The organism is Paracoccus sp. S4493 (genome assembly GCF_000967735.1).
Taxonomy (GTDB): domain Bacteria; phylum Pseudomonadota; class Alphaproteobacteria; order Rhodobacterales; family Rhodobacteraceae; genus Paracoccus; species Paracoccus marcusii.
Map to the genome: position 1 here is coordinate 1 of NZ_JXYF01000132.1, position 43,422 is coordinate 43,422.

General features: G+C 59.0%; 48 protein-coding genes and 3 pseudogenes. 34 read left to right on the top strand and 17 right to left on the bottom strand.

Annotation, left to right across the window (positions count from 1 at the left end):
- A pseudogene (locus tag TW83_RS14635) lies at nt 1-778 on the bottom strand (Y-family DNA polymerase); the annotation flags it as partial.
- A gap of 222 nt (nt 779-1,000) precedes the next feature.
- On the opposite strand from TW83_RS14635, the gene argC reads away from it, so the two are divergent.
- The 3 genes from argC to TW83_RS19925 are packed head-to-tail and all read left to right on the top strand — an operon-like array spanning nt 1,001 to nt 3,100.
- Entirely contained in the window at nt 1,001-1,978 is a 978-nt protein-coding gene (argC, locus tag TW83_RS14640) for an N-acetyl-gamma-glutamyl-phosphate reductase (RefSeq protein ID WP_045983514.1), read from the top strand.
- A 12-nt stretch (nt 1,979-1,990) separates the two neighbouring features.
- On the top strand, nt 1,991-2,638 hold the full coding sequence (locus TW83_RS14645; RefSeq protein WP_045983515.1) for an HD domain-containing protein: 648 nt from the start codon (nt 1,991-1,993) through the stop codon (nt 2,636-2,638).
- Nucleotides 2,639-2,683: 45 nt separating this feature from the next.
- On the top strand, nt 2,684-3,100 hold the full coding sequence (locus tag TW83_RS19925) for a VOC family protein (protein ID WP_084693922.1): 417 nt from the start codon (nt 2,684-2,686) through the stop codon (nt 3,098-3,100).
- Nucleotides 3,101-3,283: 183 nt separating this feature from the next.
- On the opposite strand, the pseudogene TW83_RS19930 reads toward TW83_RS19925, so the two are convergent.
- From TW83_RS19930 to TW83_RS20695, 7 genes and pseudogenes are all read right to left on the bottom strand, one after another.
- A pseudogene (locus TW83_RS19930) lies at nt 3,284-3,469 on the bottom strand (transposase); the annotation flags it as partial.
- A gap of 252 nt (nt 3,470-3,721) precedes the next feature.
- Nucleotides 3,722-4,642: a YfdX family protein gene (locus TW83_RS14650; protein ID WP_052714917.1), complete on the bottom strand. Its 921-nt coding sequence runs from the start codon at nt 4,640-4,642 to the stop codon at nt 3,722-3,724.
- 77 nt (nt 4,643-4,719) lie between these two features.
- Complete coding sequence (locus TW83_RS14655; RefSeq protein ID WP_045983516.1) at nt 4,720-5,670, bottom strand: YfdX family protein; 951 nt, start codon at nt 5,668-5,670, stop codon at nt 4,720-4,722.
- A 72-nt stretch (nt 5,671-5,742) separates the two neighbouring features.
- Nucleotides 5,743-6,234, bottom strand: a complete 492-nt coding sequence (locus TW83_RS14660) for an Hsp20/alpha crystallin family protein (RefSeq protein ID WP_045983517.1) — start codon at nt 6,232-6,234, stop codon at nt 5,743-5,745.
- Between the two features lie 20 nt (nt 6,235-6,254).
- Nucleotides 6,255-6,653, bottom strand: a complete 399-nt coding sequence (locus tag TW83_RS14665; protein WP_045983518.1) for an Hsp20/alpha crystallin family protein — start codon at nt 6,651-6,653, stop codon at nt 6,255-6,257.
- A gap of 14 nt (nt 6,654-6,667) precedes the next feature.
- Nucleotides 6,668-7,096 (bottom strand): Hsp20/alpha crystallin family protein, encoded by a 429-nt coding sequence (locus TW83_RS14670; protein WP_045983519.1) that lies wholly within the window; start codon nt 7,094-7,096, stop codon nt 6,668-6,670.
- Between the two features lie 133 nt (nt 7,097-7,229).
- A complete protein-coding gene (locus TW83_RS20695) occupies nt 7,230-7,433 on the bottom strand; it encodes a hypothetical protein (protein ID WP_035747601.1) in 204 nt (67 codons plus the stop codon).
- A 483-nt stretch (nt 7,434-7,916) separates the two neighbouring features.
- Here TW83_RS20695 and TW83_RS14680 point away from each other — a divergent pair, with 483 nt between their 5' ends.
- From TW83_RS14680 to TW83_RS14720, 9 genes and pseudogenes are all read left to right on the top strand, one after another.
- Complete coding sequence (locus TW83_RS14680) at nt 7,917-10,811, top strand: AAA family ATPase (protein WP_045983520.1); 2,895 nt, start codon at nt 7,917-7,919, stop codon at nt 10,809-10,811.
- Nucleotides 10,812-10,888: 77 nt separating this feature from the next.
- Nucleotides 10,889-12,031 (top strand): sigma-70 family RNA polymerase sigma factor, encoded by a 1,143-nt coding sequence (locus tag TW83_RS14685; RefSeq protein WP_045983521.1) that lies wholly within the window; start codon nt 10,889-10,891, stop codon nt 12,029-12,031.
- A 26-nt stretch (nt 12,032-12,057) separates the two neighbouring features.
- Nucleotides 12,058-12,705, top strand: coding sequence for an HdeD family acid-resistance protein (locus TW83_RS14690; RefSeq protein WP_045983522.1), 648 nt, complete (start codon nt 12,058-12,060; stop codon nt 12,703-12,705).
- A gap of 211 nt (nt 12,706-12,916) precedes the next feature.
- Nucleotides 12,917-13,537 carry a hypothetical protein gene (locus TW83_RS14700; protein WP_045983523.1) on the top strand — a complete coding sequence of 207 codons (621 nt, stop codon included), beginning with the start codon at nt 12,917-12,919 and terminating at the stop codon, nt 13,535-13,537.
- Nucleotide 13,538: 1 nt separating this feature from the next.
- Entirely contained in the window at nt 13,539-14,099 is a 561-nt protein-coding gene (locus tag TW83_RS14705) for an NADH dehydrogenase ubiquinone Fe-S protein 4 (protein ID WP_045983524.1), read from the top strand.
- Nucleotides 14,100-14,132: 33 nt separating this feature from the next.
- Nucleotides 14,133-14,435 (top strand): annotated as a pseudogene (locus TW83_RS19935) (rhomboid family intramembrane serine protease); the annotation flags it as partial.
- On the top strand, nt 14,356-14,691 hold the full coding sequence (locus TW83_RS22295; RefSeq protein WP_045983525.1) for a thioredoxin domain-containing protein: 336 nt from the start codon (nt 14,356-14,358) through the stop codon (nt 14,689-14,691). The pseudogene TW83_RS19935 and the gene TW83_RS22295, both read left to right, overlap by 80 nt.
- A gap of 57 nt (nt 14,692-14,748) precedes the next feature.
- Entirely contained in the window at nt 14,749-15,918 is a 1,170-nt protein-coding gene (locus TW83_RS14715; RefSeq protein WP_045983526.1) for a cation:proton antiporter, read from the top strand.
- A gap of 114 nt (nt 15,919-16,032) precedes the next feature.
- A complete protein-coding gene (locus TW83_RS14720; RefSeq protein ID WP_045983527.1) occupies nt 16,033-17,034 on the top strand; it encodes an IS481 family transposase in 1,002 nt (333 codons plus the stop codon).
- Nucleotides 17,035-17,036: 2 nt separating this feature from the next.
- Here TW83_RS14720 and TW83_RS19940 read toward each other — a convergent pair whose 3' ends face one another.
- Together TW83_RS19940 and TW83_RS14730 are read right to left on the bottom strand one after the other, a co-directional pair.
- The gene (locus tag TW83_RS19940) at nt 17,037-17,420 is read right to left on the bottom strand and encodes a type II toxin-antitoxin system VapC family toxin (protein WP_204245771.1); all 384 of its coding nucleotides are present in this window, start codon (nt 17,418-17,420) and stop codon (nt 17,037-17,039) included.
- A 10-nt stretch (nt 17,421-17,430) separates the two neighbouring features.
- Nucleotides 17,431-17,679, bottom strand: coding sequence for an AbrB/MazE/SpoVT family DNA-binding domain-containing protein (locus TW83_RS14730; RefSeq protein ID WP_045983529.1), 249 nt, complete (start codon nt 17,677-17,679; stop codon nt 17,431-17,433).
- A 253-nt stretch (nt 17,680-17,932) separates the two neighbouring features.
- Between TW83_RS14730 and TW83_RS14735 the strand changes: the two genes are divergently transcribed.
- On the top strand, nt 17,933-18,505 hold the full coding sequence (locus tag TW83_RS14735) for a recombinase family protein (RefSeq protein ID WP_045983530.1): 573 nt from the start codon (nt 17,933-17,935) through the stop codon (nt 18,503-18,505).
- A 92-nt stretch (nt 18,506-18,597) separates the two neighbouring features.
- Here the strand turns inward: TW83_RS14735 and TW83_RS19945 are convergent, their stop codons facing one another.
- The 3 genes from TW83_RS19945 to TW83_RS14750 form a co-directional block, all read right to left on the bottom strand.
- Nucleotides 18,598-19,092, bottom strand: coding sequence for a DUF1643 domain-containing protein (locus TW83_RS19945; RefSeq protein WP_045983531.1), 495 nt, complete (start codon nt 19,090-19,092; stop codon nt 18,598-18,600).
- A 133-nt stretch (nt 19,093-19,225) separates the two neighbouring features.
- Nucleotides 19,226-19,534: a hypothetical protein gene (locus TW83_RS14745; protein ID WP_204245772.1), complete on the bottom strand. Its 309-nt coding sequence runs from the start codon at nt 19,532-19,534 to the stop codon at nt 19,226-19,228.
- The gene (locus tag TW83_RS14750) at nt 19,531-20,109 is read right to left on the bottom strand and encodes a recombinase family protein (RefSeq protein ID WP_045983532.1); all 579 of its coding nucleotides are present in this window, start codon (nt 20,107-20,109) and stop codon (nt 19,531-19,533) included. Before TW83_RS14750 ends, TW83_RS14745 begins: the two co-directional genes overlap by 4 nt.
- Before the next feature lie 185 nt (nt 20,110-20,294).
- On the opposite strand from TW83_RS14750, the gene TW83_RS21860 reads away from it, so the two are divergent.
- From TW83_RS21860 to TW83_RS22340, 6 genes are all read left to right on the top strand, one after another.
- Nucleotides 20,295-20,486, top strand: coding sequence for a leucine zipper domain-containing protein (locus TW83_RS21860; RefSeq protein ID WP_204245773.1), 192 nt, complete (start codon nt 20,295-20,297; stop codon nt 20,484-20,486).
- A gap of 15 nt (nt 20,487-20,501) precedes the next feature.
- The gene (locus TW83_RS14755) at nt 20,502-21,773 is read left to right on the top strand and encodes a Mu transposase C-terminal domain-containing protein (RefSeq protein WP_204245774.1); all 1,272 of its coding nucleotides are present in this window, start codon (nt 20,502-20,504) and stop codon (nt 21,771-21,773) included.
- Complete coding sequence (locus TW83_RS14760) at nt 21,773-22,603, top strand: AAA family ATPase (RefSeq protein ID WP_045983533.1); 831 nt, start codon at nt 21,773-21,775, stop codon at nt 22,601-22,603. Before TW83_RS14755 ends, TW83_RS14760 begins: the two co-directional genes overlap by 1 nt.
- 362 nt (nt 22,604-22,965) lie before the next feature.
- The gene (locus TW83_RS14765) at nt 22,966-23,388 is read left to right on the top strand and encodes a type II toxin-antitoxin system VapC family toxin (RefSeq protein WP_045983534.1); all 423 of its coding nucleotides are present in this window, start codon (nt 22,966-22,968) and stop codon (nt 23,386-23,388) included.
- Complete coding sequence (locus tag TW83_RS21865) at nt 23,385-23,573, top strand: type IIL restriction-modification enzyme MmeI (protein WP_045983535.1); 189 nt, start codon at nt 23,385-23,387, stop codon at nt 23,571-23,573. Before TW83_RS14765 ends, TW83_RS21865 begins: the two co-directional genes overlap by 4 nt.
- 7 nt (nt 23,574-23,580) lie before the next feature.
- Entirely contained in the window at nt 23,581-23,847 is a 267-nt protein-coding gene (locus TW83_RS22340; RefSeq protein ID WP_343251969.1) for a type IIL restriction-modification enzyme MmeI, read from the top strand.
- A gap of 666 nt (nt 23,848-24,513) precedes the next feature.
- On the opposite strand, the gene TW83_RS19965 is transcribed toward TW83_RS22340, so the two are convergent.
- Nucleotides 24,514-25,278, bottom strand: a complete 765-nt coding sequence (locus tag TW83_RS19965; RefSeq protein WP_162198060.1) for an SDR family oxidoreductase — start codon at nt 25,276-25,278, stop codon at nt 24,514-24,516.
- A gap of 259 nt (nt 25,279-25,537) precedes the next feature.
- Here TW83_RS19965 and TW83_RS20705 point away from each other — a divergent pair, with 259 nt between their 5' ends.
- The 5 genes from TW83_RS20705 (at nt 25,538) to TW83_RS19970 (ending at nt 28,794) form a co-directional block, all read left to right on the top strand.
- Entirely contained in the window at nt 25,538-25,792 is a 255-nt protein-coding gene (locus tag TW83_RS20705) for a hypothetical protein (protein WP_157001632.1), read from the top strand.
- 156 nt (nt 25,793-25,948) lie between these two features.
- Nucleotides 25,949-26,770: a GAF domain-containing protein gene (locus TW83_RS21185; RefSeq protein WP_162198061.1), complete on the top strand. Its 822-nt coding sequence runs from the start codon at nt 25,949-25,951 to the stop codon at nt 26,768-26,770.
- Nucleotides 26,771-26,845: 75 nt separating this feature from the next.
- Nucleotides 26,846-27,979 carry an HWE histidine kinase domain-containing protein gene (locus tag TW83_RS14780; protein ID WP_052714919.1) on the top strand — a complete coding sequence of 378 codons (1,134 nt, stop codon included), beginning with the start codon at nt 26,846-26,848 and terminating at the stop codon, nt 27,977-27,979.
- Nucleotides 27,980-27,993: 14 nt separating this feature from the next.
- Complete coding sequence (locus tag TW83_RS14785) at nt 27,994-28,377, top strand: response regulator (RefSeq protein WP_045983551.1); 384 nt, start codon at nt 27,994-27,996, stop codon at nt 28,375-28,377.
- Between the two features lie 195 nt (nt 28,378-28,572).
- Nucleotides 28,573-28,794: a cold-shock protein gene (locus tag TW83_RS19970; protein WP_084697545.1), complete on the top strand. Its 222-nt coding sequence runs from the start codon at nt 28,573-28,575 to the stop codon at nt 28,792-28,794.
- A 139-nt stretch (nt 28,795-28,933) separates the two neighbouring features.
- Here the strand turns inward: TW83_RS19970 and TW83_RS14790 are convergent, their stop codons facing one another.
- From TW83_RS14790 to TW83_RS14800, 3 genes are all read right to left on the bottom strand, one after another.
- Complete coding sequence (locus tag TW83_RS14790) at nt 28,934-29,635, bottom strand: phosphatase PAP2 family protein (protein ID WP_045983536.1); 702 nt, start codon at nt 29,633-29,635, stop codon at nt 28,934-28,936.
- A 110-nt stretch (nt 29,636-29,745) separates the two neighbouring features.
- Nucleotides 29,746-30,612 carry a YsnF/AvaK domain-containing protein gene (locus TW83_RS14795; RefSeq protein WP_045983537.1) on the bottom strand — a complete coding sequence of 289 codons (867 nt, stop codon included), beginning with the start codon at nt 30,610-30,612 and terminating at the stop codon, nt 29,746-29,748.
- Nucleotides 30,602-31,069: a DUF2382 domain-containing protein gene (locus TW83_RS14800; RefSeq protein ID WP_045983538.1), complete on the bottom strand. Its 468-nt coding sequence runs from the start codon at nt 31,067-31,069 to the stop codon at nt 30,602-30,604. Before TW83_RS14800 ends, TW83_RS14795 begins: the two co-directional genes overlap by 11 nt.
- 638 nt (nt 31,070-31,707) lie before the next feature.
- Here TW83_RS14800 and TW83_RS14805 point away from each other — a divergent pair.
- The 10 genes from TW83_RS14805 to TW83_RS14850 form a co-directional block, all read left to right on the top strand.
- Nucleotides 31,708-32,871 (top strand): IS5 family transposase, encoded by a 1,164-nt coding sequence (locus TW83_RS14805; RefSeq protein WP_045983539.1) that lies wholly within the window; start codon nt 31,708-31,710, stop codon nt 32,869-32,871.
- Between the two features lie 207 nt (nt 32,872-33,078).
- Nucleotides 33,079-33,324 (top strand): type II toxin-antitoxin system VapB family antitoxin, encoded by a 246-nt coding sequence (locus TW83_RS14810; protein WP_045983540.1) that lies wholly within the window; start codon nt 33,079-33,081, stop codon nt 33,322-33,324.
- On the top strand, nt 33,324-33,749 hold the full coding sequence (locus TW83_RS14815) for a type II toxin-antitoxin system VapC family toxin (protein WP_045983541.1): 426 nt from the start codon (nt 33,324-33,326) through the stop codon (nt 33,747-33,749). The genes TW83_RS14810 and TW83_RS14815 overlap by 1 nt, the downstream gene beginning before the upstream one ends.
- 342 nt (nt 33,750-34,091) lie before the next feature.
- Entirely contained in the window at nt 34,092-35,024 is a 933-nt protein-coding gene (locus tag TW83_RS14820) for an IS5 family transposase (protein ID WP_045983542.1), read from the top strand.
- A gap of 88 nt (nt 35,025-35,112) precedes the next feature.
- Nucleotides 35,113-36,966, top strand: coding sequence for a PQQ-dependent methanol/ethanol family dehydrogenase (locus TW83_RS14825; protein WP_045983552.1), 1,854 nt, complete (start codon nt 35,113-35,115; stop codon nt 36,964-36,966).
- A 73-nt stretch (nt 36,967-37,039) separates the two neighbouring features.
- Complete coding sequence (locus TW83_RS14830; RefSeq protein WP_239441385.1) at nt 37,040-37,687, top strand: pentapeptide repeat-containing protein; 648 nt, start codon at nt 37,040-37,042, stop codon at nt 37,685-37,687.
- 595 nt (nt 37,688-38,282) lie between these two features.
- Entirely contained in the window at nt 38,283-39,008 is a 726-nt protein-coding gene (locus tag TW83_RS19980; protein ID WP_084697551.1) for a response regulator transcription factor, read from the top strand.
- Nucleotides 38,980-40,146 carry an FIST N-terminal domain-containing protein gene (locus tag TW83_RS14840; RefSeq protein WP_052714920.1) on the top strand — a complete coding sequence of 389 codons (1,167 nt, stop codon included), beginning with the start codon at nt 38,980-38,982 and terminating at the stop codon, nt 40,144-40,146. The genes TW83_RS19980 and TW83_RS14840 overlap by 29 nt, the downstream gene beginning before the upstream one ends.
- Nucleotides 40,143-42,392: a PAS-domain containing protein gene (locus TW83_RS14845; RefSeq protein WP_045983544.1), complete on the top strand. Its 2,250-nt coding sequence runs from the start codon at nt 40,143-40,145 to the stop codon at nt 42,390-42,392. Before TW83_RS14840 ends, TW83_RS14845 begins: the two co-directional genes overlap by 4 nt.
- Nucleotides 42,393-43,238: 846 nt before the next feature.
- A partial coding sequence (locus tag TW83_RS14850; protein ID WP_045983545.1) for a recombinase family protein occupies nt 43,239-43,422 on the top strand: 184 nt, incomplete at its 3' end.

Sequence of the window (43,422 nt, forward strand, 5' to 3'; positions counted from 1 at the left end):
TCCCGGCCTTGGTGTAGCCATAGCCGTTTCCTGAAGGATCGCCCTTCCAGCCCCCCCGCGCAGCTGAGACAGCGGCATCTACCAGGTCGAACGTATGGTTTGACATGGGCCGCAACCGCACGCTGCGGGACGCAGAGTGTTGTGGGCGGTCCGACTTGTGCGGGTTCGTGTGAAAAAAAACGGTCAGCGCACCTGCAACCAGCTCGTGCTGGCGCAGCTTCTCGGCCGCCCTTGTGGCATGCGCGGTGATGGCCTGGGCCAGCGTGTCGAAACTGGTCATGGGCGTGCCCGCAGAGCGGGTGACGGCCATACCCTTGCGCTGTGGGGGCACGTCCTCAAAATCAATGCACGACAGCCCGCGCAGCTCGGCCACCAGGCGTTCAAGGACAACCGTGCCGATCTTGCGGCCAAGGGGCAGAGGCAGATCCCGCAAGTCGGCGGCAGACTTGATCCCCTGAGCCTTCAGCTTGGCCTCGGTCGCGGACCCGACGCCCCAGATTTCTCCGACAGGAATGCGACGCATTACATAGTCCCGCACGTCCTCGTTCATGAGATTGCAGACCCCGGAAAATATCGGGTTCTTCTTGGCGGCGTAATTCGCCAGCTTGGCAAGCGTCTTGGTGGGCGCGATGCCGACACATGTCGGGATGCCTGTTTCGGTTTTGACTGCATCCCGCATTTGGGCCGCATGGGTTTCCATGCGATCTTTGAACCCGCTCAATTGGACGAACGATTCATCAATTGAATAATTCTCAATGCGCGGGGAATAGTTTTGCAAGACTGCTGAGACGCGTCTCGAAAAATCTCCATTTATGTGGAATAGAAGTCAATCCCCGCCAGTCTGTTGCGGCAGTACGCTGAACCTTTTATTTTGCCGCTTCCATGGTCCGGGGATCAGCAGCGGATTTGTGTGGGAAGCGTGGACAATGGGGCGTAAATCATCGAAGTTTCCAGTGAACTTGCTGATTATGTTTACCGCTTTTGTAAGTAGGACATCACCATGAGCATTCGCGTCGGCATTGTCGGCATCAGCGGTTTTGGCGGCGGTGAAGCGCTGCGCCTGATCGCCAGCCACCCGTCGTTCGAACTGGTGTACGCCGCAGGCGAGGGTAGCGCCGGCAGTCGATTGATTGACCGCTTCCCCGGCGTGCCGGACAAGCTGGCCGACCTGGTGATCGAGAAATGGGACCCTGCTGCGCTGCCGAAGCTAGACGTGCTCTTCGCCTCGTTGCCTACGGGCACATCGGCCGAAGCGCTGGCGCGCGTTCCGGACGGAGTGAAGATCGTCGATATTGGGGGCGACCACCGCTACGTCGAGGGATGGGCATACGGCTTGGCTGACGTCTGGCCTGCACAACTCGAAGGTCAGAGCCGCGTCGCCAACCCCGGCTGTTTTCCTGCAGCTACGCTGAATGCTCTGGCTCCACTGCTGGTGAACAAGCTGATCGCGCCCAGCAACATCATCATCGACGCCAAGACCGGCATTTCCGGCGCAGGTCGGGGCGGCGGTGACAGCAAGTTCGGATACGCAGAGAGCAACGAGAACTTGCAGCCCTATGGTCTGCTCAAGCATGTCCACATGCCTGAGATAGCCAAGACCATCGAACATCTCAGCGGTGGCGACGCCTTCGGTCTGGTTTTCACGCCGCATCTGGTGCCGATGACCCGTGGTGTGCTGGTCACCATCTACTGTCGCGGAACCGCGACTACCGATCAGTGCCTAGACGCGGCAAGGCGCTACTATGCCGACCGTGCCTTTGTGCGGGTGACCGATAAGCCGCCGCAAACAAAATGGGCTACCGGCTCGAACCTTTCATTCGTCAGCTATGCAGCTGATCCAGAGCGAAACCTGGTGATCGCGATGGGTGTGGTGGATAATCTTGGCAAGGGTGCAGCCGGCCATGCGGTGCAAAACGCAAACCTGATCTGCGGCCTGCCAGAAACCACCGGTCTGGAAGGCGCATCTGTTTGGCCGTGACAGGAGGGCCCCATGACAGAAAACAACTGCGATAGCGCGACACTTCCCAGTGCCGATGCTGAGGGCATTGTGGACGTGTTGGGCTTGGCCGAAAACTTGAAGACCGAGATGCGCCATAGCTGGCTATCGAATGGCCGGCAGGAAAGTGTCGCGGAACATACGTGGATGATGTCAGTGGCGGCCGTCCTGATGGCTCCACACCTTCAGCATCCTGTCGACCTGGGACAGACCCTGAAGCTGATCGCACTCCATGACATAGCGGAGGCCATCACCGGGGATATTCCATATTTTGAAGAAAGCACCCGTAAGAACACCAAGCTTGCTTATGAAGCGGAAGCCATGGAAGCCATGCGCGGGATGCTACCAGCGGCGTCGGGAAGATTGCTCTTTGAGCTATGGCGTGAATACGAAGACTGCGAGACCGCAGAGGCGAAGTTTGCACGTGCGCTCGACAAGCTTGAGGTGCAGCACCAACACAATCTTGCGGATTTACAGACCTGGACCGAGCAAGAGTTAGATCTCGTCTACACAAAGATGGACCGCGAATGCGCCCATGACACGGCATTGATAACCTTGCTTGCTGTCATCAGATCCAGGGCAGAAAAGAAGATGCGGCATCATGGAATTGACCCAATCGAAATCAAAGCGCGCGCGCTCTGACCGGCGGCTCAGTCTCCTATCATCCTCTGACAATGGACCTGTTGTATGATCAGCTATATCACCGTCGGTGCCGATGACATCCCGCGCGCAAAGCGATTTTACTCTGCGTTCCTGCCTGCCCTCGGCTACGAACTGGTAGAAGGCCCGGAAGGTCTCAGCTACGAGCTCCCCGAGCTTCCTGACGAGCCTGCCGTCTTGCCCGCATTTTACGTCAAACCCCCATTTGACGGACGTCCGGCATCGGTTGGCAATGGCGCGATGGTGGCATTCCAGACACGAAGCCAGCAAGAAGTCCGTGAACTTCATTCGGCAGCGCTCGCTGCCAACGGTAGGGACGAGGGCCAACCTGGCTTCCGCGATGCGTATGGCCCTCATTTCTACGTGGGCTATCTCCGGGACCCTCAGGGAAACAAAATTGCGCTTTATTCCAACAATCCAGACGAGCCTGGACGAGACGGTTAGACCGCCATTTGCCCAAGTCCGATGAAAGCCCGGTTTGTCCATGGCCCGCAAAGCGGCAAGCGACGCTGCGCAGGGTTATCGACGCAAGGAGCCCATCTGAAGGAGCCCATCTGAAGCCGCGCGGGGTGCCGCGGGTAGATGACCGGCGGGTTCTGAACGGCATCTACTGGCGGCTGAGGACCGGCTCTGCGCGATGCCCTCTTTGCGGCACAACTCGGCGATACTGTCGTCACCGCGAAGACCTTCAAGCACGATGCGGATCTTGTCTTCGGCCGAGAAGTGGCGGCGGGTCTGACGCCGGATGTCCTTGACCACGCGCTCTGCAGGGGGCTTGGTCGGCGATTTTGAATTGGAGGATTTGGGCTTCATCTTCGTTCCTTCGTCACTACGACGAAGCCCAAATCCTCCTTAAATCACAACCTTAAATCTGTGCCATAGGCGCTGACGGGGGAAAGGGATAAGTCCGTCCGGGGAAAGGGGAACCTCGGCTATCACCCGATTTGCGCAACAGAGCCGGTGAGATCCGAACCACTACAGATCATTCATCAAAAAAGGCCAGAACGTGTCATGCAGCGTTCTGGCCTATCCATTTGAAACGCACTGATCCGCGTGGTGGGAAGTCTATCGCGACGCGTCGAACAATCGGGCTTTCAAGTCTTCGAAGTGATCAGCTATCTTTGAGAAGATCCCGGCCGCTTTCTTGCGGTCCTTTAGCGATTTCTTCAAATCCGCTATCGCATTATGTAGGTCTTTAAAGTCTTTTTTACGCCCGTAGCCCAGTGCTTCTGCGATCTCCAATTCAACCCTGGCTCCTTCGATATAGTCATCCAGAGACGGTTTTCCGTCAGCATCGGAAGCCTCACCTGCCTGTAGCGCCTTGGCCTTGGATATCATCGCTTTGGCCCGCACGGTTGGAAGAGGGACGACGGTTTCAACAACTGCGACTGTCGACAGGGCTGTGTTGAGGATCGTGGTTGCCGCCTCTGTCTTGCCTTCATCAATCAGACGCGTGGCTTCGAGGATCGCGTCAGGGTAGGTCTTCAACGGCAATGCCCTGAGCTCGATCACGATCTCACTGGCAAAATCACGCATCAGCGATCGCGCGATCTGAAAGTCTCCGCGGCGAACATGGTGCTCGATCAAGATGCCGATATCTCGTACCGTTTCCGGCGTAGCAATCAAGTCGACGATGCGATAGTCAGCGGCGACAGGGGCCATTGCGAGGTCCGGCTCTCGCGCGACAACCGTCTCAAGCTTTCCAGTCACCCGGGCCAACGCGTCGATGGCGTCCTGTTTATTCCCTTCATGCAAGGCCTCGATCGCTACCTTTGTTTCTGCCAGAGCATCGACCGCTTCCTTGATCAATTGATCCCTGCGATCGGAGAGCTCAGCGGAGACATGTTCCGAAACACTGCCGTCGACGTGTTCGCGCGGTGCATCGTTGCCGCTGGTCGCCCCAGCCTTCTCTGCCAATTCCGTGGAAGACTTCGTGGCATCACCGGCCGTTTCGGTCTCTTGAATAGTTTCTTGTTCAGAGGTCATGATCGGTATCCTTCGCTGTTTTGATGTGCGGAGGGCCACAAGAGCCCTCCGCGTTCAAACCTGAGACATGAGCAAAGTCAGATGTCACTGTTTCGATTGAACAGCCGCTCTTTCAGGCGTCCAAACCCATCGTCGATACGGTCAAAGATCCCTCCGGTATCCTCCTGCGCCTCAATCTGACGGTCCAACTCATCCAGCGCCTCATGCAGATCCTCGAAATCGCTTTCGCGGCCGTAGCCGAGCGCTTCGGCGATTTCGAGTTCCTGGCGTGCCGCCTCAACATAGTCGGCGGCCGTCAGATCGGCATCTTCAGTAGCGGCTTTGTCGTTCGCCGCCTCACCGTCGTCATTGAGCAGAGCTTTGGCCTTCTCGATCATCGCTACGGCTCTGAGCGGAGGCAGGGCGATCACTATGTCGGTCACCACCTGGGTGCTCAGTGCGGCGTTGAGTACCGTCATCGCTTCGTCGGTCTTTCCGTCATCAAGCAGTGCCGTCGCTGCAAGGATCGCGTCGGGATAGGTCGCAAGCGGAAGGCTGGTTGTCCGGATGACAACCTCGGACGCGAACCCGCTCAGCAGCGGTCTCGCTTCCTGGAACTTCCCATCGTCGACCAAGTCCGCGATCTGTTTGCCGAGTCCTCGGACGGCTTCGACGCTGCCCAGAACGTCATAGGTGACATGATCGATCCGTACGGGCGCCAAAGCGAGATCCGGTTCACGCGCGACGACGGTCTCGAGCTTCCCCGTGGCCAACGCGAGCGCAGCAATCGCCGCATCTATATCGCCCTTCTCGATCGCGGCGATCGCAGCGTTCGTTTCATCGAGCGCGTCGACCGCCTCCTGGATCACGGCGGTGCGTTTATCGGCGAGCTGTGAATCGGTTTCGGCGGTCACGCTCTCTTCGACCTGCTCCCGGTTGACCGCCTGCGCTTCAGCTTCCGCCTGAGCCGTATCCTGAGACCAGGAAGGGCCGGCGCTGACAATCAGCAGGGCCAAAGCTGTTCCCGCGTAAAGATTCCTGAGTTTCATCAGTCTGTTCCTTTCGGCTGTGATTGGTTCTACGGCGGTTTCGCCGCAGAGTTGGCACGATCAATGCCCGGATCAGGCCTCCTTGACCGCGATTTTCCTGACCTTGGCCTGCGCCTCGGGAGTCTGGGGCAGCTTGATCGTCAGAACCCCGTTCTTGAAGGAGGCTTGCGCCTTTTCGCCATCCACACCGGGGGGGAGCGGAATTGTCCGGTAGATCGCGCCGTAGCTGCGCTCGGAGAGGTAGTATCCCTTCTTCTCCTCCTGGCGCTCGATCTTCTTCTCCCCCTTCACAGTCAACATGTCATCGTTGACCGTCACCTCGATGTCCTTCATCTCCATGCCCGGCAGTTCGATCGACACTTCGATCGCCTTGTCGGTCTCGACCACGTCGGATTTCGCCTCGCCGCTACCAAAGGGCCATTCGAAATGACCGACCCTGTTCCAGAAGTTCTCGAACACATGGTTCATTTCGCGCTGGAGCGTCGCGATCGGGTTGTCTTCGCTGCTCTTGGCGTCTGGCGCGCCGTCCTTGCGCGCCCAGGGGATCAGGTCCTTGATCTGCATGATGGTGTCTCCTTCGATTTTCAGGCGCCCTTGACGGCGATCCTTTTCGGCTGCGCCTCAGGGGCTCGGGGGAGCGTCAAAGTGAGGACGCCTCCACGCATCTCGGCTTCGGTCCTGTCGGGGTCGAAGTTCTCGGAAAGCGTGAAGTCACGCTCAAAATCGCCCTCGGCACGTCCAGCATAGGCAAGTTCCAGGTTTTCTGGCCGCATCGGCTCAACCTTGCCGCGGATCGTCAGCCCGCGGTTTTCGAGTGTGATTTTGACCGCACCGGCGGCGACCCCAGGCATTTCGACCATCATGGAGACACACTGATCGGTCTCGACGATATCGGTCAGCGGGTGGTAGATGCGGCCGCCGCCGGCGGTTTCAGGCGCGTCAGTCGGCGTCTTTTCGGTGGCTTGCGTGATGTCGGTGCTCATCGTTCCAGCCCTTCTCAGGCTGCCCTGATCTCAACTCTCTTCGGCTTCTCCTCCTCAGGCCGGGAGATGACGACCCGCAGTACGCCGTTCGCCATCTTCGCCTCGACCTTGTCATCCGAGGCCGCGAAGGGCAGACGGATCGCGCGAGAAAACTTGCCATACCCGCGCTCTCTGCGGTGCCAGCGCGCGCCCTCGGACACCTCGGACGCCGTTCGTTCGCCCGAAATCGTCAGGACGTTGTCCTTGACCGCGATCTCGATATCGCCCGGCTCGATGGCAGGAAGTTCGGTAGTAATGGCGACGGCTTCCGCATCCTGCCAGACATTCACTGTCGGGAATGCCGCACGAGACGGCGACGGCCAGAAACCGCGGTCGAGATCGCGCATCATGGAGCGCATCAGCGCAAAGGGGTCGCTGCGGCGTAGATATGTTGGATAGAGCATTGCTGGTCTCCTGTGGCTCAACGACGTCGTGCAGGAAAACACTGCTTTCGCGGTTCCATCGCCACCGCAAGAGATATCGATCCCGAAACCTTTTCAATTCTACGCTCACAAGGATATACAACGCAAACATAATTTATGCTAGCATTTCAATCTCCAGCGGCGTCTGATGGAGCTTCGCGACGACCAACAGACCCTTGGAGGTCAAATGATGATTGCATCCGGCGATGCGTTGATCGGCACGACGATCCATCGGGTCGCCCAGCACATCCAGCAGCGGATCGACGATGAAAGCCGTGAGCCCGGTCAGACGCGACTGTCGTGGATGGCAGCCGCCCATGTGGACGATTCCCCGGCCTCGTGATCAGCGACCTCACGGCGCGGCTGGAGGGCAACTCGTGGACCGCATGGCGCGGGGGCTGGGTTGAGCGGTCGCCGTCATAAAATGAGCGGCGGTCGCAGACCGTTGTGCCGACGAGAAAGACGCAGAAAAGCTTGCGACAACTAGACCCCTGACGAGCGGCGTTGAAGGAAGACATCTTACCGGACCTATCAGTCGACGAGAGGCGTGTTCTTCTCGCACTTCTCGAACGCATACGTGCGCAGCACTCACGCTAGAGGGAGCAAATCGGTATGGAAAGAAAGACTGGATCTTCTCGAGCAATCGGCGCAGGGTCTCCTGCAACGAGAGACCGTGGACGAGCCCGATCTTGTGGCAATTGGGTCCAAGGTGAAAAGAACGGAAGCGGTCGCTGCGTGACACTGTCACTGGCGCAGATGATCGGCGACCAACCCTGACTGGATAATGAAACGGAGAAGACGAATGGCAAACGGAGCTTGCGATATTTGCGGTCGCCCGGCGACGGCGCGCGTGCGCGCCTCGGTGAACGGCAGGGTTCAGAACATGGAGCTTTGCAACCAGCATTACAGCGAAATGGCGCGCCGGTCGGGGCGCAGCGCCTCGCCGCTGGAGTCCCTGTTCGGACGGCGTTCCCTTCTTGACGAATTCTTCGGCGAGAGCGGTTTCGGCAGCCTCTTTGGTGACAGTCCGCTGCAAGGCGGCACGCTCGGCTCTATGGGTGATGGCGATGACGCTGTCGTCGACGCCACTGTCGGCGAGGGCGCGCCGCGGCGTGGATCGCGGCGCGGCGGCGGACGCACCATCGCCGACCGGCTGAGCGAACAGGGCAACAAGCTGCTGCAGGATGCGGCACAGAAGGCCGGGGAATTCGGGCGCAGCGAGGTCGATACCGAACATCTGCTTCTGGCATTGACCTCGTCTGACGTCGTCAAGACGATCCTGGAACAGTTCAAGGTCGATGTGGACGATCTGCGGCGCCAGATCGAGAAGGAAGCGAAGCGTGGAGACGCCAAGACGGAAGGCGAAATCGGCGTCAGCCCGCGTCTCAAGGACGCGCTGAACCGGGCCTTCATCGCCTCGAACGAGCTTGGCCATTCCTATGTCGGGCCGGAACATCTGCTGATCGGGCTCGCCGAAGAGGGCGAAGGCCTTGCGGCCGCGATGCTGCGCAAGCTGGGGTTGACGCCGCAGGCGCTGCGTCAGCAGGTGACGAAGGTGGTCGGCAAGGGAGCCGAGGAAGGCCGCGTCGAGACTCCGTCGAACACACCCGATCTCGACCAGTTCAGCCGTGACCTGACGAAGCTCGCCCGCGATGGCAAGCTCGATCCCGTCATCGGCCGCGCCCGCGAGATCGAGACGACGATCGAAGTGCTGGCCCGCCGGAAAAAGAACAACCCGGTGCTGATCGGCGAGCCCGGCGTGGGCAAGACCGCCATCGTCGAGGGACTTGCACAACGGATCGTCGCGGGCGAAGTGCCCGAGGCGCTGCGCGACAAGCGGCTGGTCGAGCTCAACATCAACTCGATGGTGGCCGGGTCGAAGTATCGCGGCGAATTCGAGGAGCGAGTCCAGAAGATCCTCAAGGAGATCACCGAGGAGAAGGACAGCCTGGTCCTGTTCATCGACGAGATGCACACCATCGTCGGCGCCGGCCAGGGCGGTGGCGAAGGTGGTCTCGACATCGCCAACACCTTCAAGCCGGCGCTGGCGCGGGGCGAGCTGAACCTGATTGGCGCGACGACGCTCAACGAGTACCAGAAATACATCGAGAAGGACGCGGCGCTCGAGCGACGGTTCCAGCCGGTCTATGTCGAGGAACCCACGATAGCTCAGGTCATCATGATCCTGCGCGGCCTGCGCGACACGCTGGAGGCGCACCACAAGGTGACGATCACCGACGAGGCCATCGTCGCGGCAGCCGAGCTTTCTGATCGCTACATCACTGGCCGCTTCATGCCCGACAAGGCGATCGACCTGATCGATCAGGCAGCCGCACGGGTGAAGATCAGTGCCACAGCGCGCCCTGTGGACGTCCAGGAGTTGGAGGCCGAAGCCGCGCAGATCAGGCGCGAGCAGGACTATGCCGCAGCCCGCAAGCAATTCGACCGAGCAGCAGAACTGAAGAAGGAGCTGGAGCAGAAGCAGAAGGAGCTGGACGAGCTTCTGGAAATCTGGAAGCGCGACCAGGCTTCGGCGACCGCCGAGGTGCGCGCCGATCACGTCGCGCAGATCGTCTCCAAGATCACCGGCGTTCCGATCACGGAGCTGACCGCCGAGGAGAAGGACAAGCTCCTCAAGCTCGAGGAGAAGCTGCACGAGCGCGTCATCGGCCAGGAAGAAGCGATCCGCGCCGTGGCCGATGCGGTGCGTCTCGCGCGCGCGGGTCTGCGCGAAGGATCCGGTCCGACTGCGACCTTCCTGTTCCTCGGGCCGACCGGGGTTGGCAAGACGGAACTGGCCAAGACGCTCGCGGAGGTGATCTTCGGCGACCAGGATGCGCTGATCCGCATCGACATGTCCGAGTATGGCGAGCGCCACTCGGTCGCCCGGCTGGTGGGCGCGCCTCCCGGCTACGTCGGCTATGACGAGGGGGGCCAGCTGACCGAAAAGGTCCGCCGCCGGCCCTATTCGGTGGTGCTGCTCGACGAGATTGAGAAGGCACACCCGGATGTGTACAACATCCTGCTTCAGGTGTTCGACGATGGCCGCCTGACAGATGGCAAGGGCCGCGTGGTGGACTTCACCAACACCATCATCATCGCCACCTCGAACCTCGGTTCCGACATCATCCAGCGCAACCTCACGAAACGCGGCAGCAGTGAGTTCGACGAGGCCAAGCAGAAATCCGAACTGATGGAGGTGTTGCGCGGTCATTTCCGGCCAGAGTTCATCAACCGGATCGACGAGATCATCGTCTTTCATTCGCTGAATCAGTCGGAGATCCGCCAGATCGTCGAGTTGCAGCTCAACCGGGTGAAGCGGACCGCCCTTACCCAGGGCGTCGAACTCGAATTGGACGTGAGCGTCGTGGATCACTTCGGCGCGGTCGGCTTCCGCCCCGAATTCGGCGCCCGCGAGCTGCGCCGGCTGATCCGGTCGGAGCTGGAGACCGAGTTGGCTCGCGAGATGCTCTCCGGGCGGATCGAGGATGGTGACAAGGTCCGCGTCGCCTGGTCGGAAGACGAACAGAGGGTCGTGTTCGAAAAGATCGTAAAGGACACCGGTGACGACAGCCCGGACGATCAGGCCAAGGCCGGGATCGAGGAGCCCAGCGAAGTTGCCGAAAACAACACGGACGTTCCGAAGCCCAGCGTTGGGGATGAGGTGCAGTCCAAGGACGACAAGTCCGCCGAGTGACAGCGCAAAAGACTGGCCCGGCGCGATATCGGTCGCGCCGGACCATCTCTTCGGAGAGTTATAGGAAGGTCCACGGCATGAACGTCATTAGATCATTCCGCAATCTCGACCGGCACGGCCAACAGCGCGCGCCTGAGGTCATCGAGGAAGAAGTGCGGCAACTTGAACCGCACCTTGCGCGCTTTCGCGAGGATCTGGTCCGGCTCGAAGTCGTTGCCTCGCAGACGAGGGGCAAGAAGCGCATCGAAGTCAGCCTGCGCCTGCAACTGCCGTCGGGCGTGATCGCGGCGCGGGAAGAGGGATTCGAGATCGAGCCTGTCCTGCGCAAGGCCTTTGCCGACCTGCGCCACCAGGTCGATCGGCATGTGGCGCGCCTCAAGCACGAGCCTGAATACAAGCGTCCCGCCCGCCGGCGCCGGATCGGCGCCCCGCTGTCGCCCGCGCGGGATGCGGCGGAAGCGGACCGGCGCCAGCTCTTCTTTGACCTGATCGAGGATCATCTCGATACGGTCTACGATACCGTCAGGCGCGAGTTGACCTATCTCGAGTGTAGCGGGTCTGTGCCGGCTGGCTACCTGAGCGTTCGCGATATCGTCGATGCGACGATCCTCAAGGGGCTGGCCCGCTTCGAGGATCGGCCTTCGGAGTTTTCCGTCGGCGACTGGCTGAAACGGCTGGCTTTTGAGACCATCGAGGAAGAATCCCGCGCCGCCCGCCGCGCCGTGCCTGAGGATGCCGCCTCCATCGAGGCGGAACCCGAGGCCCCGGCGGAGGATCCGACCGAGGCGGATCAGGCGATGTTCGAGTTCTACCAGCCCGACGAAGTGCTGATGCTGGAGGACCTCATCGCCGACGACGGCGGCACAGACCTCGAGACCGAAGTGGATCGTCATAAGATCGCCATGGCATTGCACCGGGCTATCGCAGATCTTGCTCCGGTCGAGCGCCGCGTCCTGTATCGGATGTACCTGGAAGACGCCACGATCGCGGAGACGGCAGACCTTTTCGGCCTGACCGAGACAGAGGTCGCCGAGATCGCAGAAAATGCGGGCGCGACACTACGCGCGAGGCTTGCCGAAGCCGGGTTGGTCAGAGATCCATCAGGCCGCGCGCCCATCGAACGGGAAATCGCTCACACGCAGCGTCTGCCTCAGCCGATCGAGGATCGCCGCCGCGTGGCCGCCGCCCTAACCGGCGAGGAGGCCGGCTCCGACACCTGACATGGAACTGAATAGGAGATCGACCAATGACCACAGCCTCTGAAAACCCGACCGACAAGATGCAGGACATGCTGTGCAGCCTGTCCCGGAATTGGTGGGCATTTGTGTTACGCGGCGTGCTCGCATTGATCATCGCAGTGCTAGCCTTCGTCATGCCTGCGCAATCGCTTCTGGCGCTCACGCTGGTCTTCGGCGCGTTCGCCTTTGCCGACGGCGCGTTCGGCCTCGTCGCCGCGATACGTAACATCCGCAAGGGCGAACGCTGGGGCTGGCTGATGTTCAGCGGCATTCTGGGCATCGCCACGGGCGTCGTCGTGGTTGTCTCGCCTTTTGTCGCGACGCTTGTGCTTGCGACATTCCTCTGGGCCAGCATCGCCTTCTGGTCCGTGTTCTCGGGTGCCCTCGAGATCGCGGCAGCGATCCGCCTGCGAAAGGAAATCGACGGCGAAATCTGGCTGATCCTGAGCGGCCTTCTCTCGGTCGTTCTCGGTGTCGTCGTGACCTGGATGCTGCTGACGCGCCCGGTCGAAAGCTTCCTCGCGCTCGGCTGGCTGATCGGCTTCTACGCCGCGTTCTTCGGGGTGATGATGATCCTCCTCGGGTTACGGCTTCGCAAGGCGGATCGTTCGGACGGTGCGGCCTTCGATGACGCTCCCCCATCGGCAAAGGCGTGAGGTGCCCTGTGGTGGATGACGGGCGACTTGCCGGCGAGGAGCACGATTTCACCCGATGGGACGAAACGATCTTCGACCGTTGCCTGAGCACCGGCTTCAATCCGTTCGGCAGCGGTCCGACGCCAATCTTCCTGCGGCACCGGGACGCAGAGGCGCCGGACGCCGATGCAAAGCCGTGCATGCCACCTGACACCGAAAATGCGAGGTGCTGATGTCGAACCGCCTGCCTGACTTGGCATTTGCGGCTGCGGCCGCTGCCTTGGGCATCGGCATCGTTTTCGTTTTTCGCTCGATGTATCTTGCCGAAGACACGCTGCCTTTCGCGCAGGAGATGACGCTCATCTTTCTCGGCGCTGTCGTGACGATCATTCTGACCGCGGCGCTTCTCAACCGCCAGACCGATCTCGAGCTTCGCAAGGAAGGAAGGGTCATCATCCTCCAGCAGCAATGCGACATTTACATGGCCTGCATCGAGAAGGTCGCAGAGATCGTGGAAACCGCAAGGCACGATGCGAGGCTGATCGATGAACTGCGTGTTCTCAGCCACAAGCTGGCTGTGGTCGCGAGTGCAGGGGTCGTGTCCAGCTTCGAGCAGGTACTGGAGAGCTTGCAGTCCGGTTTTGCTGACGGCACGCTCTCGGACGGGGACGGAGAGCGCGTGATGAATGCCGTCGCCGATCTTACGATAGCGATGCGGTCGGACGTGCTGCACGCTGCTGCCTTTCCTTCGCAGAACACCGAACGCGCCGTTCGCCTGAATTCGAGGCGAATGGAAAAACTCGACGATCTCGAACGTCACCTTCTCGTATCCACCGACACCCGGGAGAACTGATATGCGCGGCCATAATCGTCCACCATTCCCGCCGAAAATTCCCGGAACCGATCTGCCATCCTGGGACGTGCCGACGGCAATCATCTACCGTCCTGCCCGTTCCGCGATGACATCGGCGCCTCGGCCCAACTACTGGGTCCTGGAGTTCGAGCCGTCCCGGCCGCCGCAGATCGACCCGCTGATGGGACATACCTCCAGCGACGATCCCTATCGCCAGATCCGGCTGAAATTCCCCGACCGCGACAGCGCCGTGGACTTCGCCGAGCGGCAGGACTGGCGATATGTCGTGCGCGAGGACGTCGGAAAGGCCCGTGCGGCGAACCCGTGGGCGGGGGAGACGCGCCACCGGCTGCACAGGGGCGTCGATGCCCCGGGAGCCTTCCGGGTCCCGTTCCGCCCCGATCGCCGCCTCTCAAGAGGCGTCCAGCATGAGAGCACGGCCGACCCGTCTACCAGCGACAGGGAGAGTTTCGACCCGGTCCTCGAAGCCTCGCTCGAATCCTTTCCTGCCTCTGATCCTCCGGCGTGGACGGGTGTGACAGTCGCAGGGAAGAAACCGTGACGACGGCCGGCCACAGGCGCGACGAGGCGTCGCATGTTCCCGTGGGCTGACACCGTCGCACGCCGATACCCGCCGATCGTCGTCTGGTCGGTCATTGGGATCAGCGCCCTTGCGTTCCTCTATCAGGTCGGCCTGCCGCCGCGCGTGCTCGACCGGTTCCCGTTCGACTTCGCGCTAGTGCCGTCGCGCGTCTTCGGTCAGCTCCGCCTCGTCGCCCCGTCCGACTGGACCCCGTTCCTGACCAACATCTTCCTTCATGCGGGCTGGCTTCACCTCATCCTCAACATGTGGACGCTGTGGATCTTCGGCCCCGCCGTCGAAGATCGGCTCGGACCGGGTAGATTCACGCAGGGCCGAGTGGTGCGGGCCATGCAAGATGATGGCGCCCCAGTTCGAGGCGGCGGCGCGCTCGCTCGAACCCCATGTCCGCCTGGGCAAGCTCGACACCGAGGCCAAACAGCAGATTGCCGGCCGCTACGGGATCCGCGGCACTCCCACCATGATCCTGTTCAGGAGCGGCAAGGAAATCGCGAGGACGAGCGGTGCAATGCCTGCCGCGCAGATAGCGCAGTGGGCGCGGTCGCACGTCTAGAGTTTACAGGTATTGGCCTTACCTGCGCCATGCCATCAGGACAAGAAGGACAAGAACATGCATGGCGTGACCGGATTTATTGAAAGTGCGGCCTTGTTGGTCTTTGCCGCGTTCGTGCTCGTGACGATATGTTCACGGATCGGCATGCCCAGTATCGTCGGTTACATTCTTGCCGGCATAGTCATCGGACCTGCCGGCCTCGGCCTGATTGCCGAAAACGCTGCCCTGAGCAGCATCGGCGAGATCGGAGTAGTACTCCTGCTGTTCGCTCTTGGCCTGGAATTCTCGTTCGAGAAGCTCGTAACGCTCAGGAAGCATGTCTTCGGTCTTGGAGCCGCGCAGGTTGCAGTCACGACGATATCGGTGTCGTTGATAGCGAGTCTGATCTTCGATCTCGCGCCCGTCCCCGCTATCCTCATCGGCGGGGCCGTTGCCATGTCATCGACGGCCATGTGCCTCAAGGTGCTCGCAAGCGCGAACGCTCTGGGATCGGCCCAAGGGCGTCTGGCCATTGCAGTGCTTCTGTTTCAAGACTTGGCAGCTGTAGCATTCCTGCTTCTGCACGATTCGATGAGCGGAGCCGCCGAGGGACATGGCGTGATAACGGTCGTCGCCAGTGCAACGGCATTGGTTGCAGCTCTGTTCATTGCGCGTGGCCCGTTGCAGTTGCTGGCCCGTTGGGTAGCGTCGCGTGGCGATCCGGAACTTGCCCAGCTTCTCGCGCTCACCATTGCACTAGGGTCCGCGATTGTCGCGGCCACCGCCGGCCTTTCTCCGGCACTCGCCGCATTCGCGGCCGGCATGATCATCGGCGAGGGAGACGCGCGCCATGCTGTCGAGAACGAGATACGGCCTTTCCGCGATTTGTTTGTCGGGATTTTCTTTATCGGTATCGGGACTCAATTGCCACTTTGGATCCTTCCATCTCAATGGCCTGCCGTGCTGGTCTGGCTTGCAATAATACTCTGCGGAAAGACGCTGATTGTTTTCGTCGTCGCCCGACTATTCGGCGAAGCGCTTCAGACCTCATTGCGGACCGGAGTCATCTTGGCCAACGGGGGAGAATTCAGCCTGATGTTGCTATCGGTTTCCTCGACGTCGGGTACAGTGGCCGAGGAGTTCGCCGGCCCCCTCCTCCTCGCGATTGGAGTGAGCATGTTGGCTGGAAGTCTTATGATTAGATGGGCGGGGTCAGGCTTAGGATCAATCGACATTAGGCCCTGTTGACAAAGTATGGCAGCCATATTTTTGCGGTGGCCAAGGCGAGAAATGCTGACACTCTATGTGTTTGATCCCATGGTTTGATGGTGCGATCCTTTCTCAGGAATGGAAGGAGGCACTATGGGACAAGTTCGTCACGGAAGCGCCACGACCACGCACGCTGTCAGAGCAGCAATACAGCGATCGCAGGCTTCGCTCGCGACGCTGAGCCGGGAGTTCGGCATCAATCCCAAGACAGTGGCGAAGTGGCGCAAACGGGCGACGATCGAGGATCTGAAGACCGGGCCAAAGGAACCTCGTTCAACGACCTTGACCGAGGCAGAAGAGGCAATGGTCGTTGCGTTCCGGCGGCACACGTTGCTGCCACTGGATGACTGCCTCTTCGCTCTGCAGCCATCTATCCCGCACCTGACGCGATCAGCGCTGCACCGGTGTCTGCAGCGTCATGGTATCTCCCGGCTGCCGGATGTCGAAGGGGACAAGCCGAAACGTCAAAAGTTCAAGCGCTACCCCATCGGCTTCTTCCATATCGACATCGCAGAGCTTCAGACCGCTGAAGGCAAGCTCTACCTCTTTGTCGGCATTGATCGGACCAGCAAGTTCGCGGTCACCCAGCTGGTCGACAATGCCGACAGGAAGACGGCATGGGAGTTCTTGCAGCACATGCTCTATGCGGTGCCCTACCAGGTCCACACCATTCTTACTGACAACGGAATTCAGTTCGCAGAGCAGCCCCGGAACCGGAACACCATCTACTCCAGGCCAAAGCGCTTCGACATGATCTGCGAGGCCAACGGGATCGAGCACCGTCTGACAAAACCCATCCATCCATGGACCAATGGTCAAGTCGAGCGGATGAACCGCACAATCAAGGAGGGTGAAGCGGATCAGAAAACGATCCGGTGGATCGTTTTCCCGCTGAACGTCAAGCGCTTCCACTATGACAGCCACGAGCAACTGCGTACGCATCTCGAGGACTTCATGGCAGCCTACAACTTCGCGCGTCGGCTCAAGACCCTCGGTGGTCTCACGCCCTACGAATACATCTGCAAAATCTGGACTTCAGAGCCGGATCGATTCATCCTGGATCCGATCCACCTGATGTCGGGACTGAACACCTAGGATCACACTATGCTTGGATCTCGAACTAGCTCAATCGAAACGCCGATTTTAAGCTCCGCCCAGACTTGATCCGCAGTCAGGGCAGGTATGCCAAGTTCAGCGGCAAGGGCAAGACACGCCCGATCACCAAGCGATAGTCCCAGGGAGCGAGTCGCCGGGCGCAGATGACCGATGGCGTAGGCCTGGGCCGGGGTGAGAGGCCGAATATCGAGACGCAGGCCTCCGAGCACGTCCTCCACCTCGTTGACGCTCAGGCCGCGCTCGCGCAGCTTGGATGCGACCTCGGCGAAATTGGTGGCGCCGATCACTGCCATGGGCAGGGCTTCCAGAACGCGCTCGCTACCCGGCTCGCCATTCAAAAGACAAAGAAGCGCTGAGGCGTCCAAGACTGCGGCCTTACTCACGCTCTGCCTCGCGCCGGCGATCGGCGATCAGCTCGTCTGCAAGCGACACGCCTTCGGGTACATGCCGCCGCATGATGGCCTGGGCGCGGGCAACAGCCTGTGGGAGCGAGCGGACGCGCAACTCGCCGCCATCAATCTCGACAAGCACGGTATCGCCTGTTGCGATCCCCAACTCTCGCCGCATGGTCGCGGGGATGACGAGCTTGCCCCCCTCGATGATCCGTACCCGCTGCGTGGTCATGACAGGCATATCCTTTTTGGTCTAACTTTCAAAAATGATACCCACTAGTATATTTAGTATCGATACAACAGGAAAGTCATCTCCAATAGGCAAGCAGCTCCGTTTCTAAACCACCAGCCCGCTCTCTGTGTCACATTTAGGCACACCTAGATGTGACATTCAGATGTGACGGCTTGGAGTGTCACAAAAGAGTGGCAAAGATGCCTTTGCGACAGTATCAGGACCTCAACCACCCTAACGTGACAGATTGCCCATGCCTCGGATCGGATATGCCCGCGTCAGCACGATGAGCCAGGATCTCGACATTCAAAAAGCCAAACTGAAGTCGGCAGGCTGCGAGATCATTCGCGCCGAGACCGGGTCGGGAGCATCCCGCGAGGGCCGCAGCGAGTTGGCGACGATTCTGGAGTTTCTGCGCGCGGGCGACGAGTTGGTGGTGCATCGTCTCGACCGGCTCGGTCGGTCAACCCGCGACGTGCTGAACCTGGTGCATGAGTTGGATGCAAAGGGAGCGTCGCTTCGCGTTCTCGAACCCGAAGTGACCACGGCCGGAGACATGGGGCGGATGGTCATCACCGTTCTCGGCATGGTGGCCGACATGGAGCTGAAGTTCATTCGCGATCGTCAGCGCGCCGGCATCGAGGCGGCAAAGGGCAAGGGCGTCTACAAGGGACGGGAAAAGCGGGTGGACGATGCGAAGATCCGTAAGCTGGCCTCAGATGGCCTGTCCAAGGCTCGGATCGCCCGTGACCTCGGGGTGTCCCGGATGACGGTCTATCGGGCGTTCGACGCTGGAGGCACCAAGGAAAATACGGAAATCCGGTGAAGCCAGCGGCGGCGATGCGGACAAAGGTGCCATTCGCAGCTGGATGTGGTCTGCGACCGTACTTTCTGGAATCCGGCCATTCGGCATTGTTCTTAAGGTAAGACTTGCAAAACCGTGTCATGCGGCCGGTATAGGGGATGGCACGGCGTTCCATCATTGTTAAGGCCAAGGCACAGGATTTGGCGTTCACCGATAATTTCCCGAACTGCTTCAATACGCTCGCGCGCCCATCGGAAACCACCCCAAGCGGCAATCACGGGCCCTTCTGCTTGCTCAAGTTCCGCTGAGATCGTTTCGTCATTTTCTGGCCCGATTGCTTCATGGCCTGCAGCTCGCACGTCATTTGGATACGGTGACCGAAGAGAAAAGACATTGAGGACAAGCAAAGCGCCGCAATTTTCGCGGATGGCGAAGTTTACACAGCGCGAAATCGTCCGGTCGAGAACCTCTGCGTCCGCTGTGCTCGGATTGAACATGATAAAGGTACAGACTGGAAGTTCTGCGTCCCAAACCCGTTTCAAAGTGTAACGGTATCGGCGGCACTCCGAGATCGTTGCGCTGCTATGAATGAACGCAGGTAGGGGCATTAGTCATCCTCGTAATTATCGCTTTTTTATAACACAAGAAACTCATGAATGACTGCAATGGCTCTCTCGCGTCACGCGCGGGGCCGACCCTCAGTGGCCGCTTCGTCCCCATCGCCCCAGGTCGCTGGCTGCGTTAGTCCTTTACGACCGCCTGCTGTCGGCCAATGGGAAACATATCCTCACCGTAATGATGCAGCTTGACATGATGGCTGCGGCAGAGCCACCGCACGTTCAAGGGTTCATCGTATCGGTCGTGATGGGCATCAACCTTGGCAGCGCCGCAGACTTCGCAGCCCTGCTTTTCCAGTGCGCCAGACATGAGCGCCCGCTGAACCGCAAGATGGGCCTGGTATTTCGGCAGGTTGGTGCGGCGCCAGTTCGTTTGGCGGGTCTCGCTTTTCAGCGACGGTGGGCGTGGAGGCTTTGGATCATCTACCATCATGCCGCCGCCTGCCGGCCTAGGGTGCGATACACGGTCGGCCGCGAGATCGAAAACACCTCTGCCAGATCACTGATGGAATAGTCGCCGGTGTCATACATGCGCCGCAGCTCCTTGTGCTGGCGGTCCGACAGCTTCGGCTTCTTGCCACGCAGCTTGCCCTTGGCACGAGCCACGGCCATGCCCTCGCGGGTTCGCATTCGGATCAGGTCCGCCTCGAACTCGGCAAAGGTCGCCAGGATGTTGAAGAACAGCTTGCCCATAAGGTCGGCCGGATCATGGATGGCGGCTCCAAGCTGTAGCTTGATCCCACGTGCGGTCAGCTTGTCAGCAATGTCACGGGCGTCGGGCACGGAACGCGCCAGGCGGTCCAGCTTCGGCACGACCAGCGTGTCACCCTCCCGCAAGGCTGCAAGCGCCTGATCGAGACCTGGGCGGGCGCGGTTCGTGCCGGTAAAGCCGTGGTCGGTGTAGATGCGATCGGATGCAACCCCGAAGCTGGCAAGGATGCCCTTCTGCGCAGCAAGGTCCTGTTTGTCGGTGGAACAGCGGGCGTAGCCGATCAAGATCTGTGTCATGGCTGGATCTGTAACAGTAGCCGCCCCTTCATTGCAAAAAATATCGGACCATTCATCTGAGATTTCGTCCTGCCAGCTTTTGCTGGCCTTCGACGAGCCTGTTCAGGGGCAAGCTGGCCGTCCTCTTAACGATCCCCTTTCGGACGCGTCGAGGGGTGCAGGCCGAGTTGGCAGAGGGGCTCCCCATGAAACGGGACACGTCCAAGTCGACCGAAGCTCCCTTCGCGGCGTTCCCCGAAGACCGACGCCGCGAGGCTATGGCCCGCCTGGCCGTGCTCCAGCCCACCCTTGAGGAGGAAGTGCCTCTCGCGCGGGTCGCGGCGGAGGCGGGCGTGCCACTCCGGACCGCACAGCGCTGGCTGGCGCGCTACCGCTAGGATGGCGTTCAGGGCTTGGCCCGGCTCGTTCGCCGCGACGCTGGCCGGCGCCGGCTGCCGCCCAAGCTCATTGCCCTGATCGAGGGCCTGGGGCTCCAGCGGCCGCGCCGGTCCGCAGCCGCCATCCACCGGCGGGTGGTCGAAGCGGCGCGGGCTGAGGGCTGGCCCGCTCCGTCCTACGCCGCCGTGCATGCGATCCTCGCCACCCTCGACCCGGCAATGGTCACTTTGGCGCAGGACGGGCCAGCCGCCTTCCGTGATCGCTTCGAGCTGATTCACCGCCACCGGGCGGAGGCGCCGAACGCCCTCTGGCAGGCCGACCACACCCTCCTGGACGTTTTGATCCTGGACCAGAAGGGCAAGCCCGCGCGGCCGTGGCTCACGACGGTCATCGATGATCACTCGCGGGCGGTGACGGGCTACATGGTGTTCTTGGGCGCGCCCTCGGCGCTCAACACCTCGCTCGCGCTGCGGCCGGCGATCTGGCGCAAGGCGGACGCTGCTTGGACAGTCTGCGGCATCCCCGACGCCCTCTACGTTGATCATGGCTCTGACTTTACCAGTGACCATCTGCAGCAGGTCGCGGCTGATCTGCGCATCCGGCTGATCCATTCGGCCGTGGCTCGCCCTCAAGGCCGGGGCAAAATCGAGCGCCTCTTCGGCACCATCACGACAGAGCTCCTGCCCGAGCTGCCCGGGCACATTGTCAGGGGTCGGCCGGCCAGCGCGCCACGGCTGTCGCTGGCCGAGCTCGACCGCGCGATCGGCGCCTTTGTGGTCGGCACCTACAACCTGCGCCCTCATTCGGCGACCGGCGAGGCCCCAAGCGAGACCTGGGCCGCAGGCGCCTTCCTGCCGCGTCTGCCCGATAGCCTGGAGGAGCTTGACCTGCTTTTGGTTCAACACGTCAAGCCCAGGATCGTGCAGCGCGACGGCATCCGCTTCGAGGGCCTGCGCTACGCAAGCCCGACCCTTGCCGGCTTCGTTGGCGCGGCGGTGACGGTCCGCTTCGACCCGCGCGACCTGTCAGAGATCCGGGTGTTCCACCGCGACCGCTTCGTCTGCCGCGCCATCAGCGAGGAGCACGCCGGCGAGGCGGTCACGCTCAAGGACATCGAGGCGGCGCGGCGCGCGCACCGCTTGGCCCTGCGGGCCGGCATCGGCGAGCGCATCGCGCGCGTGGCCGACTTCCTGCCCATCGCTGGTGGCCCTGCTCAGACCGCGGCTCCACCGGAGCCGCCTTCGCGCGCTCGCATCAGGCTGCGCCTTTACGAGGAGGACGACTGATGGTCAGCCTGACGGAGGGCGAGCGCGCGGGCACCTTCATCGCAACCAAGGAGCACCGCCGCTTCGTCGAGTTCGCCACCGCCGTGCGCCGGCACCGCACCATCGGCCTGTGCTTCGGACCCGCAGGCGTGGGCAAGACCCTGTCCGCGCGCCGCTACGCCCACTGGGACGAGGCCGAGCCGATGATCGAGGGGTGGGGCCTGAGCGTGGACGCCTGCAAAGCCCTCGAGGAGAAGCTCGCCCGCACGCGGACGGCGTTCTATACCCCGACCATCACCGGTACGCTGCGCGATCTGCGCGACACCATGGGCCAGAGCCTTGTCCTGGTCAGCGCCTGCATCGAGGCACAGATCAAGCGGGAGGGCGGCAAAGTCCTTCGCCGCGACCAGAATCGCATGGTTGAGCTCATCATCATCGACGAAGCCGAGCGGATGCAGACTGCGGCGCTCGAGCTCGTGCGCGATATCTTCGACCGCACCAGCCGGGGTGTGATCCTGATCGGCATGCCCGGCATGGAGAAGCGCCTCGCGCGCTACCCTCAGCTCTACAGCCGCGTGGGCTTCGCCCACCATTACCGCTCCCTCACTGGCGACGAACTCAGTTTTGTGCTCACCCGTCACTGGCGCCGGCTTGGCCTCGAACTCGACGAGGCCGACTTCACCGACGCTCAGGCCATCGCTTCCATCGCCCGCATCACGGGAGGCAACTTTCGCCTGCTCCAGCGCCTCTTCTTACAGATCGGACGCATCCTAAAGATCAACGGCCTCACCGCCATCACCGACGACGTCGTCCACGCAGCCCGCGCCACCCTCGTTATCGGTGCCACATAGCCCCGGAAAAACCTCGCCACAAAGCGGTGGAGGTCACAGCAGTGAGAGCAGAACCACTGTTGTTGATTGTGATAGCGTTGCATGCGATGATGACATGCGAGCGGAGGTACCATGGCTAGCATTACAATCAGAAACCTTCATGATGACGTCAAGCGGCGGCTTCGCATCCGGGCAGCTGAGCATGGTCGCTCCATGGAAGAGGAGGCCCGCGAAATCCTCCGCGAAGTCGTGGGGGAAGCGAAGCCTGCTCATAATCTCGCCGCAGCTATCCGAGCCCGTGTAGCGCCTCTTGGAGGTGCCACCTTGGACCTACCGCCGCGCGAGCCTATGAGAGACCCGCCAGCGTTTGATCAGGCGTGAGCATGATCATCGTCGATACAAACGTGGTCTCAGAGCTGCTGCGCCCTGAGCCTGAGCCTCGCGTTGAACAGTGGCTTTCCAGGCAAGACGGCCAAAACATTTACCTAACAGCAATTTCCGAAGCTGAGCTTCGTCATGGGGTGGCGATCATGCCTTCGGGGAAACGCCGCACGGCACTCGCAGATGCTGTTGATCATATCCTTCGTGAGGATATGGCGGGCCGCATTTTGCCCTTCGACAGTGCCGCCGCGCAATCCTATGCAATCATCGCAGCGGCACGGCGTGCCGCTGGTCGTCCGATCATGCAGGCCGACTGCCAGATCGCCGCAATAGCGCATGCCCACGGCGCACCTGTTGCCACCCGGAACACGCCCGACTTCGAGGGCTGTGGCATAGATTTGATCAACCCTTGGAATGCTAAATGAACGCCGTCGAGGTTAAACAGGCCATCTGCCATCTGGCAGAGCAGCCCTTCGACCCCGCCGAATTTACTTATGCCTTCCTGACCGCCTTTGGGAACAAGGATACGACGATCAAGCGGCTTCGCCGCGGACGGGACCAGCAAGTCGGATTTCACGGGCCGGTGGGGCGGTGTTCTCCAGACAGATAACGTCCACCTGGCGGCCTGCGCGCCTGGCGCTGTCGTCGAAGCGCTAGCCGCTCTTAGGGTCAGCCCTCTGACAGCCCGCGCCAAGGCCAAGTTCATCCTTGCCAATGATGGTAGCGAGTTCGAGGCAGAAGACATCGCCAGCAGGGAAACCATTGCTTGCCGCTTTGTTGATTTCACAGATCATTTCGCTGTCCAGACGCACCGCTTATCGCATCTTCAAGCGCCGGCAGAACGCCATCAGGCCATAAGGAAATACTGCAATAAAGCAATATAGATCACATGGAACTGCGCGTAAGCTCTCAGGAAAATGAAGTATAGTATAATATTTTTTAATTAGACCAGCCTGCGCGGCAAACAACTTCTGATGCTTTATTGCATCCGTATTAAAATAAAATTTCACGCGTCGCAAACCGCGGAATAGGGCGGCCAGCATCAACCTGCATAAGTAAAGGGAGATTGATTATCGATATCGAGTGCATTGCGGTGCTCTGTCCCCAGAAAGTGCTTCAAGTCGACTGCGGAGCGCATCGCGTTTGCGCAGTTCGGTCGTCGGATCAATGGCCACACGTTGACGGATCGTTTGATTATCCCCATAACAACTTGCATAGCCTATACCCAGCCTTTCACTACTACGACTAAAACCGCCTGCGCAAAAGCGGAACCCAGCTGTCTCTACGGGTTTGGTTTCATAGGCATATCCACGTGCAATATTCGCTTCTACTTCCTGCAGAAGACGCGCGACATTCCGTTGTTCTGCAGCAACATGCCCTTCGCACAGTTCAGCAGAGGTGCCACATGATACGAGAACTCCGAGCGCTAAACATGATGCAGTAACTGTCGTCAGTCTCATAGCCGTAACCTCCCTATAGTTTTGAAACAGATCTTTACGAGCAGGGTAAAATTTCCATTATAGGTTACATTCAAGGTAACACTAGAAAACTTAAAACTTTCGAAAGAGTTCTACAGATATCAGAACCGCGTCTGAAACTTTTTTCCTGGCGCTTATTGATCCGGCAACTTCCTTATCCTTCAAATATGTCTTTCCATGAATATCCACCCTTCTATCAAGGGCAAGTTTGACACCCCACTGCGCTGCCAAATCAGGGTCAATTCCATCCGGACGACCGCATCTTGTGCTTAGAATGCCAGGGATCCACTCAGACACAATGACGGTGGGGAGCTTTATTTCGAGTTCACGTGCCAAGGCTAATGAAAAGCAGCGTGTACCTGCTTTTGAGACTGAATAACCGAGATTGCCATTTACGGGGTTCTCTCCCGCAAAACTCCCCACATTCACTATTCTGCCTTTGTCTTGCGCAAACATATGTGGCAAGAACGCCTTGGCGCAGTTTATCTGGCCCAATAGATTGGTCATTATTTGGCTATTGATGACCCGCGCGTCGGATGAGAGAAAGTCATAATCGTCCAAAACAGCGGCATTATTAATTAATATGCTAACATGCCCTATTTTTTCCTTTATCTCATCAGCTACTTTTTGCACATTCTCGCTGTCAGCGACATCGCATACCATCGGAAAGAACATATCATTCCCGCATCTTTCAGCGGTAATGTCTAGCTCCGCAGCGTTCCGCGCCAGACCAACAACACGAACGCCGTTTTTTGTGAGCCTATAGGACAGTGCCCGACCCAAGCCGGCACTTGCCCCTGTAACAACGGCAAGATGGTCTTGGGGGTCGTTTGACAAGAATATCTCCCATATTTAAAAGTGCAAAATTGAAAATTATATCACCCACAATTGCAGGTGTTATCGTCATATGTATGAAGGCTTGAGTATAATGCCAGATATCAGTAAGTATTGCCGTACAAGAAATGTGTAATTTACCAGCAGTTAGATGAAATTTTTCTATCTTTAGATGATATATGGATGTGGAGCGCAACTTATGGTAAATGCATAGGCCAAGAATAGGTGGGCAAATTTTTTGTTTTTGTATGAGATGGAATAAATGATGAATGCCGTCATATTCAACATTGGCGACCACGGCCCGCTTGAAGGGCGATTGGAGCGTGGGGTAGGGGTAACTTATATACTTACCTTTTTTGGGCTGAATACAGGTCTCAAGTCGTTTCAGGGCCTTCCCACAGTTTTGGTTGACGCCGGTGATGAACCTATTACCTTAACGGCTGGCGAGTATTTCCTAGCTTCTGCGAAGACTGGTATCGGCATTTCCGGGCAGATTACACTGCACGTTTTGTCCTAGACCTGTTATTGAAATACAGCTCGGTGTTTCCGGAATCCCTGTTTAGTGAGGAATTTGAGGTGGACTGCTTTTAATTAAGCGAACCCATAGTTCGCTGACAAAGCCCGATATATCCGCTAACGCGGGGGTACGATTACTCTTGGATGGATAGATGCCTTGTCTCGCAAGCAATGGGTCACAGACTCGGTCGACGTGACAGATGAGAGTGCACGCCTTGATGCACGCCGTGCGCGAGACCATCTGGACACGACGCCTGAAGTCGGTTTCGACGACATCGTCCGTCTCGCCAAACGGCTCTGCCATACGCCCGTTGCAGTGATCAGCCTGATCGAGAGCGAGCGGCAATGGTTCAAGGCCAGCGTAGGCTTCGATTTCAGCGAAACGCTGATCGGCCAGTCCATCTGCAAGCATGTCATCGGGCAACACGGCCTTCTGATCATCCCTGATCTGACCCTGGACCCCCGCACCTGTTCAAATTTGTTGGTCCTGGAGGAGCCGCATTTACGCTTTTATGCCGGAACGCCGCTCATCACTTCGGAGGGGCTGACGCTCGGCACGATCTGCGTCATCGACCATGTCGCCCGGCCCGCGGGGCTGACCGATGATCAGGCGGATAACCTGAAAGCCCTTGCCCGGCAGGTGATGAGCCTTTTGGAAATGCGACGCATCATTGCTGATCGCGACATCCTGCTTGATCAGGCGGAAAGACATCGACGGCACTCGGAGCACGAGCGAATGGAGTTGGCCACTATGTTCGATCAGGCGCCAAGCTTCATGGCCACCTTAAAAGGTCCGGATCATGTTTTCGACCTGGTGAATCCCGCTTATTGCCGGTTGGTCGGGAGCCGGCAGCTCATCGGAAAGTGCTTTGCCGAAGCCCTGCCGGACGCTGCACGGCAGGGTTATGGACGGATGCTGGATGAAGCCAGCCGTTCGGGGGCACCGTTTGTACAGAGAGGGGCCCATTACGCAGTCTAGAGCGATCCCGATGCCCCACCGGAGGATCGCTTTGTTGATTTTGTCTGTCAGCCGACCCGGGACGAACAGGGGGCGGTGACCAGCCTCTTTCTGGAAGGCTCGGACGTGACGGAGCATGTCCTCCAGACAAGGCGGGTTGCTGCCCTTGCCGACCTTGGGGAGACTCTACGCGACCTGAACGATGCCGATGAGATTGCCAAGGCTGCAATGGCATGCCTGGCCAAGGCCATCGGCGGAAATTGCATTGGCTTCGGTAAGGTTGATCTGGACAAGGAGAAGATTGATGTCGGGGTCGACTGGTACGATGCCCACGGTGCCAGCGTCGTTGGCTCTCATAATTTCAGATCGTTTGGATCCCATATTGAGGATCTGAAGCGCGGCGAGACCGTGGTCATTTCCGATGTCCAGAATGACCCGAGAACCGCCAGCGAGGCCGATCGTCTGGAAACGATTCACGCCAGGGCTCTTCTGAACCTGCCGATCATGGTGCGCGGTGTCCTTGATACGGTCATCTTCATCCTGAACGCTCACGCGCGGGACTGGACATCAGAGGAAATCCATCTCGTCCGGCAGGTCGGAGATAGGGCACATGCGGCCATTGCGCGAGTACTGGCCGAACATGAACAACATATTCTTAATGAGGAACTCAGCCATCGCATGAAGAACACCCTGGCAATCGTTCAGGCGATCACCAGTCAAACTCTCCGGGAGGTCCCGGAGAGAGATGCCGTGACGGCACTGACCAGGCGCATCGGCGCGCTGTCGCGCACACATGACGCCCTTCTCAAAACCCGATGGGTGTCCGCCGACCTCGCGGATGTAGCCAGATCGACGCTCTCAACATTCGATCAGGCAGGGAGCATCCATCTGCAGGGCCCAAATCTGAAGATTGGACCGAGGGCCACCTTATCGCTTTCCCTGTTGCTGCACGAAATGGCAACCAATGCCATCAAGTACGGCGCCTTGTCCGTGCCGGACGGACAGGTATCGATCACCTGGACCATCGAGCCGGGAGCGGACGAAGACATGCTCAGCATGGTCTGGACGGAAACGGGCGGCCCTCCGGCATTGCGGCCATCATCCAAAGGCTTCGGGTCAAGACTGATCAGTATGGGGTTGATCGGAACCGGTGACGTGGAGCTTCGTTACGATCCGTCGGGCCTGACAGCTTTCATGCAAGCACCGCTGTCTCAAATGCAGCAGCCCTGACGCGGAAAGACTTGGTGGCCCAGTATGCTCCTTTGAAACGCCAGATTGTGCTCGTCGTTGAAGACGAGCCCATTCTGGGCATGGCTGCGCTCGATATGGTCGAGACTGCTGGATTTGAGGCTGTCGAGGCGACCGACGCCACCGATGCGATCAGGATCCTAGAAGCCTGCCCCGATATCCGCACCGTCTTCACCGATGTCGATATGCCGCGTGGCGTGGACGGCCTGAAGCTGGCTGCGCTCATCCGGGAGCGTTGGCCGCCTATCCACATTATCGTAACGTCCGGAAAGCCTGGAATGGGGTTGATGAAACTGCCCGTCGATTGTGTGTTCTTTGGCAAACCTTATGACGAACAGCGCGTGGTGGCAGAAATGCAAAGGATGAGCAGAGCCTGCTGAGGTCCTCTGGCCGCCAATTATGGATGCTGTCCGGTGCATTTTTTTCATATGCTGATCCATTTGAAAAACATTGATTAAGCAGATCAGGGGTCGCAAAGATCATAGCGTTACTCTGCTTTTGAAGCTCGACAATCACCAGAGGACATGCCTTGCTGCACAGCCAAAGCTTTGAATTTCAACCTGACAGGAGGAAAAATGGCAATCGGTACGGTAAAATGGTATAGTGAGGCGAAGGGCTTTGGTTTTATTGCGCCTGACAATGGCAGCAAGGATGTTTTCGTTCATATCTCCGCCGTTGAGCGCGCAGGACTTGGAACGTTGACTGATGGCCAAAAGATCAATTTCGACGTCGAAACTGGCCGGGATAGACGCGAAAGCGCTGTGAACCTGTCACTTGCTAAATCCTCGTCCTCGTAAGGACTTTGACTTAGGGGCGGCGTTCAACCCGTAAGTGTACAAGATGCGCCCGAGTTTGATAACCTCAGCAATGATGCGATTTTATAGGTCTGAATATCGTCATTACTGACATTCAGATCCGTAGGAGGCTCATTTAAGTTCAGGGGCTTGCGGGTGGGTTGGTGGGGCTTGAACTTAAGAGCGCATAAACCAGCAACGCCCATCCAGCGCCGCCCACCAGTCCGGCGACAGCATCCGTGAGGTAATGAACACCCAAAGCGACGCGGGTCAGGCCTATCATCATGCAAGTTGCAATCGCAGTGCCCATGATCATCAAGCGTGTGGTCGTTTTCCATGACATGCCCGCAAACGCCAGCGCGATGCTGATATAGACTACGCTGCCGTTGAAGACGTGGCCACTCGGGAAGCTATTACCATTTATGGACATGAGATGCGGCACAATGGCAGGTCGTGGACGGCCAAAGCATTCCTTTAGCCAATATTCCAGAAGCATTCCACTGACGATCGCTGTCAGAACCACCAACACCTGAGGCTGACGCCGAAGCATCAGCAAGATCGCCATCGCCATGATGGCTAAAAGATTGCGAACCGGAAATCCGCCCAAGGCGGTCATATCACGAATTGCCACACTCAACCATGCCGGCCCGGATAGTGTCAGTTCTGAAGCGTCACGAAACGCCAACAGGCTCCAGGCATCCACGCGAGCCGTGTAGCCCGTGACCATCGAAATTGCGATACATGCAAAAGCTGTCCAGCACGTCAATGCAATGACCAGCAACCGATGGAAAGCGATGAACTGGCCAAGTTTCCGTAGCGGGTTTTGAGGCAGGTATGCTCTCATAAATTTCTCGGGTTATAATGGTCTGCGCATGGGTGACCAGTCTTCATATTCAAAATAAGGGCTGCATCAGTAATGATGCGGCCCTTATCAATTCATTAGTAGCTTTGAGTTCAGCGGATGGGGCGGGAAGGATCGGACCGCTCGTCGTCGATCTCGACTTCCGTGTGACGAACGCTGTCGGTCACCGTTTGCTGACGCGTATCGCTGGTTTTGCGCAGGCTAACTTCCTCGACAACGCGCGCCTCTTTTGAGACGACCGCCTCCTCGACAAACTCTTCGGCTTCGACCGTCCGGTCCCGGAAAGCGGTGTCGGCATCGGTGACAGCCCGATCGACTGGACGCCGTTCCAGCTCGACACGATCCTCTCGCAAGCTCACCGTTTCGCTGACCGGCTCCTCCACAGTGTATGCCCGGACGCGAACGCGACCGTGGCTGGTGTCTCGCTTGCCAACACGCAGTTGCTCTTCGATGACCGGAATGCTCTCGTCACCGGTTCTGGCGGAAGTGTCGGCATAGCTGCCATCCGCTCCGACGGCTGACCCCATTGTCCTGGCTCCGGTCGCATGGGGGCTCACTTCATAGCCACCCCAGCCTTCCGATCGCCAGCTTTCTTCGCGCTCGGCCAGGTCCACGGTGCCTTCGTCATCCAGAATGTCGAGAACCTGGTCATAGTGAGCGGCCGTCAGGCCAGTCACGGTAACGAGAACCCCACCGCGCGATAGCCCCTCGGCATAGGTGTAGCGGTCTTCGTCGGGAAAGAAGAAATCGCCAAGGCTATCCCAGAATCCCTTGTCGTCGGTCGTCGAGGCCCGCTGCTCCGTGGATTGGGCAGCACCCTCGACTGTTCTGATCTGCGTGCGCGATATCCCAAGCGTCTCGAGCCGCGATACGGCATTCTGGGCATCGGCGTTCGTATCAAACAAGGCGGAGACGGACATGCTTCCGCTGGAGGTACCAGCGTCATTGTCATAGGTCATCGTGAGTTTCCTCTTTGCTGATGATTTGACCCTCAGTCTGAGGGCCGAGATGGTCGATCACGGCGCGCTGACGCCGGGTGGTGACCGGAATGTCGGAGGTTTCCCGGCGTTCGGTGCGGCGGACATGAATCTCCTCGCGCAGCACGAGCTGTCGCGTGATGACGATCCGCTCCTCGACCACGGGAATAATGGTCAGATCCCCTTCGGTCACGATATCAGGGACGACGTCGATATCTCGCTCGATGGGGACCCGGACCACATCCATCTCGACGTCAGAGAAATCGACGGGCACAAGGCTGTCCACTGTCTCGGTGACTGTCGAGACCCTGACCCGGTCTGTCACCCTCTTCCGCTTTGTGACCGTCAGTTGCTCTTCCATGAGCGGGACGGTCTGCTCGGCTTGGTCCTGGTCGTGGTCGCGGTCGTGGTCGTGGTCGTGGTCGTGGTCAGACGTCATCACATCCCTCCGTGATGATCGACAACCTTGTCGTCCACGGTTCGTTCCGATTTCAGGAGGGCAATATAAGTTAGTCTTTACCGCTCCCCTGCCGGGTCTTGTGGAGTTTCCAGCGATCTGAACTGTCGTGGATTGCGGCCAAGGTAACGTTCGGATCAAACTTCCGAATGGCCTATGCTGACTTGGCATCGAGGTGCAGCCGTACCAGTCTATTTGCTAAAATTTTCCATAACGCGCAGTGGGTGCGACCGATGACGGACGCGATGACGGACGCAACGAGCGCTAGGAGCAATTGATAACGCATATGCGAGAGTGATCCGATCCCTCAGTATCATGGTGCTTCCATGCGGCAGAACTCGTGGCGCTGCTACGGTATGGTTACAGTTTGCCTAGGGGCTAAAAGGACGAGCTTTTGCGGCTATTCCGGAACAAGACGAAGCTTCGGGCTCTTGTTTTTTACCCAGTACCCGAGGAGCCCTATGCCCGACGCCCTTACCTTGCCCGAACCGCCCTACCTTGCCAAAACCGTACGAGAGGCGTTGGAAGACAAGGCTGCTCTAACAGGGTGCTGATTTAGTCGGGTCTCGACGTGGTATCTGGAACATGATTCACCATCGGCAAGTAGATGGAGGGTGACGATGCGGGGCACGGACGAAACGAGCGGTTCGCTGTTCAGCTATGTCGATCTGGAGGACCGAATCCCTGCGCATCACCCGCTGCGGAAGATCCGGCAGGTGGTGAATGACGCCCTGGCGAGCCTAGATGCGGATTTCAGCGCGGTTTACGTCGACTTTGGCCGCCCCTCGATCGCGCCGGAGCGGCTGATCCGGGCCAGTCTGATCCAGATCCTGTTCTCGATCCGGTCCGAGCGTCAGCTGATGGAGCAGATGCGCTACAACCTGCTGTTCCGCTGGTTTGTGGGCCTCGGGATCGACGACGCGGTATGGGTCCCCACCGTCTTCTCCAAGAACCGTGATCGGCTTCTGAACAGCGAGATGTCGCGCAAAGTGATGTATGCCATTCTGGCGCATCGCGAGGTGGCGCCGCTTTTGTCGGATGATCATTTCTCGGTCGATGGCACTTTGGTCCAGGCTTGGGCGTCGATGAAGAGTTTCCGGCCAAAGACCGAGGGGACGCAGGGCGACGATGATCAGGGCGAGCCACCTGCCCTTGACGCTGCCGCCGATGACCAACCCACCCTGCCAGAGACCGATCCGATGCCCCGCACCAAACCCAGCCACCGCAATGCCGAAGTCGACTTCAGCGGCGAGAAGCGCTCGAATGCGACCCATGCCTCTACGACCGATCCGGACGCGCGGCTCTACAAGAAAGCGCCTGGCACCGGGGCAGCACTGTGCTTCATCGGTCATGCTTTGATGGAAAACCGCAATGGTTTCGTCGTCCAGGCGGATCTGACCCGCGCGAGTGGCCGTGCTGAAAGCCAGGCGGCAATCGATATGATCCACCGTCACTCCCCGGGCTCGACCCGACGGCTGACGCTCGGCGCCGACAAGGGATATGACGCGGCACAGTTCGTCGTCGATCTGCGGCAGGCCTGCATCACCCCACATATCGCACAAAAATCGCGTCATTCAGCGATCGACGGGCGCACCACCAGGCACAAGGGCTACGCCCTGTCCCTCAGGCACCGCAAACGGATCGAAGAGGCTTTTGGCTGGGCCAAAACCATCGGAGGCGCCGCCCAGACTGCCTACCGCGGCATCGAACGCGTAAGAGCGAGCTTCATCATGACGCTTGCCGCCGGAAATCTCGCCAGACTGCCGAAGCTACTCGCAGCATGAGCAGAAGACGCGGTCGCAAAGCGGCCAAGGCCCTCACCTAACCCGGTTGCACAAACAAAATCTCCATCAGAACAAAGAACAACGTTCTCAGCCCAGGACTAAATCAGCAGCCTGTTAACGTCCTTCCATCAGTTCGATCCCATGCAGAGCTTCTTGCATAGGTATATCCTTTAAAGTATATACGGATATACAGCAAAGGATAGAGCCATGACCATCCTTATCAAAGGCGGTGAAATCGACGACCTCATTGCGAAATATTGTGCGATAACAGGGGTTAAGAACAAGAGCGAAGCAGTCCGTCAGGCACTTGCTGCGCAAATTTCTGCCCTTTCTGCGAAGGAAAGCTTGGCTGACCGCATTGCAGCGATCCAAAGGCGCGCAGCGGCTTCTGGCATCACGGCCGATGGCCGCGATGATAAGGCGTTCATGGATGCGATGTGGGGTGAGGAGTGATGTTCATCGACGCGAGTGCCTTGGTGGCCGTACTGAAGAACGAACCCGAAGCGCCAGGACTGATGAAGGCGATGGAGGCAGCGCGGGGAAAGCTGCGCATTTCACCTGTTGTTCGCTTGGAGGCGACGCTTGCCCTAGCCAGAACGCGCCGGGACGCGCGAAGCGCGGGCCCGGCGACAGGTGAGGATTTCCAGATCGCTTCCGATCTGGTCAATGACCTGCTCGATGCCATTCAGGCGCAGGAGATGATGATCTCGTCCAGCATGGGCCGCGCTGCGATCGAGGCTCTTGCCACTTATGGAAAGCTCGTCGGGCATCCTGCACAGCTTAACATGGGCGATGCTCTGTCGTACGCATGCGCCAAGTCGCATTATGTCCCCCTGCTCTACAAAGGCAGCGACTTCTCAGAGACAGATCTTGCTTGACGCAACGAGAGACTAGAACGGCCCCATGAAAGTCACCCACACTGAAACGATGTTCACTATGACTGGCAAGTATTGGTCCGGCACATACCCCCTCACGGAACTTCCCAAATGGCTTACTTTCTACCAACGGCTACGAGAAGATTTTCCGAAATCAGGAAAATCATATGATAATTGCATTCAGGAACTGGAGGAATTATCGCAGACACTAAAGCGTCTTCCTGATAAAAATTAAACCTTAGGATCACCTACGCCGTTTTTATAATTCGCACTCTTATCGGCATTGTTGCAGAACTCTGACTTCGGACGATTCACAAAGTGAATCCATGCGGTTAGATGGGTTGCATGAGCAAGCCTCCCCCCGCCCGCTACCGCACGACGAACTGGTCCAGCTATAATGCGGCGCTGCGTAGGCGTGGCTCGATGCTGATCTGGGTCGATCAAGACATGGCCTGGCTGGCGCCGCGTGAAGGCCGCCCCGGCCGCCCTTCCGTCTTCTCCGATGCTGCCATCCAGTTCTGTCTTTCGGTCAAGGTTCTGTTCAAGCTGCCCTTGCGACAGACCGCGGGGATGGTGGCCAGCCTGCTCCGATTGGCGGGGCTGGACTGGCCCGTGCCCGACTTCAGCACCCTGTGTCGTAGACAGAGGACCTTGGCTGTTCAGATCCCATATCGCCGTATCGATGGCCCGCTCAATCTGCTTGTGGATAGCACGGGCATCAAGTTCCTCGGAGATGGCGAATGGCAAGCCCGCAAGCACGGCGTCCAAGGCCGACGTCAGTGGCGCAAGGTCCATCTCGTCATGGATACGGCGACTTCCGACATTCGGGCTTTAGAGTTCACCCCCAGCAGCGACGGTGACAGTCCAATCCTACCCGAGTTGCTTGGCCAGATCCCCGAGGACGAGCAGATCGGAACGGTGACAGCTGATGGTGCCTACGACACCCGCCGCTGCCACACGGCCATCACCCAACGTGGGGCCATCCCAATCATCCCGATCCGGAAGAACGGACGCGCCTGGAAGGAAGACTGCCCGGCAGCGAAGGCTCGGAACGAGACGCTTCGCGCCACGAAGCACTACGGCAGGGCATTCTGGAAACACTGGACCGGATACCACGCCCGAAGCCGTGTCGAGGCCAAGATGCGATGTCTCAAGGCATTCGGCGAACGCATCGCCGCACGAGACCCCGACCGCCAGACCGCCGAGATCCACATCCGCGTTGCTCTCATGAACCGCTTCTCAGCCCTCGGCACCGCCGAAATCGTTCGCGTGGCATAATGTGAGCGGGGTAGGGGGAAATCACGCCTCAGGCCTCAGTTCTGCAACAACGCCGTAGAATGAGGAGGAAGTGACAGTGAAGCACTCGATGATTTCCGCTGTCAGCGCGCTGGCGCTGAGCGTCGCAATTGGCCTTGCCCCCGCCATGGCCGAAGATGTGACGTGGGAAGATATTCTCAACGATCACGAAACGACCAATGATGTCCTTATGTATGGCATGGGCAACAACGCACAGCGTTATTCGTCTTTGGATCAGATCAATGTCGAGACGGTCAAGCACATGCGCCCAGCCTGGGCTTTCAGCTTCGGCGACGAGAAACAGCGCGGGCAGGAAACACAGGCGCTAGTCCATGACGGCGTGATCTACATCACCGGCAGCTATAGCCGAATGTGGGCGCTGGATGCTAAGACTGGCGAGCGTCTGTGGAAATTCGAGGCCCGCCTGCCCGACGATATCCGCCCCTGCTGTGACGTCGTGAACCGCGGCGCGGCAATCTATGGCGACAAGGTCTTTTTTGGCGCGCTCGATGCCAGCATCTACGCGTTGAACAAGGACACCGGAGAGGTTGTCTGGCGCGAGAAATTTGGCGATCACAAGGTCGGCTACACGATGACTGGCGCTCCCACGATCATCAAGGACGCCGAGACCGACCGCGTCATGCTGATTCACGGCAGTTCGGGTGACGAGTTCGGCGTTGTCGGCCAGCTCTACGCCCGCGACCCAGATACCGGCGAAGAGATATGGATGCTTCCCTTCGTTGAAGGACATACCGGCCGCATGAACGGTGAAGAAAGCCGGCCGACAGGTGATGCCAGTGCACCGAGCTGGCCCGTGAACGAAGATGGCAGCAAGGTTGAGGCTTGGAACCATGGTGGCGGTGCACCTTGGCAATCAGCAGCCTTTGACCCCAAGACGAACACGATCATCGTCGGCGCTGGCAATCCCGCGCCATGGAACACTTGGGAACGCTCGCAGGGCGAGAATTATTGGGATTACGACAGCCTCTATACTTCGGGACAGGGGTACGTGAACCCGACCACTGGTGAGCTGGTCGGCTTCTACCAGCATACGCCGAATGATGCCTGGGACTTCTCGGGTAATAACGAAATCGTCCTGTTCGACTATACCGACAAGGACGGCAATACCCATCGCGCCGGCGCCCATGCCGACCGGAACGGGTTCTTCTATGTCACAGACATCGACGCCCTATCCGAGCGCGGCGGCGACATCAACCGGCCCACCGCGCTGCTGAACGCCTTCCCGTTCGTGGACAACATCACTTGGGCCAGCCACATTGATCTGGAAACCGGCCGGCCTGTCGAAAACGAGGGCCAGCGCCCGCCTCTGCCCGCAGAAGGTGAGACCCGCGGTGCGACCATCCAGGTCTCTCCCCCGTTCCTTGGCGGCAAAAACTGGCAACCGATGTCCTATTCGCAGGATACTGGTTTGTTCTATGTTCCCGCCAACAACTGGACTGAGGATTACTGGACTGAGAACATTACCTATCAAGCCGGCGCGGCCTATCTGGGCCAAGGCTTCCGTATCAAGCGTATGTACGACGATCACATTGGCACATTGCGGGCCTATGATCCGGCAACAGGCGAGATGAAATGGGAGCACAAGGAAGAACTTCCTCTGTGGGCCGGCACCCTTGCGACCGGTGGAAACCTTGTCTTCACCGGCACTTCGGACGGCTTTGTGAAAGCGTTCAATGCCGAGAGTGGTGAGGAGCTGTGGTCCTTCCAAACTGGATCGGGAATCATCTCGATGCCGATCACATGGGAAGACGATGGAAAGCAGTATTTGGGCATCGCATCCGGTTATGGGGGGGCAGTGCCGCTGTGGGGTGGTGACATGGCGCAACTGACTACCGAGGTCAGCCAAGGTGGATCGTTCTGGGTCTTCGAGGTCCCCGATGAGCTCCTTGCCTCTGCCAAGTAAGATGAGTGTGGGCGGAAGCGAAGGCTCCCGCCCCTTCGGCTGAAGCCCTGTATCGCGCAAAAGGATTGCTGCCTTGTCTCGTTCAATTCTGCCCCTTGTGGCCATGCTTCTGACTGCGCCCCTTTTCGCCCTGCCGCAGGTGGGGCAGGCCGAGGCGGTCCGTCTGACCGCCGGGCAAACCGACTATCCAGTCATCGTCGACACGGAAACTCCCGCCGTCGGACCGCTGATAATTGACGGCTGCACGCTTGAGCCGGGTGCCGTCTGTCCCGGCGTCGATCTGTCCCATACGGACCTGTCAGGTATCAACTTAAACGGGGCGGATCTGTCCGGTGCCCATATGGCTCGGGTCGATCTGACCGGCGCTCAGTTGCGTGGGGCGGATGTTTCGGGCGCCGATCTGCGTGGCGCCAAGATGCATATGGCGCAGATGCCGGGTCTGGTAGCCGTGGGTGCAGACCTGACAGGCGCCAATTTAGAAGGAACACGCCTGGCCGGCGCCGACTTTACTGATGCAAACCTCACGGCCGCGACACTGGAGGCTGCATGGGCGCCCAAGACCCGCTTTGTACGCGCCACTCTTGTCGCCGCTAATCTGTCCGAGACCAAGTTTTATAATGCCGACATGGCGCAGGCGACGCTTGGCGACAACAACAATCGCTTCACCATCTGGGAGGGCGTCCATATGGAGGGTTGCACCGGGTGCCCGGTCGACTGGTAGTGCTGGCTCTGCTAATTTCCTCGGCCCGCGCCACGGCCGAAGTTCCGGATGCGGTGGCTCAAGCCATTATGACCTGCCGGGCGATTGAGGGTTCGGACCAACGGCTCGACTGCTTTGACGCGATACAAGTTGTGCCCCCTGGTGTGGCCCGGCATTTCGATGGGTTTGGAACGGGGTCTATTCCGCAGTTTCACGCAGAGGCCGGAACCGTGGTCGAATACGAAAGCGGTGACGCGATCCTGCTGATCGATCTGCTGGACGCTCGCGGCGAGGTGCTACGCAATCTCCATCGCGCGGGATCGGGCATTGGCCAACATGTCTTTGATAGGTCAGGCTTATACAAAATGCGGGTCACGGCAACGGGGACTTGGCAAATCAGGTTGAATGACCCCCGACCGCATAGGGGACCGAAAAGAAAAATTGAGACAGGATCAGAATAGAGCAGCGCTTTGATAAGTGGACCTGGTGCGTCATACCCAGCATCCCTTAAATACGACAGCCCGGCGGGACCCGTCGTGACAAGCGCCGCAGGCCCCTGTTCAATCCGGACACGAGGGCGCAAGATTGTAGAACGCGCGTTTGGGAAAGGCACGCCATGGCATTTGATCCCCGAGTACCCGAGCCGCTTGACCCGGCACCCTTATCATTTCGTGCCGCGCTGATCGTCGAGGATCATCCGCTTTTCGGTGATGCCTTGGCTATGACCTTGCAATCGGTCTCGGGGATCCGACGAGTCATCCATGCCGAAAGTCTTGCGCAGGCGAGCAATCATCTGGCCAATGGGGCTAATGTGGATGTGATCCTTTTGGATCTAAACCTCCCCGATGTTGATGGCCTTGAAGGCCTTCTGCATTTACGCCGAGCGGCGCCTCGCGTTCCTGTCCTGGTCGTTACCTCGGTTAATGAAACCCGAATCATTCGCGCCGCCTTGGCAGGTGGGGCTTCAGGGTTTGTTCCAAAGCACTCACGGCGAGAGGTGTTTCGATCTGCCTTCGAGGCGTTGGCCGCCGGTGAAATTTATGCTCCCGGGCTGCCTGCTGAAGTGGAGCACGAAAACCTGCACGGTGACGCAATCGAAGCGGTGGTCCAGCGCCTATCTCAACTGACGCGCCAGCAAGCGCGTATTCTTGAACTTATCTGCGAAGGAAGACTAAATAAGCAAATCGCTTATGAACTGTCGATTGCGGAGACAACGGTTAAGGCGCACGTTACAGCAATCATGCGAAAGATGGGTGTGTCGACGCGGACACAGGCCGTGTTGATGGCGCAAGATGTGAAATTGAGGGGACGCATTGCAGACGCTGCAAACGGTGCTGCCTGACGCAGCCAAGCTGAGACCGCGCGTCGCCACGGTGCCTCTGCGGGGCATGGACCCAGTGGCGGCGCTCTCCACACAGCTCGGTCCCGGTCCTTTTGCCTTGGTCCTATTGTTTGTCGGCGCTGGTGCCGATCTTCCGCAGCTTCTTAACCGCGCGTCTGCATTTTTTGGCCAAAGCGCTGTTGCGGGCTGCACCACGGCAGGTGAGCTGGGTGAGGACGGCTATACCGATCGTAGCCTTGTGGCCGTAGCATTTCCCGCAATGGGTTTTGCCGCACGTACAGTCCTGATCGACCCTATTGATGCAATAAACACTCATAACATGATCGCTCAACTGCAGGAGATCCGGCAGGATCTATGGCGCCGTGCCGAAGAGATGCCGCAGGAACTGGCAGTTCTGCTGGTCGATGGTATGTCCGGATGCGAGGAAAGCCTTGTGGCCTCGCTTACTGGAGGGCTCGGCCCTGTGCGGATCGTCGGTGGGTCGGCGGGCGACTGGCGCGTCTTTCGTCAGACGCATGTTTTTTGCGGCGAGCGGCTTCGCAGCCGTACTGCGGCTGTCCTTTGCCTTCTTCGCAGCCGGATGGCGATGCGGACATTCTCGTTCAACTCAGCCAGACCCTCGCGCACGCAAATGGTGGTCACGCGAGCCGATCCGGCCAAACGCGCGGTGCTGCGCATAAATGATGAGCCAGCAGCACGCGAATATGCCCGGCTTCTGGGCTGCGAAGTTGATGAGCTTAGCCCCGAGATGTTTGCGACCCGACCGGTGATGGTTCGTGCCGGGGGACGGCATTTTGTCCGCGCGATCCGGGGCGTCGGGCCGGACGACGCGCTGATGTTCTTTGGCGCCGTGGCCGAGGGCATGGTGCTGACGCTGGCCGAAGAGTCCGATACGGTGACACATCTGGATACCGCTCTTTCAGGTCTCGCAGCGCAGGGCACTCCACGTCTGGTCTTGGGCTTCGATTGCATTTTCCGCCGCATGGATGCCGAGGTACGCCAGCAAACACGGGCGATCTCGGATCTGCTGGCCCAACATAGGGTCGTGGGCTTCTCGACCTATGGTGAGCAGACAGGCGGGATGCACCTGAATCAGACTCTAACTGGGGTTGCCTTCTACGATCCTTTGCAAACATGAACGACGACCTGCCAGCCGATATTGACCGGATGATGGCACCTGGCGACGATGCCGACCGGCGCCATCAAAAGCTGCAAGTGATCGCTCAGGCTTTAATCCGCCAGATTGAGGATCCCCCGCAGGAGACGGCTAGCGGCTATGCACAATTTCAGCGCGCAGCGCTGCTAGAGGACGAGGTTCGCACCCGTACGCGAGAACTCGAACATGCGCTGGACCTGCTAAATGCCTCAAATGCCAGCTTGCAGCAGGCCTACCGCGAGAAAGAGGCCGCGCGTCAAAATCTCTCCGCCGCAATTGAGGCAGTGCAGGAGGGGTTTGCACTTTTCGATGCCGATGACATTCTGGTAATGTGCAATTCTCGCTTTAACGCGATGTTGCCTGACATCATCGAGCGACTGCGGCCGGGCCTCGATTTCGAGACCTATCTACGACTCGTCGCAAGCTCCATCCATTTTACCCCTCCGGTAGGAATGTCTCCCGACGGCTGGATCGAGATGCGCCGTCGCCGCCACGCCGAACGGCACTTCATCTTGACGCAGGAATTGGCGAAGGGTCGGCTTGTACAGGTCTCTGAACAGCGGATGGCCGATGGAGGCACCGCGATCCTGCAGACCGAGGTGACAGACCTGATCCGGGCCGAACGCGCTGAGCGAGGGCGCCTTCTGGACGACCAGGCGGCCATCCTGAAGGCTACGCTGGAACACCTTCCGCTTGCTGTGTGCCTGTTCGACAGCCGGCTGCGGTTGCTGGCATGGAATGAGAACCTCACAAAAATGCTGACACTGCCGGTGACGCGACTGCGCGAGGGCACTCATTTTGATGAGATCTGGCAGCAACTGCGCTCCAAGCTCGACTTTCCAGCACAAAAAGGAGCGAACCTGTTGGCCGATTGGGCCCGGTCGGTCCGGCGTCGTGATAGCTTTGCGGTACAGGTCATGCGCGATTCCGGAACGGGTGAAGCGCGTACCCTGGCAATCTACGCGCAAGAAATTCAGGACGGCGGATTTGTGTTATCGATCGACGACATTACCGATTACAGCCGTGCATTGGAAAGCGTCAACCGAGCCAATGAGACATTGGAAGCTCGTGTCGCAAATCGCACTGAAGAACTGCAGGATGCATTGGCGCAAGCTGAGCGGGCCAATGCTTCTCGCGCACGTTTTGTGGCTGCGGTCGGCCATGACTTGATGCAGCCTTTGTCTGCGGCAACACTATTCGTCGGATCGCTGCTGGAGGATGTCTCTCTACCTACATCTCGCGCAAAGCTGGAAAAGGTCCAGCGCTCGTTGGACAGCGTCAGCGGACTGATAGAAGCGCTTTTAGACATCTCGCGCCTTGAGGCAGGGCAGGCGGCGCTTACAGTAGAGCCGGTTGCTCTCGCTCCACTATTCGAACAATTGCGTGAAGAATTTACTCCTGTCGCACAGGCCAAGGGCCTTGAGCTGGTTGTGCGGCCGGCGCAGGGGTGGGTCAGTTCTGACCGGCTTTATCTTCGACGTATCCTCCAGAACCTGCTGGCAAATGCGATCCGCTACACGGACAGTGGCCGAGTGCTTTTGGCCGCCCGACCGCGGGCAGGGCGGGTGCTCTTGCAGGTGCGCGACACTGGCCGTGGCATTCCTGAGAGGGATCATCGCCTCGTCTTCGCCGAATTCAAACGGCTGGATGCGAAGGCCTCAGCTTCGGAGGGGTTGGGCCTTGGGCTTGCCATCGTCGATCGGGCGGCCGCGCTGCTTGGCCACACGCTAACGCTGCGGTCAGCGCCTGCTTGTGGCTCGACCTTCGGGATCGAGGTGGCGACAACGGCGGTCCGACCACCCGACCGACGCATGGTCTATAGTGGGCTAGTGCCCGGGGCGGAGGACCGTCCCGAGATTACTGCTCTCATCGTTGAGAACGATCCTGCAATGATGCAGGCACTGACCGGCCTTCTTGAGCAGTGGGGCGTCAACGTTCTGGACGTGCCTTGCGGTGAGGATGCAATTACACTGCTGGATGACACTGGTGTTGAACCAGAGTTGTGCATCGTCGACTTCCAACTGGGCGCCGGGATGGACGGGCTGGTTTGCCTTGGAAAGCTGAAGAGCCGACTCGGCACGACCAGCCTCTGCTGGATGATGAGCGCTAGCCGGTCCGAGGTGCTGCATAGCCGTGCCGCTGATCTAGGCGTAACACTACTCAGCAAGCCGATCGCACCAGCCACACTGGCCCAGATTGTTGCTGAAGTGCGGGATCTGCCACGCTAGTCTAAGCCGCAATAAAGGTATCAAGTGTTCACAATACAATAGTGCACCGCTTCCGTGCCACCTCCATTGTGTCATCGCAGGATGTCTCGGAGGTGCGATAAAAAGCTTTTGACTGCAAAGAATTCGGATATATCGTCAGTTTAGGTTTAGTCTTTTCGACTAGATGAAGCGTGGTGCTAGGGAGCGGCCGGGACATCCCCTTCGCTAGCAGGCCGGCTCTCGCGTTGGGGTTACGATACCCATTTGATGCTTACGTTTGGTCGTGAAAGAAATGGGCGTAGGTCGTATACGGCATGGCGATGCCTGAGGCGTCCAGCGCCTTGTAGGCCCCGACGATGACGCTGCATGATGCTTACGATGCTTCGCGAGGTGAGTGACATACGGGGCATAGCCATCCGTGATTGGCAGTTATCCGTCATAAGGCTAGAGAATTTTGAAGAATTGTTGTGGCCCAAGACGCTGTAAGCACCAACTTTCATAACAGGCAGCTGCGTGCTCTTCTCGTCGATCTTTCCGGGCCCTCTAAACGGCCGAGGCCCGTGCAAGCTCACCGGGGCTGACTGAGGAAATTCTGGTTATCAGAGGCAAGCATATCGCTGCGACCAGGCCGCAGACCCTCGGGCAACTCCGGAAGTCCAATATCTTACCCTATTGTGGCAAAGCGGATGCTTGACCATCTTCGGTCCCTATCAGACTTGTCCACAAAAGGTACGTTTTTCGGACTTGCACTGGAACTGTCCAAAAATGTGCTATGAGGTGAGTATTTGGACAACTTGATTATTGGACGAGTTTGTGGACATTTGCCAATAATCGGCCGCTCCGAATGGTCCTTCTCAAGGAAAATAGATGTCACTCATCGGATACGCGCGCGTCTCGGCCTCCGAACAGGATCTTGCCCTTCAGTGTGACGCGCTGGTGGCCGCTGGTGTGACGCGTATCTTTGAAGATCGAGGAGTGTCCGGTGCCAAGGTCGAGCGGGCCGGGCTGAATGCGGCGCTCGCTTTCCTAGGTGTTCTATCCCGGATGATCA

Excerpts from the sequence above, each read along its gene's own strand:
- TW83_RS19980 (WP_084697551.1), top strand. The coding sequence starts at position 38,283 with ATGGCATTTGATCCCCGAGTACCCGAGCCGCTTGACCCGGCACCCTTA.
- TW83_RS14810 (WP_045983540.1), top strand. The coding sequence starts at position 33,079 with ATGACCATCCTTATCAAAGGCGGTGAAATCGACGACCTCATTGCGAAA.
- TW83_RS14670 (WP_045983519.1), bottom strand. The coding sequence starts at position 7,096 with ATGCTCTATCCAACATATCTACGCCGCAGCGACCCCTTTGCGCTGATG.
- TW83_RS14650 (WP_052714917.1), bottom strand. The coding sequence starts at position 4,642 with ATGACCTCTGAACAAGAAACTATTCAAGAGACCGAAACGGCCGGTGAT.
- TW83_RS14645 (WP_045983515.1), top strand. The coding sequence starts at position 1,991 with ATGACAGAAAACAACTGCGATAGCGCGACACTTCCCAGTGCCGATGCT.
- TW83_RS14690 (WP_045983522.1), top strand. The coding sequence starts at position 12,058 with ATGACCACAGCCTCTGAAAACCCGACCGACAAGATGCAGGACATGCTG.
- argC (WP_045983514.1), top strand. The coding sequence starts at position 1,001 with ATGAGCATTCGCGTCGGCATTGTCGGCATCAGCGGTTTTGGCGGCGGT.
- TW83_RS14800 (WP_045983538.1), bottom strand. The coding sequence starts at position 31,069 with ATGACGTCTGACCACGACCACGACCACGACCACGACCGCGACCACGAC.
- TW83_RS14720 (WP_045983527.1), top strand. The coding sequence starts at position 16,033 with ATGGGACAAGTTCGTCACGGAAGCGCCACGACCACGCACGCTGTCAGA.
- TW83_RS20705 (WP_157001632.1), top strand. The coding sequence starts at position 25,538 with ATGATGAATGCCGTCATATTCAACATTGGCGACCACGGCCCGCTTGAA.
- TW83_RS14660 (WP_045983517.1), bottom strand. The coding sequence starts at position 6,234 with ATGCAGATCAAGGACCTGATCCCCTGGGCGCGCAAGGACGGCGCGCCA.
- TW83_RS14715 (WP_045983526.1), top strand. The coding sequence starts at position 14,749 with ATGCATGGCGTGACCGGATTTATTGAAAGTGCGGCCTTGTTGGTCTTT.
- TW83_RS14665 (WP_045983518.1), bottom strand. The coding sequence starts at position 6,653 with ATGAGCACCGACATCACGCAAGCCACCGAAAAGACGCCGACTGACGCG.
- TW83_RS14730 (WP_045983529.1), bottom strand. The coding sequence starts at position 17,679 with ATGACCACGCAGCGGGTACGGATCATCGAGGGGGGCAAGCTCGTCATC.
- TW83_RS14845 (WP_045983544.1), top strand. The coding sequence starts at position 40,143 with ATGAACGACGACCTGCCAGCCGATATTGACCGGATGATGGCACCTGGC.
- TW83_RS20695 (WP_035747601.1), bottom strand. The coding sequence starts at position 7,433 with ATGGGCGGCTGCCATCCACGACAGTCGCGTCTGACCGGGCTCACGGCT.
- TW83_RS14820 (WP_045983542.1), top strand. The coding sequence starts at position 34,092 with ATGAGCAAGCCTCCCCCCGCCCGCTACCGCACGACGAACTGGTCCAGC.
- TW83_RS14705 (WP_045983524.1), top strand. The coding sequence starts at position 13,539 with ATGCGCGGCCATAATCGTCCACCATTCCCGCCGAAAATTCCCGGAACC.
- TW83_RS14790 (WP_045983536.1), bottom strand. The coding sequence starts at position 29,635 with ATGAGAGCATACCTGCCTCAAAACCCGCTACGGAAACTTGGCCAGTTC.
- TW83_RS14750 (WP_045983532.1), bottom strand. The coding sequence starts at position 20,109 with ATGACACAGATCTTGATCGGCTACGCCCGCTGTTCCACCGACAAACAG.
- TW83_RS22295 (WP_045983525.1), top strand. The coding sequence starts at position 14,356 with ATGCGGGCTGGCTTCACCTCATCCTCAACATGTGGACGCTGTGGATCT.
- TW83_RS14795 (WP_045983537.1), bottom strand. The coding sequence starts at position 30,612 with ATGACCTATGACAATGACGCTGGTACCTCCAGCGGAAGCATGTCCGTC.
- TW83_RS14745 (WP_204245772.1), bottom strand. The coding sequence starts at position 19,534 with ATGATGGTAGATGATCCAAAGCCTCCACGCCCACCGTCGCTGAAAAGC.
- TW83_RS14815 (WP_045983541.1), top strand. The coding sequence starts at position 33,324 with ATGTTCATCGACGCGAGTGCCTTGGTGGCCGTACTGAAGAACGAACCC.
- TW83_RS19945 (WP_045983531.1), bottom strand. The coding sequence starts at position 19,092 with ATGCCCCTACCTGCGTTCATTCATAGCAGCGCAACGATCTCGGAGTGC.
- TW83_RS19970 (WP_084697545.1), top strand. The coding sequence starts at position 28,573 with ATGGCAATCGGTACGGTAAAATGGTATAGTGAGGCGAAGGGCTTTGGT.
- TW83_RS14825 (WP_045983552.1), top strand. The coding sequence starts at position 35,113 with ATGATTTCCGCTGTCAGCGCGCTGGCGCTGAGCGTCGCAATTGGCCTT.
- TW83_RS14735 (WP_045983530.1), top strand. The coding sequence starts at position 17,933 with ATGCCTCGGATCGGATATGCCCGCGTCAGCACGATGAGCCAGGATCTC.
- TW83_RS14760 (WP_045983533.1), top strand. The coding sequence starts at position 21,773 with ATGGTCAGCCTGACGGAGGGCGAGCGCGCGGGCACCTTCATCGCAACC.
- TW83_RS14655 (WP_045983516.1), bottom strand. The coding sequence starts at position 5,670 with ATGAAACTCAGGAATCTTTACGCGGGAACAGCTTTGGCCCTGCTGATT.
- TW83_RS19925 (WP_084693922.1), top strand. The coding sequence starts at position 2,684 with ATGATCAGCTATATCACCGTCGGTGCCGATGACATCCCGCGCGCAAAG.
- TW83_RS14765 (WP_045983534.1), top strand. The coding sequence starts at position 22,966 with ATGATCATCGTCGATACAAACGTGGTCTCAGAGCTGCTGCGCCCTGAG.
- TW83_RS14685 (WP_045983521.1), top strand. The coding sequence starts at position 10,889 with ATGAACGTCATTAGATCATTCCGCAATCTCGACCGGCACGGCCAACAG.
- TW83_RS14680 (WP_045983520.1), top strand. The coding sequence starts at position 7,917 with ATGGCAAACGGAGCTTGCGATATTTGCGGTCGCCCGGCGACGGCGCGC.
- TW83_RS14700 (WP_045983523.1), top strand. The coding sequence starts at position 12,917 with ATGTCGAACCGCCTGCCTGACTTGGCATTTGCGGCTGCGGCCGCTGCC.
- TW83_RS14805 (WP_045983539.1), top strand. The coding sequence starts at position 31,708 with ATGCGGGGCACGGACGAAACGAGCGGTTCGCTGTTCAGCTATGTCGAT.
- TW83_RS21865 (WP_045983535.1), top strand. The coding sequence starts at position 23,385 with ATGAACGCCGTCGAGGTTAAACAGGCCATCTGCCATCTGGCAGAGCAG.
- TW83_RS21860 (WP_204245773.1), top strand. The coding sequence starts at position 20,295 with ATGAAACGGGACACGTCCAAGTCGACCGAAGCTCCCTTCGCGGCGTTC.